The sequence below is a fragment of the Kitasatospora sp. NPDC056783 genome, assembly GCF_042789895.1.
In the GTDB taxonomy this organism is placed as follows: Bacteria; Actinomycetota; Actinomycetes; order Streptomycetales; family Streptomycetaceae; genus Kitasatospora.
This window is the reverse complement of record NZ_JBHUAF010000020.1, coordinates 1-45,767: the sequence shown is the minus strand read 5'-3', so window position 1 is coordinate 45,767 and position 45,767 is coordinate 1. Positions and strand designations below refer to the sequence as shown.

The 45,767-nt window shown below is 74.1% G+C and carries 41 protein-coding genes; 15 read left to right on the top strand and 26 right to left on the bottom strand.

Going from position 1 to position 45,767, the window contains the following annotated elements; all coding sequences use genetic code 11:
• Positions 1–18 precede the first annotated feature (18 nt).
• Positions 19–1,677, bottom strand: a complete 1,659-nt coding sequence (locus ACFRMQ_RS05660; protein ID WP_380727274.1) for an FAD-dependent oxidoreductase — start codon at positions 1,675–1,677, stop codon at positions 19–21.
• Positions 1,678–1,893: 216 nt separating this feature from the next.
• Here ACFRMQ_RS05660 and ACFRMQ_RS05655 point away from each other — a divergent pair, with 216 nt between their 5' ends.
• Positions 1,894–2,235: a hypothetical protein gene (locus ACFRMQ_RS05655; protein WP_380727272.1), complete on the top strand. Its 342-nt coding sequence runs from the start codon at positions 1,894–1,896 to the stop codon at positions 2,233–2,235.
• Between the two features lie 500 nt (positions 2,236–2,735).
• Here the strand turns inward: ACFRMQ_RS05655 and ACFRMQ_RS05650 are convergent, their stop codons facing one another.
• Positions 2,736–4,076, bottom strand: coding sequence for a GH1 family beta-glucosidase (locus ACFRMQ_RS05650; protein ID WP_380727270.1), 1,341 nt, complete (start codon positions 4,074–4,076; stop codon positions 2,736–2,738).
• Between the two features lie 161 nt (positions 4,077–4,237).
• Here ACFRMQ_RS05650 and ACFRMQ_RS05645 point away from each other — a divergent pair, with 161 nt between their 5' ends.
• Positions 4,238–5,680: an MFS transporter gene (locus ACFRMQ_RS05645; protein ID WP_380727268.1), complete on the top strand. Its 1,443-nt coding sequence runs from the start codon at positions 4,238–4,240 to the stop codon at positions 5,678–5,680.
• Between the two features lie 108 nt (positions 5,681–5,788).
• Positions 5,789–6,637, top strand: a complete 849-nt coding sequence (locus ACFRMQ_RS05640) for a helix-turn-helix domain-containing protein (protein WP_380727266.1) — start codon at positions 5,789–5,791, stop codon at positions 6,635–6,637.
• A 77-nt stretch (positions 6,638–6,714) separates the two neighbouring features.
• On the opposite strand, the gene ACFRMQ_RS05635 is transcribed toward ACFRMQ_RS05640, so the two are convergent.
• Positions 6,715–7,653, bottom strand: coding sequence for an NAD-dependent epimerase/dehydratase family protein (locus ACFRMQ_RS05635; RefSeq protein ID WP_380727264.1), 939 nt, complete (start codon positions 7,651–7,653; stop codon positions 6,715–6,717).
• The gene (locus tag ACFRMQ_RS05630) at positions 7,647–8,276 is read right to left on the bottom strand and encodes a ScbR family autoregulator-binding transcription factor (RefSeq protein WP_380727262.1); all 630 of its coding nucleotides are present in this window, start codon (positions 8,274–8,276) and stop codon (positions 7,647–7,649) included. The genes ACFRMQ_RS05635 and ACFRMQ_RS05630 overlap by 7 nt, the downstream gene beginning before the upstream one ends.
• Positions 8,277–8,406: 130 nt before the next feature.
• On the opposite strand from ACFRMQ_RS05630, the gene ACFRMQ_RS05625 reads away from it, so the two are divergent.
• The 3 genes from ACFRMQ_RS05625 to ACFRMQ_RS05615 all read left to right on the top strand — a co-directional run bounded on the left by ACFRMQ_RS05625 (position 8,407) and on the right by ACFRMQ_RS05615 (position 11,147).
• Complete coding sequence (locus ACFRMQ_RS05625) at positions 8,407–9,363, top strand: ScbA/BarX family gamma-butyrolactone biosynthesis protein (RefSeq protein ID WP_380727260.1); 957 nt, start codon at positions 8,407–8,409, stop codon at positions 9,361–9,363.
• A 238-nt stretch (positions 9,364–9,601) separates the two neighbouring features.
• Entirely contained in the window at positions 9,602–10,123 is a 522-nt protein-coding gene (locus tag ACFRMQ_RS05620) for a SigE family RNA polymerase sigma factor (protein ID WP_380727258.1), read from the top strand.
• Entirely contained in the window at positions 10,113–11,147 is a 1,035-nt protein-coding gene (locus tag ACFRMQ_RS05615; protein ID WP_380727256.1) for a hypothetical protein, read from the top strand. The genes ACFRMQ_RS05620 and ACFRMQ_RS05615 overlap by 11 nt, the downstream gene beginning before the upstream one ends.
• A gap of 84 nt (positions 11,148–11,231) precedes the next feature.
• Here the strand turns inward: ACFRMQ_RS05615 and ACFRMQ_RS05610 are convergent, their stop codons facing one another.
• On the bottom strand, positions 11,232–11,666 hold the full coding sequence (locus ACFRMQ_RS05610) for a glutaredoxin domain-containing protein (RefSeq protein ID WP_380727254.1): 435 nt from the start codon (positions 11,664–11,666) through the stop codon (positions 11,232–11,234).
• A gap of 128 nt (positions 11,667–11,794) precedes the next feature.
• Positions 11,795–13,057, bottom strand: a complete 1,263-nt coding sequence (locus ACFRMQ_RS05605; RefSeq protein WP_380727252.1) for an MFS transporter — start codon at positions 13,055–13,057, stop codon at positions 11,795–11,797.
• Between the two features lie 428 nt (positions 13,058–13,485).
• On the opposite strand from ACFRMQ_RS05605, the gene ACFRMQ_RS05600 reads away from it, so the two are divergent.
• Entirely contained in the window at positions 13,486–14,145 is a 660-nt protein-coding gene (locus ACFRMQ_RS05600; protein ID WP_380727250.1) for a hypothetical protein, read from the top strand.
• Positions 14,146–14,206: 61 nt separating this feature from the next.
• Here the strand turns inward: ACFRMQ_RS05600 and ACFRMQ_RS05595 are convergent, their stop codons facing one another.
• Entirely contained in the window at positions 14,207–15,091 is an 885-nt protein-coding gene (locus ACFRMQ_RS05595; RefSeq protein WP_380727248.1) for an NAD-dependent protein deacetylase, read from the bottom strand.
• Positions 15,092–15,101: 10 nt separating this feature from the next.
• Positions 15,102–15,800, bottom strand: coding sequence for an AAA family ATPase (locus tag ACFRMQ_RS05590; RefSeq protein ID WP_380727246.1), 699 nt, complete (start codon positions 15,798–15,800; stop codon positions 15,102–15,104).
• A gap of 537 nt (positions 15,801–16,337) precedes the next feature.
• Between ACFRMQ_RS05590 and ACFRMQ_RS05585 the strand changes: the two genes are divergently transcribed.
• The gene (locus ACFRMQ_RS05585) at positions 16,338–17,030 is read left to right on the top strand and encodes a Tat pathway signal sequence domain protein (protein ID WP_380727244.1); all 693 of its coding nucleotides are present in this window, start codon (positions 16,338–16,340) and stop codon (positions 17,028–17,030) included.
• A gap of 87 nt (positions 17,031–17,117) precedes the next feature.
• Here the strand turns inward: ACFRMQ_RS05585 and ACFRMQ_RS05580 are convergent, their stop codons facing one another.
• The 9 genes from ACFRMQ_RS05580 to ACFRMQ_RS05540 all read right to left on the bottom strand — a co-directional run bounded on the left by ACFRMQ_RS05580 (position 17,118) and on the right by ACFRMQ_RS05540 (position 28,520).
• Positions 17,118–18,371, bottom strand: coding sequence for a glycosyltransferase 87 family protein (locus ACFRMQ_RS05580; protein ID WP_380727242.1), 1,254 nt, complete (start codon positions 18,369–18,371; stop codon positions 17,118–17,120).
• Between the two features lie 161 nt (positions 18,372–18,532).
• Positions 18,533–19,315, bottom strand: a complete 783-nt coding sequence (locus tag ACFRMQ_RS05575) for a hypothetical protein (protein WP_380727239.1) — start codon at positions 19,313–19,315, stop codon at positions 18,533–18,535.
• A gap of 119 nt (positions 19,316–19,434) precedes the next feature.
• A complete protein-coding gene (locus tag ACFRMQ_RS05570) occupies positions 19,435–20,181 on the bottom strand; it encodes a methyltransferase domain-containing protein (RefSeq protein ID WP_380727237.1) in 747 nt (248 codons plus the stop codon).
• Between the two features lie 3 nt (positions 20,182–20,184).
• On the bottom strand, positions 20,185–20,970 hold the full coding sequence (locus ACFRMQ_RS05565; protein WP_380727235.1) for an SDR family oxidoreductase: 786 nt from the start codon (positions 20,968–20,970) through the stop codon (positions 20,185–20,187).
• Positions 20,967–21,830, bottom strand: coding sequence for a TauD/TfdA family dioxygenase (locus ACFRMQ_RS05560; protein WP_380727233.1), 864 nt, complete (start codon positions 21,828–21,830; stop codon positions 20,967–20,969). Before ACFRMQ_RS05560 ends, ACFRMQ_RS05565 begins: the two co-directional genes overlap by 4 nt.
• 12 nt (positions 21,831–21,842) lie before the next feature.
• Complete coding sequence (locus ACFRMQ_RS05555; RefSeq protein WP_380727280.1) at positions 21,843–23,099, bottom strand: aspartate aminotransferase family protein; 1,257 nt, start codon at positions 23,097–23,099, stop codon at positions 21,843–21,845.
• An 11-nt stretch (positions 23,100–23,110) separates the two neighbouring features.
• Positions 23,111–27,061, bottom strand: coding sequence for an amino acid adenylation domain-containing protein (locus tag ACFRMQ_RS05550; protein ID WP_380727231.1), 3,951 nt, complete (start codon positions 27,059–27,061; stop codon positions 23,111–23,113).
• Positions 27,058–27,627: a DUF6309 family protein gene (locus ACFRMQ_RS05545; protein WP_380727228.1), complete on the bottom strand. Its 570-nt coding sequence runs from the start codon at positions 27,625–27,627 to the stop codon at positions 27,058–27,060. Before ACFRMQ_RS05545 ends, ACFRMQ_RS05550 begins: the two co-directional genes overlap by 4 nt.
• Before the next feature lie 11 nt (positions 27,628–27,638).
• The gene (locus ACFRMQ_RS05540; protein WP_380727278.1) at positions 27,639–28,520 is read right to left on the bottom strand and encodes a phytanoyl-CoA dioxygenase family protein; all 882 of its coding nucleotides are present in this window, start codon (positions 28,518–28,520) and stop codon (positions 27,639–27,641) included.
• 472 nt (positions 28,521–28,992) lie between these two features.
• Here ACFRMQ_RS05540 and ACFRMQ_RS05535 point away from each other — a divergent pair, with 472 nt between their 5' ends.
• The 3 genes from ACFRMQ_RS05535 to ACFRMQ_RS05525 all read left to right on the top strand — a co-directional run bounded on the left by ACFRMQ_RS05535 (position 28,993) and on the right by ACFRMQ_RS05525 (position 30,707).
• On the top strand, positions 28,993–29,664 hold the full coding sequence (locus ACFRMQ_RS05535) for a TetR family transcriptional regulator (RefSeq protein WP_380727226.1): 672 nt from the start codon (positions 28,993–28,995) through the stop codon (positions 29,662–29,664).
• Between the two features lie 135 nt (positions 29,665–29,799).
• Entirely contained in the window at positions 29,800–29,994 is a 195-nt protein-coding gene (locus ACFRMQ_RS05530; RefSeq protein WP_380727224.1) for a DUF1918 domain-containing protein, read from the top strand.
• Between the two features lie 50 nt (positions 29,995–30,044).
• Entirely contained in the window at positions 30,045–30,707 is a 663-nt protein-coding gene (locus ACFRMQ_RS05525; protein ID WP_380727222.1) for a DedA family protein, read from the top strand.
• 70 nt (positions 30,708–30,777) lie between these two features.
• Here the strand turns inward: ACFRMQ_RS05525 and ACFRMQ_RS05520 are convergent, their stop codons facing one another.
• The 6 genes from ACFRMQ_RS05520 to ACFRMQ_RS05495 form a co-directional block, all read right to left on the bottom strand.
• The gene (locus tag ACFRMQ_RS05520) at positions 30,778–31,521 is read right to left on the bottom strand and encodes a PIG-L deacetylase family protein (protein WP_380727220.1); all 744 of its coding nucleotides are present in this window, start codon (positions 31,519–31,521) and stop codon (positions 30,778–30,780) included.
• A 242-nt stretch (positions 31,522–31,763) separates the two neighbouring features.
• Positions 31,764–32,984 carry an MFS transporter gene (locus tag ACFRMQ_RS05515; RefSeq protein WP_380727218.1) on the bottom strand — a complete coding sequence of 407 codons (1,221 nt, stop codon included), beginning with the start codon at positions 32,982–32,984 and terminating at the stop codon, positions 31,764–31,766.
• A gap of 5 nt (positions 32,985–32,989) precedes the next feature.
• Positions 32,990–33,607: a GNAT family N-acetyltransferase gene (locus ACFRMQ_RS05510; protein ID WP_380727216.1), complete on the bottom strand. Its 618-nt coding sequence runs from the start codon at positions 33,605–33,607 to the stop codon at positions 32,990–32,992.
• A complete protein-coding gene (locus tag ACFRMQ_RS05505) occupies positions 33,604–34,785 on the bottom strand; it encodes a type III PLP-dependent enzyme (RefSeq protein WP_380727276.1) in 1,182 nt (393 codons plus the stop codon). Before ACFRMQ_RS05505 ends, ACFRMQ_RS05510 begins: the two co-directional genes overlap by 4 nt.
• Positions 34,786–34,994: 209 nt before the next feature.
• Positions 34,995–36,329, bottom strand: coding sequence for a DUF6271 family protein (locus ACFRMQ_RS05500; protein WP_380727214.1), 1,335 nt, complete (start codon positions 36,327–36,329; stop codon positions 34,995–34,997).
• Positions 36,311–37,420, bottom strand: a complete 1,110-nt coding sequence (locus ACFRMQ_RS05495) for a phytanoyl-CoA dioxygenase family protein (RefSeq protein WP_380727212.1) — start codon at positions 37,418–37,420, stop codon at positions 36,311–36,313. Before ACFRMQ_RS05495 ends, ACFRMQ_RS05500 begins: the two co-directional genes overlap by 19 nt.
• A gap of 429 nt (positions 37,421–37,849) precedes the next feature.
• Here ACFRMQ_RS05495 and ACFRMQ_RS05490 point away from each other — a divergent pair, with 429 nt between their 5' ends.
• A complete protein-coding gene (locus ACFRMQ_RS05490; RefSeq protein WP_380727210.1) occupies positions 37,850–39,790 on the top strand; it encodes an FUSC family protein in 1,941 nt (646 codons plus the stop codon).
• A gap of 105 nt (positions 39,791–39,895) precedes the next feature.
• On the opposite strand, the gene ACFRMQ_RS05485 is transcribed toward ACFRMQ_RS05490, so the two are convergent.
• The gene (locus ACFRMQ_RS05485) at positions 39,896–41,299 is read right to left on the bottom strand and encodes an amidase (RefSeq protein WP_380727208.1); all 1,404 of its coding nucleotides are present in this window, start codon (positions 41,297–41,299) and stop codon (positions 39,896–39,898) included.
• 294 nt (positions 41,300–41,593) lie between these two features.
• Here ACFRMQ_RS05485 and ACFRMQ_RS05480 point away from each other — a divergent pair, with 294 nt between their 5' ends.
• Both ACFRMQ_RS05480 and ACFRMQ_RS05475 read left to right on the top strand, forming a co-directional pair.
• Positions 41,594–42,943 (top strand): cytochrome P450, encoded by a 1,350-nt coding sequence (locus ACFRMQ_RS05480; protein ID WP_380727206.1) that lies wholly within the window; start codon positions 41,594–41,596, stop codon positions 42,941–42,943.
• Positions 42,944–43,051: 108 nt separating this feature from the next.
• Positions 43,052–43,798 carry a rhomboid-like protein gene (locus ACFRMQ_RS05475; RefSeq protein WP_380727204.1) on the top strand — a complete coding sequence of 249 codons (747 nt, stop codon included), beginning with the start codon at positions 43,052–43,054 and terminating at the stop codon, positions 43,796–43,798.
• On the opposite strand, the gene ACFRMQ_RS05470 is transcribed toward ACFRMQ_RS05475, so the two are convergent.
• A complete protein-coding gene (locus ACFRMQ_RS05470; RefSeq protein ID WP_380727202.1) occupies positions 43,767–44,312 on the bottom strand; it encodes a DUF421 domain-containing protein in 546 nt (181 codons plus the stop codon). The genes ACFRMQ_RS05475 and ACFRMQ_RS05470 overlap by 32 nt on opposite strands.
• Positions 44,313–44,402: 90 nt before the next feature.
• Positions 44,403–45,209: a LysR family substrate-binding domain-containing protein gene (locus ACFRMQ_RS05465; protein WP_380727200.1), complete on the bottom strand. Its 807-nt coding sequence runs from the start codon at positions 45,207–45,209 to the stop codon at positions 44,403–44,405.
• Positions 45,210–45,267: 58 nt separating this feature from the next.
• Between ACFRMQ_RS05465 and ACFRMQ_RS05460 the strand changes: the two genes are divergently transcribed.
• A complete protein-coding gene (locus tag ACFRMQ_RS05460; RefSeq protein WP_380727198.1) occupies positions 45,268–45,696 on the top strand; it encodes a DUF5997 family protein in 429 nt (142 codons plus the stop codon).
• Positions 45,697–45,767 lie beyond the last annotated feature (71 nt).

Below are 45,767 nucleotides of genomic sequence, written 5' to 3'. Positions count from 1 at the left end.
CGCGGGCGGCGCGACCGGCTAGCTCGGGCGGACCGAGAGGCTGTGGTGGAAGATGTCGCGCGGGTCCCACGCGGCCTTGATCTGCTGCAGCTTGGTGTAGTTGTCCTTGTAGTAGATGGTCGACCAGGGAACCGTCGAGGTGTTCCAGAGCGGGTCCGCGAGGTCCGGGTCGGGCCAGTTGACGTAGTTCCCGTCGGTGACGGTGTTGGGCACCGGCACCCCGCCGGTGCCGGTGTAGACATCCCGGTACAGCTGGCGGAGCCACTGCAGTTGCTGGCCGTCCGCCGCGGGGTCGGACCAGTAGTTGGAGAAGGAGGCGAGCATCACCGAGTCCCGGTGCGCCACCGCGTTCGCCGTCGTGGAGAGGGCGTTGACCTGGCCGCCGAAGGAGAACAGACCCATCAGGCCGGCCGCGTAGGAGTAGGTCGAGTTGGTCATGTACTGGTAGACGGTGCCCAGTTGGGTCGGGGTGAAGCCCTTCTTGTGGTAGGCGCCCTTGGTCTTCGAGCGCAGCTGGAGGGTGGGGATGCCGAAGACGTCGGCCACCTCGGCGGCGCTGGTGGTCGTGGTGTAGAGCCACGGCAGGGTACCGGTCGTGGTGTTCGACGGGGCCGGGACGACGTTCTGGGTGATCGCGGCCGCGAAGGAGGTCAGCTGCTGCTGGGTGCCGCTGACCGTCGGGTCGACCTGGGAGCGGACGACCAGCCCGCCCTTGCCCTGGCGGACCGCGATGAGCGAGGCCCACAGCTGGTTGGCGGCGGCACCGGGGGCGCTGTTCTGCTCGTGCCAGGCACCGAAGTTGGAGACGATCGTGGTGAAGGCCGTCTGGTCGACCTGGGACCAGTCCCAGTACAGCGTGTTGATCATGATCCCGCCCGGGGTGGGCGGCAGCAGCGTGGTCGGGTCGGTGCCGGTGGCGCCGGGCGAGCGCAACCAGAACCGGGTGACGATGCCGAAGTTGCCGCCACCACCGCCGGCGTGCGCCCACCAGAGGTTCCGGTCGGGGTCGGAGGCCGAGTTGGTCGCGATCACCGCCTTCGCCGTACCGGTGGAGTCCACCACGACGACCTCGACCGCGACCAGGTTGTCGGCGACCAGGCCGTACTGGCGCGAGAGCACCCCGTAGCCGCCGCCGGTGATGTGGCCGCCGACGCCGACGGACGGGCAGGAGCCGCCGGGTATCGTCACGCCCCAGCCGAGGTCGAGGGTCCGGTAGACCTGCGAGAGGACCGCACCGCCCTGGACGCAGAAGGCGTTCCTGGCGGTGTCGAAGGTCACCGACCGCATCTCGGACAGGTCGATGACCACCTTGACGTCCGGGTCGTCGACGAAGTTCTCCAGACAGTGCCCGCCGCCGCGCACGGTGACGCGCTTGCCCGCGGCCACCGCCTCGTTGACGGCCTGCACCACCTGGGCCGTACAGCCGACCAGTCGCACGTAGTCGGGATTGCCGGTGAACCGGCGGTTGTAGCCGCGCACCAGCAGGTCCTGGTAGCGCCGGTCCGTGGGTGCCACGGTGACCGGCCCGAAGGCCGGCTGCGCCGTACCGGTAGTGGCGTCCGCCGTGGCCGCCCGGGCCGGCGTGCCCACACCACCCACGCCGCCGCCCACAACGACGCCGGTCGCGGCTGCACCGAGCCCGGCCAGAGTAAAGCGCCGACGAGTCAACTCGGCCATGAAATCCCCCTGTTCCACCAACATTGCGGACGACATCGGACGACAGGTGTTCGAATGTCGCCCCCGCGTGTGGCCAGAATGCTGCCGATGCCACACACCCCGTCAACCGGCCCCCTAAGAACCCCCTATTCCGCGGCTCGGCAGAGCGGATCCGGGGCTTTCTCTGTTTAGCTGCCGAAACGATGTCTCCGCACGTCACACGAGAGTTGGGTTGACATGTCCACCTACTTCATAACCGTGCTGGCCGATGTGCACGAAGGCCGCGAGAAGGATTTCCACGCCTGGTACGAGAACAAGCACATCCCGGAAATCCTCGAAGTCCCGGGAATCGTTTCCGTTCGACGCATGACCCTCAACGAGAACCAGATCGCCGCCGACGAAAGCCATTCCCAGGACCACTACGGCTTCCTCACCCTCATCGAGATCGAGACCGAGGACTTCGACACCACTCTCGACGGCATCAGCAAGCTGGACGGCAGCGAGGTCGCCGACTTCCTGATCCCGGGCCGGATACTCGCCTCCCTGTACCGCGACCCGAAGCTCTACACCCGGCACTGACCGCCCTCGCCACGCCCTGAAACGCGCCACCAACCCAAGTTCCCTGAAGGCGAGTTCGGCGGGCCGCGACTGCCACCGGCAGCCGCGGACCGCCGCATTCCGCGCCACCCTGGCACGCGCCCCGGGGCCGCACGGGTCCGGCCGCGCGGCCTCCCTCCCGGCCGAGGCCGGCACCCCCGTCCTGCTGCCCGGCCACCTGTCGGATGCCGCACGGCGCACCCACACCGGTTCGGCCTCGGCGGCGGGCCATTCGGCCAGCACCCAGCACTCGGCGAGTTCCACGCCCTCGGTGGCATCGCGGATCTCCGTCCGGCGGGAGATCCGCAGGGCCACGAAGCGCGAGTACATGCGCCTGTAGCCGGTGCGGCCCTTGCCCGGACGCGAGCCCTCACGCCACTGCACCGGACGTGCCGCCTTCCGGCCGGCCTCGATGACCAGGGTTTTCAACCGAGCGGGCCGGGTCGGAATACCAGGGCACCGGCGGCCGCCCGTTGTCTCAACTACCCGCCATGACAGAGTCGATGAGTGACAATCAGGTCGCGGTACCAGGCGTAGGACGCCCTCGCGGTGCGGCGCTGGGTGGTGAAGTCGACGTGGACCAGGCCGAAGCGCTGGTGGTAGCCCTCGGCCCATTCGAAGTTGTCGAGGAGGGACCAGGTGTAGTAGCCGCGGATGTCGATGCCTTCGGCGGTGGCGCGGGCGAGGGCGTCGAGGTGGGCGGCCATGAAGTCGATGCGGGGCTGGTCGGGGTCGGTCTCCTCGGTGACGGAGCAGCCGTTCTCGGTGATGGTGAGGGGCGGGAGGGTCTTGCCGTACGACTCGCGCAGGTTGAGGAGGAGTCGGGTGAGGGCCTCGGGGACGACGGGCCAGCCGAAGGCGGTGTGGGGGACGTCGGGGATGTCGACGAGGTCGAAGGGCAGGCCGGGCTGGGTGGGGGCGGCGACGCGGGTGGGGTTGTAGAAGTTGAGGCCGAGGCCGTCGAGGCCGGGGGTGTGGATGAGGTCGAGGTCGCCGTCGCGCACGGCGCCGAAGATGTCGTCGGGGACGCCGAGGGCGGAGAGGTCGGGGTAGCGGCCGAGGAGGACGGGGTCGGTGAACAGGCGGTTGTGGAGGGTGTCGTAGGCCGCGGCGGCGGCGAGGTCGGCGGGTGAGGGGGTGGCCGGTTCGACCGGGGTGAGGTTGTTGGAGAGCATCGCCGCCAGGCCGCGGTCGTGGAGCACCGAGGCGGCCAGGCCGTGGGCGAGGAGCTGGTGGTGGGCGGCCGGGAGGGCCTCGAACATCAGGGTGCGGCCGGGGGCGTGGGTGCCGAGGGCGTAGCCGAAGACGGTGTGGACGAAGGGCTCGTTGAGGGTGATCCAGGCGGGGACGCGGTCGCCGAGGCGGTCGGCCATGACGGTGGCGTAGTCGGCGAAGCGGTACGCGGTGTCGCGGTTCAGCCAGCCGCCGTGGTCTTCGAGGGCCTGCGGGAGGTCCCAGTGGAAGAGGGTGGGCAGCGGGGCGATGCCGGCCTCCAGCAGGGCGTCCACCAGGCGGTCGTAGAAGGCGAGGCCGGCGGGGTTGACGGCGCCGGAACCCGTGGGCAGGACGCGCGGCCAGGCGATGGAGAAGCGGTAGCCGTCGAGGCCGAGGCCCTTCATCAGGGCGATGTCCTCGGGGTACCGGTGGTAGTGGTCGCACGCGACCGCGCCGGTGTGCCCGTCGCGGACGGCGCCGGGCCGGGCGGTGAAGGTGTCCCAGACGGAGGGGCCGCGGCCGTCCTCGCCCACCGCTCCCTCGATCTGGTAGGCGGCGGTGGCGGCACCCCAGCGGAAGTCCGCCGGCAGGTCGAAGCGGTCCGGCATGACGGCCTCCTGACGAGAGACGTGAGGAGAACTCATGTTAGTGACCCGACGCCGAAACGCCAGAGCGGTGCGCCGAGCCTGTCACTGCCAGGGGTAGGCAGGCCGGGGGTAGGCACAGCCGGGTTCTGGCTGATCGACAACGGTCGTACCAGGCTCGGACCATGACAACCGATACGGCTGCCGCCCCGGCCCCGTCCGCCTCCGCCTCCGCCTCCGTCCGCATGACCGGCCGCCAGCTCACCGTCCTGGTGGTCCTGCTCGCCTCCCAGTTCATGATGGCGGCGGACTTCTCGATCCTGAACGTGACGCTGCCCCGGGTCGGTGTGGACCTCGGCTTCACGGCCGGCAACCTGCAGTGGATCACCACGATGTTCGCGCTCTGCGCGGCCGGCTGCACCCTGGTCCTCGGCCGGGTCGGCGACTACCTGGGCCGCCGGCGGATCTTCATCGCCGGCACGGTGCTGCTGACGGTCGCCTCGCTGATCGGCGGCATCGCCACCTCCCCGGCGCTGCTGCTGGCGGCCCGGGCCCTCCAGGGCCTGGCCACCGCGGCGATCACCCCGGCCGCGATGGCGCTGCTCACCACCGCCTTCACCGAGCCCGCGCTGCGCACCAAGGCGCTCGGGCTCAACGGCGTGATGATGAGCTCGGGCTTCACCGTCGGCTCGATCCTCGGCGGCGTCCTCACCGAACTGCTCTCCTGGCGCTGGGCGTTCTTCATCAACATCCCGGTCGCCGTGGCCGCCGTCGTCGTGGTGCCGATCGTGGTCCGGGAGAGCCGCGCCGAGAGCCGTGACCGGATCGACCTGCCGGGCGCCCTGCTGATCACCTCCGGTCTGTTCTCCGGCATCTACGGCATCACCCGGGCCGCCGAGGACGGCCCGGACGCCCTGGCCATCGCCACCCTGGTGGCCGGCGCCGTCCTGCTCGCCGTCTTCTGGGTCGTGGAGGGCCGCACCGAGGACGCCCTGGTGCCGGTGCGCGTCCTGCGCCTGCCGGACATCGCCCTGAGCAACCTCGGCGCGCTGTTCATCTTCGGCGGCGAGACCGCGATGATCTTCTTCACCGGCCTGTACGTCCAGAACGTGCTGGACCGCTCCTCACTGATCGCCGGCCTGGTCCTGCTCGGTGTCGGCGCCGGGCAGATCCTCGGCGGCACCATCGGCCCGAAGGTCGTCGCCAAGGTCTCCCCGCGCGTCCTGCTGGGCACCGCGCTCGCGGGCCAGGGCCTGTTCATGCTGCCCATGGCGTGGATGACGGACGACTCGGCCTGGCTGCTCCCCGTGGTCGTCGCGCAGTTCGCCAACGGCGTCTTCTCGATGCTGGCGATGCTCTCCTTCATGGTGATCGCCACCTCGGCCGTCGACTCCTCGATGCAGGGCATGGCCACCGGCATGGCCACCCAGGCGCAGCAGGTCGGCGTCGCGGTCGGCATCCCGCTGCTGAGCGCGGTGTTCGCCGCGAGCATCGGTGACGGGGGCGGCGCGGCCGACGAGCTGTCGGGCCTCCACCTCGCGCTGTCCGTCGACGCCGGGCTGCTCGTCGTGGCCGGTGTGCTGCTGTGCGCGGCACTGGGCCGTCGCTCCTCGTCGGCCGCGCTCTGATCCGGCCCGATGACCGACCGCTGCCGCCCGGTGGCCATCCTGTCCGGCCCGACGGCCGTCCGACCCCCCGTTCGGCCCCCGTGTGACACTAGGAGCGTGGAAAGACCGGTGAACACCGACCTGGGTAGCTACCTCAAGCGGATGCGTGAGCGGGTCCAGCCGGAGGAGGTCGGGCTCGCGGTGCGCGGTGCGCGCCGGGTGCCCGGCCTGCGGCGCGAGGAGGTGGCGGCGCTCGCCGGGGTGAGCCCCACGTACTACACGCGGCTGGAGCAGTCGCAGACGGCGCACGCCTCGCCCGCCGTCCTGGTCGCGATCGCGCGCGCCCTGGGCCTCGGCCCGGACGAGGAGGAGTACCTGCTGAAGGCGGGCACTCCGGTGACCGAGCGGGAGACGCCGGCCCGGCGGGTCGACCAGATCAGCCCGCACACCCGGATGCTGGTCGACTCCCTCGGGAACGTGGCGGTGGCGGTGCTCAACTACCGCTGCGACATCCTCGGTTGGAACTCGCTCTACCACCGGCTGTTCGCGCCGCACCTGGAGTACGACGCACCGCGGAACGCGGCGGTGCGGCCGAACGTCATCCGGCTGAACTTCCTGGACGACGACGTCCGCGGGCTGTACGTGGACTGGCCGTCGGAGGCCCGGTCGAACGTCTCGTACCTCCGGTTCATCGCCGGCAACCACCGGCACGATCCCCAGCTGGCCGAGCTGATCGGCGAACTGAGCATCGGCAGCGAGGAGTTCGCGAAGCTCTGGGTCAGCCACCGGGTGGCGAACTGCACGGTCGGGACGAAGACCTTCGACCACCCGGGCGTCGGGGAGATCGAGTTGATGTACCAGTCCGCCGACCTGGGCGACGGGAACATCCTGAAGTTCTACCACGCCGAGCCGGACAGCCCGCACGACGCCGCGCTGCGCCTGCTCGCGGTGGACCTCGACCCGGCCCACCGGTTCTGACGGGACACCAGGAAAACCGTCCCGGCGGCGGACGCCGTCCGGCTCGCGGAGCATCACCCGGGCCGCCTGGAGCGCGGTCACGAACAGGGTCGGCCCAACGCCTCCCGGTACCACGGGGCCGCCGCCACGATGCGCGCCAACGGACCGGGCCCCGCAGCGCAGTTGGCGATGCGCCAGATCTCCTCGCTGCGATACCAGTGGTCCCGGGCGACCAGAGCGAACTGACGCTCCGACATCCGGCCGGGGTTCGCCGCGAGCATCCGCAGGCACTGCGCCCACGGCACGTCCGGCCCCGGCGGCGCGGTCAGGACTCCGCACGCGTCCAGCGCGGCCAACAGGTCCCCGACGCGCACCGGTTCGGGATGGCTGGCGTGATGGACGCCGGACGGAACCGCGTGCTCCCCCGTCGCCAGGGCGCCGATCAGGCGGGCCAGGTCGTCACGGTCCACCATGGACAGCCGGGCCGACCCGCCGTCCCAGACCACCGGGACCCGGCGGACCAGTTCGTCCAGCGCGGGCACCACCCACCGGTCGCCCACCCCGGTCACCAGGCCGGGCCGCAGCACGACACCACCGGCGTCCAGCGCGAAGCGCTCGCCGAGGAGCCTGGTGCGGCTGGCCTCCGACACCGGCACGGCCGGCACCCCGGCCACCTCGATGCCCGCGTGCGGCCCCTCGCCGTACACGGCGGCGGTGGACAGGTGGACGATCCGGCCGACGCCGGCCCGCGCGGCCGCGGCCATCAGCGCCTCGGCCCCGCGGACGTTGACCGCCTCGCACTCCTCGGCGCCACCGCTCACCCGGGAGGCGAGGTGGACCAGCACCTCGGCGCCCTCGCACAGCCTGTCCAGCGCCGCACGGTCCGCGAGGCCGCCGGCCACCCAGTCCGCCCGGCCGTCGGCCTCGGGCATCCGGCGGGCCAGCGCGCGCACCCGCGCACCGCCGTCGGCGAGGGTTCGCAGCACGGCGGAGCCGATGAAGCCGGTCGCCCCGGTGAGCGCGACCCGGGTCAGCACGACCGCTCCCGGGACTGCTCGGCGTCCAGCACCAGCCCGTCGCGCACCTCCGGCGTCGCGATGCCGGGCAGCAGGCAGCGCCAGAGGTTGGCGATCCGCTCCGGCAGGTCCACCCGGCCGCTCGCGATCTGCGACATCACCTGCGAACCGGTGAAGCCGGCCACCAGCACCGCGGCGAAGACGCCCTCCTCCGCCTCGGGCAGCAGCTCGCCCGCCGCCCGGGCCGCGGCCAGCTCGACGCGGAAGCACTCGATCCATTCCTGGTAGATCGAATACTCGGACAACCCGGCCTCGCCCTGCTCGACCGCCAGCCGCACACCGGCCCGGAACACCACGTCCCGCTGGAGCTCCCGGGCGAGGTAGAAGGTGAGGTCGACCAACTGCTGGAGGCCCGCGGGCTTCTGCGGAATCCCCTTCAGATGCGCCGCCTGATACATGATCACCGCACGCGCCAGCCCCTCCTTGGACTTGAAGTGGAAGTAGATCGCGCCCTGAGTGGTCGCGGCGCGTTCCGTGATCCGCATGATCGAGCCACCGGCGAAGCCGGATTCGTCGAACACCTCCGCGGCCGCCTCCAGAATGAGCTCGCGAGTACGAACCGCACGCTGCTGCATACCTGCCATTGACGCCTCCCCAGCACCACTTCGAATACACACCCGACACCGGCCTCAACCTTCGTTCGCTATATTCGGCGCCGTCCGCCGTTACGGATGCGCGGCCGAAAGAGCACCAAACGAAGGAAATTGCACTACCATGTCCGATATTGAGACCCGCTCGGAACCGGCCCCCCACCACGCCGTCACCCGAAACCTCGTCCACAAGTCAGACGCGAGCGAGGTCCTCCTCACGACGTGGCGCCGGACCGGACCCGACGCGTTCTCGGTGACCGCACGCTGGCCTGCCGATCGGCCATTCTACCGATCGGCCGACGGCGGCTTCGAGCCCGTACTACTGACCGAGACGGTCCGTCAACTCTTTCCGCTGATCTGCCATGTGGGTTACGACACACCCTTCGACCACCATCTGGTCTGGGAACACTTCCGGTGCGACCCGGACCCTGCGGTGCTGCGCCCCGGTCCCGGACCGGTCACCGTGGAACTGCGCGTGACCTGCTCCGACCTTACCCGCAGGAGAACCGGCCTGGCCGGCATGACGATGGACGTGGACGTCCTACGCGACGGGATACCACTCGCCACGGCCCGTTCCCGGTTCACCGTCCAGTCACCCGCGGTCTACCTCCGGCTGCGCGGCCCGAATTCCGACCGGGCGGTCGCGATGGCGGCCGCACCGCCGGCTCCCGAGGGAATTCCCGCCGTCCGCACCGGCCGCCCGGCCCAGGCCGAAGTAGTGCTTTCCGAAACCCCGCCCGGGGATATCCCGGAACGAATAACGAGCGAAATGTCCGAATTTCCGGGAGAAGGCGCCGCCGGCTGGTGGCTGCGGGTGGACACCGCCCACCCGACGTTCTTCGACCACCCGGTCGACCACGTTCCGGGCATGCTGCTGCTGGAGGCCGCCCGGCAGGCCGCCCACGCGGTGCGGCATCCGCTGCCGGCCCCGGCGGCGACCGTGTCCGCGGTCTTCCACCGGTACGTGGACCTCGACGCCCCCTGCCGCATCACGGCCGGGGTCGAGTCGCCCGCGCTGGTCCGGGTCACCGCCGAGCAGCACGGCCGGACCTGCTTCACCGCGGACGTCGGCACGGCGTGAAGCGGTGCGCCGGCGGGCGGGTGTGCGGACGGGCGGGTGCACCGAGAGGCGGGCAGGCAGGGGGTGATCCGCCCTCGTTGACGGCCTGGCAGTCGACGACGCTCCGGCACCACGGTCCGGACCACCGCCCTCCCGGGATCCCGGTGAGCACGGCTCCCGCCCGGGCCGCCGCGAAACCCGTCCGCCGGATGCCGGCCCGCGGTCATCCGTTTCCGGTGGCCGGAGCGTCCTGGTGGGTATGAAGCGCGAATCGCTCCGCCCGGAGGGCTCCGGATCCGACCCGTTCGACGAGTTCGTCGCGGCCCGGTACCAGCCGCTGCTGCGCGGGGCGTACCTGATCACCGGCAACATCCACGACGCCCGGGACCTCTTGCACGACGCCTTGGCGCAGGTGTACCCGAGACGCTCGACGATCCGCGACACGGGTGCGACCGAGGGGTACGTCCGCCGGACGATGGTCCGCACCCACATATCGCGGTGGCGCCGGACCAGGCGCGAGGTGCTCACCTCCGCGCCGCCGGACGGACCGGCGGTCCAGGACACCGAACGGGACGACGAGTTGGCGACGGCGCTGGCCGGGCTGCCGCCGCGGCAGCGGGCGGCCGTGGTGCTGCGCTACTACCTGGACCTGCCGGTCGCGCAGGTGGCGGAGGAGCTGGGGTGCACGGTGCCCACGGCGAAGACCCACCTGGCGCGCGGGATCAAGGCGCTTCGACAGGAACTGGAACCGGTGAGGGAGTTGGTGGGCCGTGGACGCTGAGGACAGGTTCGAGGAGGAGCTGGTCACCCGACTCGAGAGGCGCGCGGCGAGGGTCACCGGCAGCCCGCCGCCGGCCGGGCTGCGCGAGGCGGGGCAGCGGCGGGCCCGCCGGCGGACCACCGTACGGGTGGTGACGGCGGCGGCCGTGGTCGCCCTCGGCGTGACGGCGCTGACGCGGCTCGCGGGCGGTCTCGGGCCCGGCCGGACCGGAGCCACCGGGCTGAGCGTGGCCGCGGCCAGCCCGAGCGCGGGTGCGACGGCCGGTGCGACGGCCACCCGGTACCTGGCCGTGATGCTGGACTGCGCGAACGGGCCCACGTCGATGCGGACACCGGGCTGGCACCAGCACCCGACCGGGCCGCCGTGGGTGCCTCCGACGCCGGGCCTCCCGTCCCCGGAGGCGCCCACCTCCGGGGCCACCTCGTCCATGGAACCGCCGTCGGGCTACCCGTCATCGGGCTACCCGTCGTCCGGCTACCCGTCGTCGAGCTACTCGTCGTCCGGCTACCCGTCGTCCGGGGGAACCTCACCCGGGGCCACCTCGTCGGCCGCCTCGCCGACCACCTGGTCCCCCCCCTCCGGCACGGCCGCCGAATCACCGTCGGCCTCGGGCGATCCGGTGGAGCTCCGTGCGGCGCGGGCGGGCCAGGCCATCGAGGAACTGGCGATGTCCGACTACGCCGACCGCTACTTCGGCACCTGCCGCGACCGGAACACCGACACGCTCTACGTGATGCGGGTCCCCGGCGGCGATCTGGACACCGCCGTGACCCGCATGGCGGCGGCCGACTGGCCCACGGTGAAGGTGGCGTTCGCCGACGCGGCGGGCTCCCGGAGCCAACTCATGGCCCTCGTGAAGCGGATCACCGCGGACACCGAGGAATGGCGGACCAAGGGCGTGGTGATCGAGGCTGCGACCCTCGCCATCGACGGCGCCGGCGTGGTGGTCGACACCCCGCAGTGGCAGTCCGCCGGGGCGGAGATCAAGGAGAGGTACGGCCCCCTGGTGGCCGAGGTGCGTTAGACCGTCCGGCCGATCCCGCCGGGCGGCGGCCGGGGAAGCCCGACCGCCCGACCGGTGGGTGTCGACGGGCCCGGGCACGGCCCGTCAGGCGGCGGGGAGTCGGGCACGCAGCCAGGCGGGGTCGGGGTTGGTGTACGGCCGGCCGTCGATGACGACGGTCGGGACCGTCTCGTCGCCGTCGTTGGCCGCGCGGACCACCGCCGCCGCCTCCGGGTCGCGCCAGATGTCCACCCAGTGCAGCTGACGGGCCGTCCGGCCCAGCCTCAGGCGCAGCCGCAGGCAGTACTTGCAGCCCGGGCGCCAGTAGACCACCGGCCGGCCGTCGGCCGCGCTGCGGCGCCGGGCCTCCGCCGCCCCGAGCGCCTTCGGGAAGAACAGGGGCGAGTTCATGCCCGCGAGGGCCGCGCACAGCAGCAGGTACAGCCCGGCCGCCACGGGACTCCCACCGAAGGCCAACCCGGCCGCGACGACCACACCGCAGAGGGCGAGCAGCAGCGGCAGCTTCCACACACGCGTCATGGCGGTCCAGGGTATCCGCCGACGCGGCACCGCGCAGCGGCATTCCGGCCACGACGGACGGGGACGCGGAGGACGGGCACGCGGACCGGAACGGGCACGCGGACCGGAACGGGGCGAGCCGCCGGCCCCTACTCCAGGTCCCGCACCCGGCGGATCGAACTGCTCGCCAGGATCGCCGGGCCGGCCAGGCTGCACACCGCCAGCAGGGCCAGCGCCGTCCGCGGCCCCCAGGCCGTGGAGGCGGCGCCCGCCAGCAGCGCGCCGACCGGGATCGCGCCCCAGGAGACGAACCGGACGGTGGCCATCACCCTGGGGAGCAGCTCGGGCGGGGTGTGGGTCTGCCGGTGGGTGCGGGTGACGATGGTGGTGACCACGACGCCCGCCGAGAAGCCCGCGTTGCCGACGGCGAAGACCACCACCCCCCAGCCGGAGCCCGCCAGTGGGAGCAGGAAGGTGAAGAGCGCGGCGACCAGCGCCGACCGGCGCAGGGCGCCGCCGCTGCCGATCCGGGAGGCCACCCGGGGTGTGAGGGCGGCGCCGATCAGGCTGCCCAGGCCGCCGGTGGCCATCAGGGCGCCGACGGCGGCGGGCGGCGCGTCGAGGGTGGTGATCAGGAACACCGGGGTGAGCGTCATCAGCCCGCCGGCGACGAAGTTGACCGCGGTGGCGTCGGCGACGCACGGCCCGATCACCGGGTGCCGGGTGACGAAGTGCCAGCCCTCGCGGATCTGCTCGCGCATGCCGGCTCCGGCCGGGCTCCCGGTCCGCCGTTCGGCGCGCGGCAGGCTGCGCAGCAGTGCGGCCGAGACCAGGTAGCTGACCGTGTCCAGCACCATCGCGGCGGCGCCGCCGACGAGTTGGACCAGCACCCCGCCGAGCGAGGGGCCGGCCAGCTCGGTCGCGGCGCTGCTGCCGGAGAGCAGGCTGTTGCGGGCGGTCAGTTCCTCCTTGGGCACGATCGAGGGCAGGAAGGTGGAGTTGCCGACGTCGAAGACGACGCTCGCCAGACCGACCAGCAGCGCGACCGCCACCAGCTGCGGCAGGCCGAGCACCCCCAGGGCGGCCGCCACCGGCACCGAGGCCACGGCCAGCGCGCGCACCAGGTCCGTCACCACCTGGGTGCCGCGCAGCGGGAGCCGGTGGACCAGGACGCCGGCCGGCAGTCCCACCAGCAGCCAGGCCAGGTAGCCGGCGCCGGTGATCAGGCCGACCTGCCAGGCCGTCGCGTGCAGGGTGACCACGGCGATCAGCGGCAGGGCGACGGTGGTCACCTGGTCGCCGAGGCGGCTGACCAGCGATCCGCTCCAGTAGCGCCAGAACACTCCTGTCCCACGCGCCGGTTCGCGCGCCGCCTCGCGGTCCACCGCGGCCGTCGCCGCTCGCGTCGTCACATCCACCCTCGGTCCCACCCCATCTGTCGCGACCCGCCCACCCGTCCGCGGCGCGCCGGCGGTGTTCTCCGAGCACGCCCGTATCCCCTTCGCGCCGCTCTCCGACGCCGGCCTCCGGCCGGCCGCGGCGCCGCGCCCGCCCGCCCGCCTTCAGGGCCTCGGGCGTCCACCGGCTCAAGCGCCTCACGCTCGCCTTGGACGCCACCCGCACCGTCCGGGGGTCCTCTACCCGGTGATCGACCCGGCAGGCTCGGTGGAGGACGCGATTGGCCTGATCGACCACCTTGCGCGCAGCTGACGACGGCCCCTTCCCTCGTCACCCCGGTGCACCCGGTCAGGATTGTGACGTGACCCTGTCTAGTTCGCTCTCGTCCCGGTGTGATGGGATGACCCTCCACGGGGTGACGTAACGCTGACGGGGGTGCGCGGTGGCACGGAGTGAGTGGCTGCGAGAGCTTGACGAGGACGCGGCAAGTCTGGCGGCGGTGGGGCTGGTGCGCCTGGGCGCGCAGGAGCGGCTCGGCGCCGAGTCCGGGGAACCGGCCTGGATGGGCGGCCTGCGGGCCGCCTCGCTGGCCGACGTCTGGCTGGCCTTCGGCGACGGACCGGCCTCCGGGCTGCGGGTGCCCGCTCCCGCGGTGCTGCGGGCCGTCGCGACCCTGGCCGCGGAGCTGGTCCTGCGCTCCTGCGGGGAGGACGGGCCGACGGCGCTGGGGTGGCTGGGGCAGCGGGCGGCGGAGGCCCGCGAACAGGCGCAGCGCGACGACACCCCGCACCCGGCCGAACCCTGCGCGCTGACCCTGGTGTGGCACGGGGTCCAGGCACTGGCCGCCGGGGACGGGGCGAGCCACGCCCGCCGCATCGACGAGCGCGGCGAGGCGTACGTGCGCGACCACCACCACCGCCAGGACACCCTGGCGCTGGTGCTGTGCTGCACCCGGATCGCCGCGACGGCGCTGGTGGAGCTGTGCGAGGGCGATCCGGAGCGGGTGGACGCCTGGCTGGAACAGGTCGCGGCGCGCTCCATGCCGCGCGACGGCCGGGTGCCGCTGTGGGTGCCCGGGCGGCCCTGGCAGCCGGCCGGCTGAGCGCCCTCGGGATCGGGCCGGGCCGGCTTCCCGGCGACCGGACGGCAGCCGGCCGGCCGGGTCAGGGCACGCCGAGCAGCCGGGCGACCTCCGCCATGGACGGCCCCAGCGGCAGGTCGAGCCGGAGCCCGGCGAGTTCGTCACCCCGGGTCGGCCCCTGGTTGACGATCGCCACCGGCAGCCGCGCCCGGGCGGCCCGGCGGACGAAGCGCAGCCCGGACAGCACGGTCAGCGAGGAGCCCAGGACCACCAACGAGCGCGCCCCGTCGACCAGTTCGTAGCAGCGTTCGACCCGGGGCACGGGAACGTTCTCGCCGAAGAAGACCACGTCGGGCTTGAGCACCCCGCCGCAGTCCGAGCAGGCGGCGACCCGGAAACCGTCCACCAGCCGCCCCGACAGCAGCGCGTCGCCGTCGGGCCGCAGCTCCGCCCCCGGCCGGCGGAAACCCCGGTTGAGCTCCTCCAGCCGCAGGTCGAGCTCGGCCCGGGAGCTCGTGCGGCGGCAGCCGAGACAGACCACCCGGCGCAGCCCGCCGTGCAGTTCGACGGCCTCCCGGGTGCCGGCCGCGTGGTGGAGGCCGTCCACGTTCTGGGTGATGACCGCCGTGACGTGCCCGGACCCGCGCAGCCGCTCCACCGCGTGGTGCCCGGTGTTGGGCCGGGCTCCGGCGATCGCGGGCCAGCCGGTGTGGCTGCGGGCCCAGTAGCGGCGCCGGGCCTCGGCGCTGCCGGTGAACTCCTGGTAGGTCATCGGGGTGCCGGTGCGGCTGCGGCCGGTGGCACCGCGGTAGTCGGGGATGCCCGATTCGGTGGACAGGCCGGCCCCGCTGAGCACCACCGCGCCGCGCCGGTCCAGCAGCCGGGCCAGGGCTTCCAGGGCTTCCGGCCCGGCTCCGCCGCCACGGGCCGGAACGTCCAGGCCGCCAGGGTGTTCGAACGCCTCCATACCGTCGAGGTTAGACCGGCGGCGGCCCGTGGTTCCCCTCCGGGCCGGGCGACCCGGCGTCGGCCCCGACTTCGGTTCGGGCTCCGACTTCGGTTCCGAATCCGGCTTCGGCTCCGACTCCGGCTTCGGCTCCACCGGCGGCGGCGAAGGCCGTGATCCGCTCCAGGGACGGACTCCAGCCCCGGGTGGTGTCCACGACCAGGCAGGGCGCGTCCAGCGCGATCGGCACCCAGCTCTCGATCGGCCGCTCGCCGCGCGCGATGCGGTGCAGCAGTTCGGCGTCCGCGTGGACGGCGCGCTCGGGCGCCTCTGCGGCCCGGCGGGCGATGCGCGCGCGGGCGACCTCGGGGTCGACGGTGCAGCGCACGACGCGCAGCTCGGCCAGGGCGGTGAGCGGTGTCAGGCCGGGGCGCCACAACCGGTCCTGGAAGGCCGACTCCGCCACCAGGTCGGTGCCCGCGCGCAGGTGCTCGCCGAGGGTGCGGAAGAACACCGCCAGCGTCCGGCGGTCCAGGTCGTCGCCGGGGGCCGGGCCGGGTCCGGCGGCGGCCATCCGCTCCTTGATCTCGTCCCGGCAGACCGCCGGACGGCCGAGCGCTTCGGCCAGGGCGTGCGCCAGGGTGGTCTTGCCCGCCCCGGGCGGGCCGCTCACCACGACGAGGCTCGGACGACGGCGCGGGGACGGGGACGGGGGGCGGAGTCCGGTCACGCCGGATGAGTCTGCCCCGGAAGACCGCCGCCCGCCACCTCCCCTGCGGATGGCGGACGGCGGACGGCGGACGGCGGACGGCGGCCAGGTGCCACCGGAATCCCGTTCCAGTGGACCCCCTGCCCGGTAAACCCATCCGAAGCGGAGATGAACACCACCGAACCGCCGCTACAGGAGCAGGTGTTGCCACACCGCCCGCCCGGGTCAGCCCCGGCCCGGGTCCGGCGGCAGCGGCCACCCGGGCGCCCGCCTCGGTCTGCCGGTTGTCCGGGAGGTAGCCGTGGTCATTGTCGTGCCCAGCCATGCGGGAGATTCTCCGCAGCCCCCGTTCCCGGAGCCGTGGCGACGCCCCCCTCGGCACCGTACCGCGCACGCTTGTTGACGGAAAGTCAGCAAGTTCCGTCCATCGCCTTGACGGCGCATGGTCAGGCCTGGAACCTATGGAACCCGGAAACGCCGCGCGCTCCCCGGTTTCCCCACCGCTCGGGAGCCGCCAGAGGTCGTCTTCTCGCCCCTCACCGAGAAAGAGGCTCTTCCATGCGCTTCAGCCGCCACCTCGCCGTCACCGCCGCCGCCGTCTGCGCCGTCACCGCGCTCACGGCGGCCACCGTCCCCGCCTCCGCCGCGCCGGAGCCCCTCGCCGCCGGGCCGGTGCTCACCACCGGAGGCGCGGGCGGCCCGGCCGTCGCGCCGGGCGACACGCTCGCCGCGCCGCTCGCCGCCGGAACCAAGGCCACCTTCTACTCGACCGCGACCAGCACCACCGGCGTCACCTGCGCCACCTCCCAGCTCACCGCCACCACGCTGGGCAACCCGGCCGCGCCGGGCAGCGCGACCGCGTCGCTGACCGGGCTGACCTTCGGCTCGTGCACCGCCAACATCACCGGCGTCACCTCGGTCCGCAGCCTGACGGTCGGCAACCTGCCGTACGGCGTCACCGTCTCCGACGCCCCCGGCCTGCCGGTCACCCTCAGCGGCGGATCCGCCGGGCCGATCCAGGCCACCGCCGTGCTGGACAGCTGGTTCGGCACCATCACCTGCTCCTTCCAGCTGAGCGGCGCCTTCACCGGCAGCGCCGACAACACCGCGCACAGCCTGGCCTTCCGCACCGAGCACTTCGCCAGGAGCGGCGGCTCGGCGCTCTGCCCGGCCGACGGCTACTTCTCGGCGACGTACGGCCCGGTCACCGACGCCAGTCGGACCGGCGGCCCGGCGGTCTACGTCAACTGACCGCCTCCTCCCCCGGGGCGGGCCCGGTGAGCACCGCCGCGTCCGCCCCGGCTCCCGGCCGCGCTCGCTCCCGCCCCGGGCGGCCGGTCACGCCCGGACCACGCCGAACTCCCGGGCGGTGGCCCGGAGTACGGCGATCAGCGCCAGCAGCATCAGCGCGCCGTGGGCCGGCATCGACAGGTACGGCGACACGCCGGGCGCGATGAATTTGAGGTAGCTGCCGAACGAGGAGAGCTGCACCAGCACCGGCAGGTACCAGAGCCGCCCCGGCTGGTGGAAGGCCACCAGCACGCTGAGGATGTCCGCGACGTAGAAGTAGCGTTCGTGCATGGACGGCAGCAGGAACGGCACCGCGATCGCGAAGACGGTGGCCAGCAGCAGCACCCGCTGCCCGGTGAGCCCCGCCGGGTCCTCGGTGCGCCGTACGGCCCGGACCGCCAGCCCGACCAGCGCCAGCACCAGCACACCGGCGACCAGCACGCCCGCCCGGCGCACCACGTCGCTCGCCTCGGACGGCACCGAGACAAACTGGTAGAGCGAGGGCGCGTTGAGCGTGAGGTCCCGGTAGGTCCCCGTCTGGCGGCCGTACACCGTCAGCAGTTGCCAGGGGTCGGCGCCGAGCAGCAGGGCGGGGACATCGAGCGCCAGGTAGGCGGCCGGGACGGCCAGCAGGCTCCGCCACGGCAGCCGCCGGCTCAGGACGACGACCAGCAGCAACGGGAACAGGAAGACCGCCTGGAGCTTGAAGGCCAGGGCGATCCCGAAGAACGCGCAGGCCCACCAGGGCCGTGCGCGTATGAGGTGGTGGACGCCGCCGACCAGGAAGGTGGTGAAGATCGCGTCGGCCTGGGCCCACCACCCGCTGTTGGTGACGACCGTGGGCAGGAACAGCACCGTCACCGCCGCCGCGAACGGCAGCCAGGGCCGGTGCGGCCAGCGCGGCGAGAGGATCCGGTGGGTGTAGTACGCCAGCGCCAGGTCGAAGAGGATCGACAGGCACTTGACACCGGTCATCGCCGGCACCGGCAGGTAGCTGATCCCGGCCATCAGGTACAGGTAGGGGACGTTGTAGTCCGAGAAGCCGCCGCCGCTGAGGGCGTGGAACCCGCCCTGCTCCGCGATGTACCGGGACCACGGGCCGAGGAAGTAGTACCAGTCCGACGACTCGTACTCCAGTAGCAGGGCCCGCACCAGGAGCGCGGACGCCACCGCCGTCACCGCCGCCAGGGCCAGGACCGTCGGGTCGGCCGGGTTCGCGGGTGGCGGCGTGCCGGGGCCCGGCGCGGGCTCCTGGCCGGAGTCTCTGGCATCGGTCTCGGGGCGGTCCGGGAAGCGGGTCATACTCCCGGGACGCCGCACCCGCCGAAGACGGATGACAACGGACCGCGACGATTTTCCGGCGGCCGGCCCCGTGGTGGTCTTCCGGGCGTCGGCGCCGCGCCCGCCGACGCCCCGGGCCGGCGGCGGCTGCCCGCCCGGCCGGGGCGTCGACCGGCGCGCGCTCAGTCGCCGGCGACGGCCGTGAACTCGGCGGTGTGCACCTGGTCGCCGTGCTTGAAGTCCAGGTACAGCCGGTACGGGCCGGCGGTCGGGGCGACGGCGTGGAAGGTGATGTCCGGGCCGGGCGCGGTGGCGCCGTCGCCGGGCTCGCCGTCGGGGTGGACGTGCAGGTAGGCGAGGTCCGCGGCGCGCAGCGCCACCAGGTGGCCGTAGGCGGCGAGATAGGGCTGGAGGTCGGCCACCGGGGCACCGTCACGGGTGACGGTGAAGGTGAGCGGCGCGCCCTCGCCCGCGACCAGCCCGCCGTCCAGGGTGACGGTGTAGCCGCCGGCCTCGGCGGTGGCGGCGGGCTCCGGCAGCGGCCGGGCGGCGCTCTCGCCGGGGAGGGTGAGGTCCACGCCGAGGGTGAGCGGGTCGGCGCCGACGGCCTTGAAGTCCGCGTACGCGTGGTAGACGGCGGGGCCGTCGAACGGGGTCGCCACCCGCCAGATACCGTCGGCGCCCAGCTCGGGGTGGACGTGGCGGTAGCCGGAGAGGTCGGCGCGCACCACGATCAGGTGCAGCAGCGCCTCGTGCTGCGGCTCGTACGCGGTCACGGCCTTGCCGTCGGCGTCGGTGATGCGGAAGGTGAACTCGCCCGCGAGGCCGACGGTCTCCGGCACCAGGGTGAAGCCCTGGGCGGAGGCCGTCAGCCCCTGGGGTGCGCCGTGGTGGCCGTGGTGGCCGTGATGCGCGTGATGCTCCTCGTGCCCGCTGTGCCCCTGGTCGTTCTGATGCGTCGTCATACCGACAACCATGGCCTGCCCGAAGCACGTTGTCCACGGAGAATACGCCCCGTTCACGATACCCCCCACGGGCATTCCGGGCAGGGCGGACCGGTCGGGACGATTCGAAGCGCGAAGGCTCAGGCGCCCGCCTCCCGGTGCCGCCACCGCACCGGGTCCACGGCCCCCGCCGGGCCCGGCGCGGTCCGGGCCGGGGCCCGGTGGCCCGCGGTCGAGAGCACCAGCATCTCGTTCTCCTCGGGCCGGAACTCGTAGGCCACCCGCTCCGTCCGGCTCGGGACCCCGAGGGCCGCCAGTTCCTCGCGCAGCCGGTCCAGCCCCGCGTACCGCTCGCCCGTGTCGTGCGCCACCAGCGGGAAGATCCGCACCTCCCGCCGCGCCACCCGGGCGAGCTCCGCCAGGGCCGCCCGGTGGAACTCCTCGCCGAGCCGGCCGCCGTAGGAGAACAACAGGTGCGAGCTGAGCACCAGGTCGAACGAGTCGTCCGCGAAGGGGAGTCCAGGCAGCGATCCGGCCACGTAGCGGTGCGGGCGGGCGGCGATGTCGGCCCGGAAGGCGCGGGCGTTGGCGGTCCACTGGCGGATCAGGTCGTCCACGTCCGCGTACCAGGACCAGACGTAGCCCTCGGTCTGCCGCACCAGCAGCTCGCGCTTGAAGGCCGTCTCCCGCTCGACCAGCAGGCCCAACTCCTCGCGGTTCTCGGCGTACTGGCGGTCGACGGCCACCGCGTCGATGCCTCGCCGCCCGGCCTCCGCCACGAAGCTCGCCGCGCCGCCCGGGCAGTCCAGGACGCGCTGCTCCAGGTCCCGGTCGTCCAGCGCGAACATCGCCCGGTACTCCGCGAAGGAACGTGCGCTGACCAGCACGGCTCACCCCCTCCCGACGAACGGCATGGTGGTCGGCAGTACCACCAGCGACTGGATGGTGGTGTCCGGCGGCTGCGAGGCCATCAGCACCAGGGCCTCGGTGAAGCGCTCCACCGGAATGGTCGCCTCGACGGCCATCGTCCGGTCCGCCTGCATCGCGGCCGGCTGCGGTCCGCCGTCCACCGGGGCGACGTTGCCGACGTCGATCTGTCCGCAGGAGATGCCGTACGGCCGGCCGTCCAGGGCCAGCACCTTGGTGAGGCCGAGGACGGCGTGCTTGGCCGCCGTGTACGCGATGGACTGCGGGCGCGGAACGTACGCCGAGGGGGCGCCGTTGTTGATGATCCGGCCGCCCGAAGGAGTCTGGGTGCTCATCACCCGGAAGGCCTCGCGGGCGCAGAGGAAGCCGCCGGTGACGATGGTGTCCAGCACCCGGTTCCAGTCCTCGAACGGGGTCTCGGTGATCGGCCGGCGCGGGGCGGCGGCGCCCGCGTTGTTGAACAGCAGGTCCAGCCGGCCGTACCGATCGAGGACGGTGTCGAAGAGCCGGGCGACCTCCTCCGGGCTGCGGATGTCGGTCGGCACCGGCAGCATCCGCGCGGCCCCGGGCCCGGCCAGGGCCACGGTCTCCTCCAACGCGTCCTTGCGGCGCCCGGCGACGACCACCGTCCAGCCGGCCGCCAGCAGCGCCAGTGCCGAGGCCCGGCCGAGGCCACTGCCCCCGCCGGTGACGATCGCCACCCGCCCGTGCGGCTCCACCGCTCCCCCGGGGCTTCCTCCAGCGGTCACAGTTCCCACTCCTCCCCCTCGTTCAGCCAGATCCTCAGCATCCGCCGGGAGTAGCGCCCGGGTTCGTCGACGAACGGGGAACGCCCGTGCAGCACCCGGCTGTTGCGGATGATCAGCAGGTCTCCGGGGCCCATCGGCAGCCCGAAGGCGATCTCCGGCCGGTAGAGCACCTCGTCCAGCACGCCCAGCGCCTCCCATTGACTGTCCGTCAGTTCCGGGCCGCCCCGGTCGGGGGACGACCGGACGGTGCGGGTCTGGTAGTAGCAGCCGATCGTCCCGTCCCTGCGTTCGTAGAGGATCGGGGTGACCACCACCTGCGGTCCGGCCCGTCCGGTCCGGTCGAAGGTCCAGTCCTCGCGGAGCGTGCTCAGCGCGTCCGGCCGCTCCCGCTCGATCAGGTCGTGCACGTGCCGGGCGCTCGCCAGCTTGGTCAATCCGCCACCGTCGAAGGCCGGCTGGAGACAGAGCAGGACCAGCAGGTCGCAGGTGTCGCAGTGGAAGCCGAGTTCGGTGTTGCCGTCGCCGTCCTGGTCCCGCAGCACCGAGGTGAGGTCGCCGCGCCCGTTCTGCGGGACGATCCGGCCGAAGTCCCGCAGCAGGAAGGAGAGCACCTCGGTGATCTCCTGCTCGGGGTGGGACGGGTCCACCAGACCGCTCACATGGGTGATGCCGACCGAGCCGGCGGCCTCCCGGACGAACTCCCGCAGCCGGGCCCGCACCCCCTCGGCCGCGCCCCACCGCCCGGCCCGCGCGTCGGCCCAGAGCAGCCGCCGCTCCCGCTCCGTCGGCCGGAACGACCACAGCTCCCGCCGGGCCTCCAACTCCAGGCTGCTCCAGCCGATTTCGGTCACCGCATTCATGTCGACTCCTCCCTACCGGCCGCCGGCCTCGACGGCCTTCGCCCACAACTCCAGTCCTTCGTCGATCTGTTCGGCCGTGACGACCAGCGCGGGAATCATCCGGACCACGTTGACGTGGATCCCGCACAGCAACAGCAGCAGCCCGTGCCCGGCCGCCGCCTGCTGGACCCGCCGGGCCGCCTCCGGGTCCGGGCTGCCGTCCGGGCGGCAGAACTCACTGGCGGCCATCAGCCCCAGCCCGCGGACGTCGGCGATCCCGGGCGCCCCGGCGGCGACCTCCCGGAGCCCGGCCAGCAGCCGGGTCCCCTGCTCGGCCGCGTTCTCGACCAGCCGCTCCTCGCGCAGCACCTCCAGGGTCGCCAGGGCGGCGGCGCAGGCCACCGGGTTGCCGCCGTAGGTGCCGCCCTGCGAGCCGGGCCAGGCGCGCGCCATCAGCTCGGCGGGCGCGGCGATCGCGGACAGCGGGAAGCCGCTGGCCAGGCCCTTGGCGGTGATCAGCACATCGGGCCGCACCCCCGCCTCGTACTGGTGGGCCCAGAACCGGCCGGTGCGGCCGAAGCCGCTCTGCACCTCGTCCACCACCAGCAGGATGCCGTGCCGGTCGGCGCGCTCGCGCAGCCCCGCCAGGAAGCCGGGCGGGGCCGGCACGTAGCCGCCCTCCCCGAGCACCGGCTCGACGAACAGGGCGGCCGTCTCGGCGGGCGCCGAGACGGTGGCGAGCACCTCGTCCAGTCCGCGCAGGGCGTGCGCCACCGCCTCCTCCTCGGACAGGCCGAGCCGGAAGGCCGCCGGGAACGGCGCCACCGCGACCCCGGGCATCATCGGGCCGACGCCCGCCCGGAACCGGGTGCCGGCCGTGGTGAGCGAGGCCGCGCCCATGGTGCGGCCGTGGAAGGAGCCCTCGAAGACGATCGCGTTCTGCCGTCCGGTCGCCTGCCGGACGAGCCGCAGCGCGGCCTCCACCGCCTCGGTGCCGGCGGTGGCGAAGAACAGCGAGTCCAGACCGGGCGGCAGCACCTCGCCCAGCCGCTCGGTGAGGGTGAGGAGCTGGTCGTGCAGCACGGTGGTGTACTGCCCGTGGATCAGCCGGCCGGCCTGTTCGCGCACGGCCTCGACCACCCTCGGGTGGCAGTGGCCGGTGCTGGTCACCCCCACGCCGGAGGTGAAGTCGAGGTGGCGCCGGCCGTCGGCGTCGTAGAGGTGGAGGCCTTCGCCGCGCACGGCGACGACCGGGGTGGCCTGCTTGAGCACCGGGGAGAGCTGGGACACGGGGCCTGCCTTCACGGGTTGGTCCTGCCTTCACGGATCGGTGGGTTCGGGCCGACGGGCGGCAGGTAGCCGGCCCCGGCGGCCCAGGTGAGCGCGGCCGACCACCAGCGCGGGGTCGGCGCGGTGAAGCGCACCCCCAGCCGGTCGAGCACCCCGGTGGTGTACGTGCTGTCCACCAGGACGCGCCGCTCCTCCTGCGCCGCCCAGGCGCCGGCCACCCGGGCGGCCGTCGGGTGGTGCCGCTCGGCCCGGGCTAGGGCGGCCGCGAAGCCCTCCTCGTCGGTGAGCCGCACGGGGTGGCCGTGTCCGGCCAGCCACCCCACCAGCTCGTCGTGCGGGACGGCGTGCGGCGACTCCACGTGGTACGCCCCGGGCGCGGCGTACGGGTCGAGGGCGATCGCGGCGATCCCGGCGGCCACCGTGTCCACGTGGGAGAACGCGAAGGCGGTGTCCGGCCGGCTCGGCGCGGCGCCCGCCAGCAGGTAGCCGCGGATCAGCTGGTAGATCCGGTTGTCGCCGCCGTTGGCCTGGAACGCGCCGGTCCGGCTGTGCGCCGCGATGTGGCCGCTGCGGTGCAGGTAGGCGGTGTGGCCGCGGGCGGCCCAGGCCCGGACGGCCTGCTCGGCCCGGTACTTGGTCCGCTCGTACGGGGTGCGGAAGTGCTGGCCGATCTCCAGGTCCGCCTCGCCGAAGCGGCGCGGCGGGCCGTCCACGCCGCCGGAGACGGCGAGCGTGGAGACGTGGTGGACCCGGGCGTCCGGGGTGTGTTCGCCGACCCAGTCGAGCAGCCGGCGCACCGCCGTGTGGTTGGTGCGCTCCAGTTCGTCGGGCGAGGCCACCAGCCGGACGTCCGCCGCGGCGTGCACCACCAGCCGGGCGCCCCGGGCGAGGTCCAGCCCGGCCGGGGAGAGGCCGAGGCCGTCCCGGTCGATGTCCCCGGCGAGCGCCCGGACGGGGCGGACCGCACCGGCCGGACCGCCGCCCAGCCGGCGCAGCGCCTCGGCGTCGTCGGTGGCCCGGACCAGGCAGGTGACCTCGGCGCCACGGAGCAGGAACGCCTCCAGCAGGTGCCGGCCGAGGTAGCCGGTGGCGCCGGTGAGCAGCACCCGGGCGGGTTCGCGCACCGTCGCCCGGACGGTCGGGGCCGTCGGGGCGACGCCGCTGTGCAGCAGTTGCCCCGAGGTGGACATCGGTGCCCGGACCGGCCGCCCGGCGTCCGCCGCCCCTGCCTCGGCCGCCACGGTCCGGGCGAACCGGCCGGTGATCCGCTCGGCGGCCGCGTCCGCCGGCCCCGGCCGGCCGTACACCAGGTCGGCCACCAGCCGCCGTTCCACCACCCTTGCGGTGAGCCGCAGTTCGTACAGCGGGTCGCCCCCGGCACAGCGGGCCGCCCCGGCCTGCTCGGCGGCGACGCTCCAGTCCAGCGCGGGCTCCTCGGGCAGCCGGAAGGTGCCGAGGAAGTTGAAGCCGACGGCGGGCCGCTGGCCCGGCACTTCCTCGATCTCCTCCTCCGGCGCGGCGGTTCCACCAGGCGGTGCCACCGCCGCCGCCCAGGCGTAGAAGTCCGCCGTCGGCGGCAGGTCGGCCGGCTTGCGGTCGAGCACCGCCCGGTAGGCGTGCGCCAGGTCGTCCAGAATGATCCGCCAGGACAGCCCGTCGACCACCAGGTGGTGCGCGATCAGCGCGAGCCGGTCATCGGTGCCGGGCGGGCCGGAGAAGAGGTGGACCCGGAGCAGCCGGGCGGCCGACGGGTCGAGGCTGCGGTGGAGTTCGGTGCAGACTCCGGCGACGGTGTCGGCGATCTCCCCGGCCGCGCGCGGGATCCGGGAGTGGGAGACCGGGTCGAGGGCGGCCACCGGACGGGGCTCGCCGCAGCCCTCCGGGGAGATCGGCCTGCGCAGCGCCGGATGCCGTTCCAGCACGGCAGCGACGGCCGCCGAGAGCACCTCCGGGTCGACGTCGGCGCCGCAGCGCAGCAGCACCGACTGGTTCCAGTGCCGCACCTCCCGGAGCGGCAGCTGACGGTACAACCACCGCTGCGCCGGGGCGAGTCGCCCGGTCCCGGAGCCGCCGCGCGGCGCCGGTGCGGAGGGCGCGGCGGGGACGGCGGCCGCCGCCAGGCCCTCCGCCGTCGGGTGCCGGTAGAAGTCCTCGTAGGCGACCCGCAGGCCCGAGCGCCGCAGGAGGGCGATGGTGCGCATGGCGAGGATGGAGTCCCCGCCGAGGCTCAGCACGTCGGTGCGCGGCCCGACCGCGGGCAGGCCGAGCGCGGCCGCCCAGAACCGGGCGATCTCCCCGGCCGGGCCGCTCCCGGCGGCACCGTCCGAGTCGGCCCGGGCCTCGACCAGTTCGGCCGCCAGCTCGGCCAGCCGCGTCCGGTCGAGCTTGCCGTTCGGCCCGACCGGGAACCGCGGCAGCACCAGGATCGGCCGCGGCACGGAGTAGCCGGGCAGCCGGTCCCGCAGGTACGCCGCGAGGTCCTCGACCCCGCCGGATCCGTCCACCAGCCGGACCACGCCGATCAGTTGGTTGCCGAGTCCGTCCGCCCGCAGCAGCGCCGCCGAGCGGGCCACACCCGGGTGGCCGTCCATCGCCCGTTCGACCTCGGCGAGGTCCACCCGGTAGCCGCGGACCTTCACCTGGCGGTCCACCCGGCCCAGGAAGACCAGGTTCCCGTCCGCCCGTCTGCGGCACAGGTCACCGGTGCGGTAGACCGGCCGGCCGTCATGGCGGACGAAACAGCGGGCGGTCTCGTCCGGCCGGCCGAAGTACCCGGGGGTCACGCCCCGGCCGCCGACGAGCAGTTCGCCGACCTCGCCGTCCGGCACCGCCCGGCCCTCGCCGTCCACCACCGTCAGCAGCACCTCGCCGATCCCGGTGCCGATCGGTACGGTCGCCTCCTCGGCGGGCAGTTGGCTCACGGAGGTGACCGGCAGGCAGGTGGCGCCGACAGTGGTCTCGGTCGGGCCGTAGTGGTTGACGAGCCGCTCGGTGGTGCCGCCGTCGAGCAGGGCGGCGGCGAGCGGGCGCGGCAGCGGCTCGCCGCCGAGCAGCACGGTGCGCAGTGGCGGAGAACCGGCCGGGCGGCCCTCCAGCAGGGCGGTCAGGTGCGAGGGGGTGGTCTTCAGCACGTCCACCCGGGCGCGGCGCAGCGAGGCCCAGAAGGCCTGCGGGTCGCGCACCTCGTGGTCCGGGACGAGGTGCACCGAGCCGCCGGTGGCCAGGGCGAGCAGCCAGGCGGTGTGGCCGAGGTCGGCGGCCAGGGTGGTGACGTGCGCGGCGCACGGCGCGTCGGCCTCGGTCAGGTCGAGCCGCCCGGCCAGCGCGCAGGCGTAGTGCACGGCGTTGGCGTGGGTGACGGCCACCGCCTTGGGTTCGCCGCTCGATCCGGAGGTGAAGGAGAGGTAGGCGAGGTCCTCGCCCCGCACCTCGCCCTCCACCGCCGGCAGGTCCGATGGCGCCGACGGCTCCGGCAGCACCGACGGGTCCGGCGGCGCGGCGAGGTCGACCGGCTCTCCGCCGAGGCCCTCCTCGGTGGCCAGCACCCGGGCCACCTCGACGGCGGCCAGCCGCCGGGCCAGGTCGGCCGCCGACCAGTCCGGATCGGCCAGCACGGCCGCGGCGCCCGAGCGCAGTACCCCGTACAGCAGCACCAGCATCCGGGCGTCCCGGGGGCCGACCAGGGCGACGCGGTCTCCCCGGCCGGTGCCGGCGGCGGCCAGCCGGGCGGCGATCCGGCCGGCCGCGGCATCGACCGCGCGGTAGTCGAAGGTGCGGACGCCGTCGCCCAGGGCGGGCCGGTCGGGGTGGGTCCGGGCGAGGTGCGCGAGCAGGTCGGGCAGCGAGCGGGCACCGCGAGCGAGGTCCACCGGGGAAGCGGGGGCGGCCTCGTGCGCGACGTCTGCCGAAGGAGCGGAGTCGGCGGACGGCGCGCACCGGAAGCGCCGGGTCGCGGAGGTCACGCCGACCCACCCCTCGTCCGGCCCGACCGGGCAGGCCCGGCGGCCACCAGGGGGTCGCCCGCCAGGTAGCCGTCCAGCCCGGCCCGCTCGGGCAGCCGTCCGCTCAACTCCCAGGCCAGCATGCGGTGCAGGCCGTCGACGTGGATCAGGCCCGAACGGACCTCCAGGCCCCCGTAATCGGAGTGGTCGATCGGGGCGGTGCTGAGGAAGACGGGCGTGAAGGGGGCCTCCCCCAGCAGCCGCAGCTTCGCCGCGCAGACCGGGTTGGCGACGGCCCAGGCGGCCCCGCCGGCGCGGATCCGCCCGGCCGCCTCGGCGACCGTCAGCCCGGAGCGCGGTACCAGTTCGAGTTTCCCGCCCTCGCTGAGGTGCCAGGGCAGCACGACGTCCAGGACGTCCGCGCGGGTGAGCCGGATCCGCCACCAGCCGCCGGGGATGCGGTCGGCGCGTTCGAGGCTCTCCTCGCCGTACATGTTGCTGTTCGCCTCGTGGTCCCGCTCCACCGGGTGGTCCCGCAGGTAGGCGTCGTGGACCTCGGGGTAGGCGACGGCGGTGACGATCTCCACGGCAGTGCTCCTCAGACGGTTCCGGTGTGCTCGGTGCCGGTACGCTCGGCGCCGACGTGCCCTGCCTCGGCGTACTCCGCGCCGGAGACAGCCGTGCCGGCGTACCCCGTGCCGGCGTACTCGGTGAAGTGCCGCTCCGCGAACAGCTCCGGCCACTGGCCGTCGGCCAGGTCCAGTTCGCGGGCCCGGGCGAGCATCTGCCGCCAGTACGGCTTCACCGGGCGCCAGCGCGCGCCCACCTGGCAGTACGAGGCGTCGACGAAGTACCGGGGCCGGCCCGGCCCGGCGGGCGCCGGTCTGCGGGTGTGGAACAGCGCCGAGTTGAGCAGCACCGTCGAGCCGGGCGGCAGCCGGTCGATGAGCACCTCGCCGGGCAGTTCCGCGGTGCCGTGGTGGGCGAAGGCGGTCTTGCCGGCGACGCGCAGGTGCGAGCCGGGCAGCACGGCCAGGCCGCCGACCTTCTCGTCCAGTCCGCCGAGGTAGTGCAGCGCGTGGACCATCAGCAGCGACGGGTCCGAGCGGTCGTTCGGCTCGCAGTCGTGGTGCCAGGGCTTGCCCGGGACCCCTGGGTCCTGGCGGTCGCTGTGCAGGTGGTGGAAGACGAAGTCCGGCCCGAGCAGACGGGTCAGGGCGCGCATCAGCGGCGGGTGGGTGAGGAGTTGGCCGTGGGCGGGCAGTTCCAGTTCCAGCAGCGGCGGCGGCCCGAGGCGCGCCGGTTCGGCGCACGCGGCGATCGACCGGGCGCGTAGGCCCTCGTCGACCCACCGGTCGACCTCGGGGGCGAGCCGTTCGCGCAGCGCCTCCGGCAGCAGGCCGGGCAGCACGAGGTAGCCGGACTCCAGGAACTGGCGGCGGTGCTCGGTGTCGAGGGCCTCACGCCCTCCGGGGAACATCGTCACCGACCCGACCCCCTCCTTCCGTTCGGCGGGGCACACGAGGGGACTCGGCGCGGCGGGTCCTGGTGCCGCGCGGTTCGGCACAGCGGGTCCCGACGCCGCGGGATTCGGCACTGCGGGTCCTGGCGCCGTGGGGGCTTGGCGCCACAGGAGGTGGCACGAGCAAGGAGGCACACGGGGGTCATCCAGACCTCGGGTGGCGGCGGAGCGTCCGTCACGGGCGCCGCGACCGCCACGGCTGAATCGCGATCACCACGAAGAGACATGCGTTGATCACGCAAGGTAGTCCGTCCCAGGAGTATGAACCTGCCCTCGCGCCCACGACAAGGCCATGCCAACTCGTGGACACCTTCCCGCCACCATGCGGTTCAGCTCCGGCCACCACTCGACTTCCGCCCCACCGGCACCGACGGGCCGCTCCCGCCCCGGTGATTCGCCGCAGGAACAGCGGATGCGGCACAGTGAGGTCATGAGTGCGGGAACCAGGAGCCACCGAACGGCCGGACCGGCCAGGCGCCGTCCGGTCCAGCAGCGCAGTCAGGAGCGGTACGGCCGCATCCTGGACGCCTGCGCCGGGCTGCTGGACGAGGTCGGGGCGACCGCGCTCACCACCAAGGAGGTCGCCCAGCGCGCCCAGGTGCCGATCGGCACCCTCTACCAGTTCTTCGCCGGCAAGGAGGACCTGCTGGCGGCACTCGCCACCCGCAACCTCGACCACTACCTCCAGCGACTGGACGCCCGGCTGGCCACCGCCGCACCGGTCGGCCCCGCCCTGTTCACCGACCTCGCGGTGGAGGAGTTCGTGGCGATGAAGCGCTCGGTGCCGGGCTTCGGCCGGCTGGACTTCGGCCTGGCAGGCGGCCCGGTCGTCCCGCGCGGCGTCCGGGACGAACGGCACCTGCTGGACGCGGGCGTGGACAACAACACGGCCGTCGCCCTGCGGCTCCAGGCGCTCGGCGGCGAGCTGTTCCGCTCCGGCGATCCGGCGGCCACCACGCTGACCCTGCGGGTGGCCCTGGAGGCGGCCGACGCGGTGCTCAAACTGGCCTTCCGGGAGGCCCCGGACGGCGATCCGGCGCTGATCGCCGAGTGCAAGCGGTTGGTGCGCGGCTACCTCGCGCAACAACCCTCCGCCCGCTGACGCCCGGCCCCGCGGCCCTGCCCGGCCCGCCCGCCCCGCCCGCCCGAGGCGTTGCGAGCCCGGCGCGCCCGCAGCACAGTGGATAGCGGGAACGGCCGTGGAGGCGGCCGGCACGCACGACCGGAGGAGCAGACCATGCACGCAGCGGTAGGCGACCAGCTCCACATCCACAGCAGGTCGGTGGGCATGGTGGACCAGAAGGGCGAGATCGTCGAGGTGCGCGGCGCCGACGGCGGGCCGCCGTACGTGGTCCGCTTCGAGGACGGCCACGAAGGTCTGATCTACCCCGGCCCCGACTGCAACGTCGAACAGCGCCAGGCGGAACGCTGACGGACACCCCCGCCGCCCCGCGTCGCGGGCACGCGCGGCGGTGAGGAGCGGTGTCCGCCCCCACCACCCCGCTGCCCGGGGCGCTCGCCGGGCTCGCGCCACTGCTGGACCACTACGGGTACCTGGCGGTGGCGCTGCTCGTGCTGCTCGACAACTGCGGCATCCCGGTGCCCGGGCAGACCGTCCTGGTGCTGGCTTCCGTCTACGCGGGCACCGGACACCTGGACTTCGCCGCCGTGCTGCTGATCGCGGCTGGCACCGCCGCCCTGGGCAACACCCTCGGCTACCTGATCGGCCGCACCGGCGGGCGCGCCTTCGTCCACCGCTGGGGCCGCTACGTGCTGCTCACCCCGGCCCGGATGGAGCGCGCGGACGGCTTCTTCGCCCGGCACGGCGGCAAGGTGGTCACGGTCGCCCGCTTCGTGGACGGGCTGCGCCAGTACAACGGGATCATCGCCGGGACCACGGAGATGCCCTGGCGCCGGTTCCTGCCGTACAACCTGCTCGGCGCGGTGCTGTGGACGGCGGTCTGGGGCACCTTCGGCTACGTCGCCGGGGCCAACATCGGCACGGTGTACCACACCGCGCTGCGCTACCAGGTCTGGTTCGCGATCGGGCTGGGGGCGCTGGTCGCGGCCTTCCTGCTCCGCCAGGTGCTGCGCTACCGGCGCCGGCGCCCCACGGACGCCGACGCCTCCGGGGAGCCCGACTAGGCCGTGTCCCATGATTCGCGTCGGATCAGCGCGCGGCGTCGCGCGCCCGGCGGGAATCATGAGACACGGCCTAGCGCAGCGGGAACACCTCGAACGGCACCGCGAAGCGCGTCCCCAGCCGGCTGCCCGCGCTCCGGCCGAAGCCCTCCAGGAACTCCCGCGGCTGCGCCATCGCCCCGCCGAGCCCGGCCAGGTACGCCTTGTGCTCCGCCAGCGAGGCGACGCCCCGGTCGAAGTGCCCGGTGGTGTCCACCGCGTGCCCGGCATCCGGCGAGGCCACCGCCCAGATCTGCCGCACGCCGTTCCACGGCTCGTGGCCCTCGGCGAGCAGTTCGCGGAACACCCAGCGGTTCCCGGCGTCCCGGACGCCGTCCAGGGTGGCCCGGCCGACCGCGATGTGGTCGGCCTGGTTGAGCAGCACCCCGCCGTAGGTGTCCCGGAAGTTGCTGGTGATCACGATGTCCGGCCGGTGTCCGCGCACCGCCCGGGCGATGTCCCGGCGCAGCGGCAGCCCGTACTCCAGCACGCCGTCCGGGTGGCCGAGGAACTCGACGGTGTCCACGCCGACCACCCGCGCGGAGGCGATCTGCTCGGCCTCGCGCAGCGGGCCGCACTCCTCGGGGGCCAGCGCGTCGATGCCCGCCTCGCCGCTGGTGGCCATCACGTAGACGACCTTCTTGCCCTGGGAGGTCCAGCGGGCGACGGCCGCGGCCCCGCCGTACTCCATGTCGTCGGGGTGGGCGACGACCACCAGCGCGCTCTGCCAGTCCTCGTCCACGGGCTCGAAGGGCGCGGGGGCCTGCTCGGTGGTCATGACGCTCGTTCCTCTCGGTGCGGCTCACGGACGTACGGACGTGCCCGGCCACCGGACCGGGATCCGGCCGCCGACCAGGAACCTACCCCGCGTCGGACGGCGTCCAGGGGTCACGACCCGCGACCGGCCCGCCCGCCATCTGGACGGGCGGCGCGAAGGTCCCGACGGGAGGCTGACGAGGAAACCCGCCCGGTACCTCGCGACGGGGGTGCGCGAGGTACCGGGCGGGCGGAACGGAGGTGTCAGACCGCGTCGGCGGCGAGGCCGGGTTCCGCCGGGGCGGCGCCGGGCTCCTGGCGGGGCCAGCTGATCCGGGTGGCGCACAGGGAGACGACGGCCGCCGAGGCGGCGACGGCGGCCATGCCCCAGAGCAGGCTGGTGGCGCCGGCGATGAAGCCGATCACGGCGGGGCCGGCCAGCAGGCCGGTGGTGCCCATGGCCGCGACCAGGGAGAGCGCGTCGGCGCCCTGCCGGGCGGCGGCGACGTAGACGCACGGGGTCACCGCCGCCACGCCGAGACCGACGCAGGCGAAGCCGAGCAGGGTCGGGACGACGCCGCCGACCGCCAGGGCGAGGGCGAGTCCGAGGCCGGCCAGCAGGCTGCCGGTGCGCACGATCCGCCCGTCGCCGAAGCGGGTGCGCCAGCCGTCCGCGAAGATCCGGGCGCAGACCATCATCACCGAGACCACCGCGATGCCCATCGGGGCCAGCCCGGCGCCCGCGTGCACGTAGTCCTTGAGGTAGAGCGCCGACCAGTCGTTCATGGCGCCCTCGGTGACGGTGCCGAAGACCATCGCCAGGCCCATCCAGAGGGTCGCGACGGTCGGCAGCACGAAGCCCCGGCTCCGCTTCTTCTCCTCCGGTGCGGCGGCCTCCGGTGCGGCGGCCTCGGCCGGGTCGTCCGCCAGCAGCGCCGGCCGGGCGGCCAGGACCAGCACCGCGAGCAGCGCGGCGGCCAGCCCGAAGTGCACCGCCAGGGTGCCGGTGAGGGAGGTGACGCCCGAGGCCAGCAGCGCGGCGAGCAGCGAGCCGGCGCTGAAGGTGGCGTGCAGCCGGGACATCGTGGTCCGCTCGAAGCGGGCCTCCAGCGCCGCGCCCTGGGCGTTCATCGCGACGTTCAGGGCGCCGACCGCGGCGCCGTCGAGGAACAGCACCAGCAGCGTCGACGGGTAGTTCGGCACCACCGACAGCGCGAGCAGGATCACGCCGAGGACGAGCGCGGAGAGCACCGAGAGCAGGCGGGAGCCGAGCCGCCGCATCAGCACCGCGACCAGGGGGAAGGACACCGCCGCGCCGATTCCGCAGGTCATCAGCAGCAGCCCGATCTGGGCCTCGCCCAGGTCGAGCCGCGCCTTGAGCGCGGGCACCCGGGACACCCAGGTCGCGTACTGGAATCCGAGGACGAAGAACAGGGCGCCGATGGCCACTTGGGACCGGCGGAAGTCGTCGCGAACGGGGGACATCGGTATCAGCCCACTTCGGCTCTGGGGTGCGGCCCGGTGACCGGGCCGGTGGAGTGCGGCAGCGGCCGGACCGGGACGGGGTCCAGCGGCATCGCCATGTAGACCGCCCGGGTGCCGTAGCTCTCGGGCAGGTCGATCTCGGGCCGGGCCCGGTAGCCCAGCGCGGTCCACAGCACGTGCGAACCGCGGACGGCGACCAGCGAGGCGGTCCGGTAGCCGGCCGTGCGGGCGGTCTCCTCCAGGTGCCGCAGCAGCCGATGGGACAGTCCCCGGCCGCGCAGCTCCTCGGCGATCACGACGTCGTGCGCGTGCATGTTGGTGGGTCGTTCCCCGGTGCCGTCGCGGTCCTCGCCGCGGCTGAGGTCCGGGCAGGCGAACAGCGGGTACGGCAGGGCGAGCAGGTAGCCGCCGACGCCGCCCTCGTGCTCCAGGACGAAGCAGGTGTCCGGCGAGGCCGCGTGCCGGGAGCGGAGCGCCTCGCGGCCCTCGGACAGGCCACTGGCGGCGTAGGCGCGCTCCTCCAGCGCGACCACGCCGTCCCAGTCCTCCTCCCGGAGCAGCCGGATGCGCGGGCCGGCCGGGGCCTCGGCGTCGAGGCCGGTCCGGGTGCCGATGGCGGTCATTCGGTGCCTCCGTGCCGGGCCGAGCCGCCGCCGCCACCGATGCAGGTGTACGGCAGCGGCTCGAAGCCGTTGAACCCGCGGGTGGCGTAGGCCGTGGCGTACGCGCCGCAGGAGTGGATCCAGACCGGGTCGCCGGAGCCGACCGCGCGCGGGACGCGCACCAGGCCGTCCTCCTGGGCGTACGCGTCGTCGCTGTCGCAGGTCGGGCCGGCCACCACGGCGTTGACGAACTGGCCGCCGGGGTGGGTGGGGAACTCCAGCCGGTACTGCAACTGGTCCATCTCGTACAGGCCGTTGAACTTGCCGCAGCTGAGGTAGAGCCAGCTCTCCCGGGTGCCGTCGAGGCGGCCGCGGGAGGTGAGCCGGGAGACCTGCGCGCGGATCGCGCCGTGGTCGGCGACCAGGTGGCGGCCGGGCTCCAGCAGGAACTCCAGCGGCCCGGCGTTGACGGCGCGCAGCCGCTCCATGCCCTCGCGGATCACCGTGAACATCTTGTCCAGCGGCGGGTCGAGCGGGCGCCCGTGCCGGTCGAGGACGCCGAGGGCGGGCAGGCCGCCGCCGAGGTTGATCCGGGTCGGCGTGATGCCGCGCCAGTTGAGCGCCTCCAGCACGGCGGCCAGCGACTCCACCGCGCCGCCCCAGGCCTCGGCGGTCATCTGCTGGGAGCCGACGTGCACCGAGAGGCCGGACGGGACGAGCCCTGCGGTACGGGCTTCGTCGAGCACCCGCAGCGCGTCCTCGGGCGAGCAGCCGAACTTGTGGCTCAGGCCCCACAGCGCGCCCTCGCCGGTGGTCGCGACCCGGCAGAACACCCGGGCGCCGGGGGCGTGTTCGGCGATCGCCGCGACGTCCTCCACGCTGTCGGTGGCGAAGTCCCGCACGCCCAGCCGGTAGGCCTCGGCGATGTTGCGGTCGGACTTGATGGTGTTGCCGTAGTGGATCAGCTCGGGGGCGACGCCGGTGCGCAGCGCCTGGGCGATCTCCTGGGGGCTGGCCGCGTCGAAGCCGGAGCCGAGTGCGGCGAGGTGGTCCATCACCTCGTCCACCGGGCAGGCCTTCATCGCGAACCGGACGGCCACGCCGGGAAGTTCGGCGCACAGGGCGGCGTACTGGCGGCCGATGCCGTCGAGGTCGTAGATGATCCGGTCGTCGGTGGCGGCGGCGAGGGCGGCGCGCAGCGCGGCGCGGTCGCGCTCGTCGGGGCGGAAGGTCCCGGACGGGGGCGGCGCGTCGGTGTGTACCGCGGAGACGGCCGGGATGCGGTGTGCGGTCCGGGAGGCGGTCCGGTCGGCAGCCTTGGCGGTGGCCTGCTTGGCGGCCTGCGTGGCGACCCGTACGGCGCTCTGGCCGGTCTGGCTGGTCTGGCTGGTCTGGCTGGTCTGGCGTATCACGTGGATCTCCCCGTCCGGCTGGCGTGGCGGCCGGAGACCGCGGTGGCCTTGCTCGCCCGCACCAGCGGGCCCCACGCGTCGATCAGCGCCGCGAAGTCCTCGATGTCCGCCTGCGCCTCGTCGAGCAGGCGCGCCCGCAAGGGCGCCAAGTGGTCGGCGAACTCGGCGTACTTCCCGCCGAGCTTCCGGTAGCAGCGGTCGAGTTCGGCGAGCCTGCGGTGGTTCTCCGCACGGTCCGTCGCGGCGCTGCGACGGGCGGAGTCGGCGATCGCCTCGGGGCGGACGTGGTGGAACTCGTCCAGCAGGGCGCCGCCGGCGGCCTCCATCTCGGAGTAGACCGGGTAGAGGTAGAGCATGGAGAGCAGGAACTTGGCGTAGCGCAGCTGGTACGCGGTGAAGCCGGCCTCGGTGCGCCGGTCCGGAGTGTGGTAGTTGACGATGTGGCGGTTGTGGGTGACGCCCGGCAGGGTCGCGTCGCGCACCAGGTGGTGCAGGAAGTAGTCGCTGCCGATGGTGTCGGTGGCGGGCGGCAGCGGCACCCGTTCGTACACCTCGTGGTCGAGGCCGATGTTGCACATGTCGATGCGCCAGATGTCGGGCAGGTCGAGCACGGCGCGGTCGGTGGTGAACGGTTCGGTGCCGCCGCCGGTGAAGGAGTCGGCGACCAGTTCGCGCTTCTCCTGCTCGCTCGCGCCGGTGTCCGCCCAGAGCGCGACCACGTCGTGGTAGACCTCGGGGTCGAGGTCGCGGATCCCGCCGAGGTCGACGGAGAGTTCGCCGACGAAGGAGGCGCCGACCAGGGCGACGGTCTTGTCCGCGTGCTCCGGGTCCAGGCTGTTCTCGGTGACGGCGGCGGCCGCCTCGGCGGCCTTCAGGCCGAGCGTGGCGAGCTCGTGCTCGATCGGGAACACCGGCTCCCCGTCGAGCAGTTGGTAGCGGCTGTCGGAGTCGCGGCGGTGCACCGAGTCGCAGCCGAGCGCGGCGGCCAGCAGGAACGCCCGGTTGGTGCAGGCGCCGTAGGAGACGGCGTCGGGCAGCATCAGGTCCATGAGGCGGTCCGGGCCGGCCGCGCCGGAGCGCTCGATCGCCTCACGCAGGAAGGCCCGTTGGGCGTCCTCGTCCAGGTGGTGGACGATCACGCCCTCGACGGCCGGCAGGGCGGCGAGGGTCTCGGCGTGCCGGGCGCGGGTCGCGCGGTCGGCGGAGTCCAGCACCAGCAGGTGCACCCGGACGCCGAACCGTCGTGCGGCGTAAGCGGCTTCGGCGCCGATCGCGGTGAGGGTGTCCGCGCACTCGCGGTTGGTGGGCAGGGTCAGGCAGACGTCACGCATTCCCGCTCCCCCGTGGTGTCCCGGCCGTCCGTCTCCGGCTCCTCGTACGGCTTGCCGGTCCAGGACCGCAGGCCGAGCAGCTTCTCCCCCAGCTCGGTGAGTTCGGCGGTGCCGTAGCGCAGCGCCTCGGGCCGGTCGGCGTCGCCGACCAGGGTGCGGTTCCAGTCCGGGGTGCCGAGTGTGCGCCAGGACTCCACCCGGGAGCGGCGCAGCTTCTCGGACTCCTCCAGCGCGGGCATCATCGACAGGTACTGCACCGCGCGCACCCCGTTCTCGGAGGTGTTGCGCTCCACGCCGTGGGCGAGCAGGCCGTTCCAGATCAGCAGGTCGCCGGCCTTCAGCTCGGGCCGCACGACGGGGAACTCCTCGCGGTCGACGTCGGGGCGGATCGGGTCGCGGTCGGCCGGCTGGGCGGCCTGCCAGGTGTTGAAGCGGCGGAACAGCTCCGGGTCACACTGGAAGCCGCCGTGGTCGTCGGCGGTGTCGTTGAGCGCGATGATGCCCTGGACGCGCTGCGGCAGCATGCCCTGGGTGGTGTCGACGTCCCAGTGCAGTTCGATGTCGAAGCCGCGGTCGGTGGACTCGATCAGCGCGCGGTCGCGGTTGCGGACGTTCGGCGGGTTGAGGTTGAGCCGGTCGAGGGTGACCCAGAGTTCCTCGCAGTCCCACACGTCCACGAAGGCGTCGTAGACGCGCTGTGACTGGCGGCTGTCCCAGAGGAGCTGGTGGTGGTAGGCCTCGACGAAGCCGTAGATGTGCAGGTGCCGGTCGAGTTCGTCGCGGTACTCGCGCTCCTGGTACCAGTCCTCGGGGCGGTCCGGCGACAGGCCCTGGAACTCCCAGGCGAAGTCGAGCAGTCGGCGCGCGGCCTCGGCCGGGATCGCCTGCTTCACGACCACGTAGCCGTAGGTCTGCCAGAACGCGTAGTCCTCCTCGGAGAGGACGCGCAGCGGGTGCTTCTTGCGGATTTCGCGCAGCGCGGTCCGGGCGAGGTAGCTCTCGGTGTCCGCGCTGAAGTAGGGGCGTTCCGACGCGGCCCGGTACAGGTACTCCCCGGCGGGCGCGTCGGGGTGTTCGGCAGGGCTCGACATGGGCAGTCACTCCGTGGTTCGTGGTCGACGCGGTGGTTCGTCACGCGCTCGTGCGGGCACGGCGAGTCGACGGCCGGTCACCGGCCGCAACAGGGATTCGAGCGCGGACCGAAGGTCCGTCCGCATACGCTCCTTCTCGCTCCGGCCGGCGGGCGCGGAACAGCGCACGTCAGGGGGCCAACTCGCCCGCCCGACAAGGGCCCTCACCCCGCATCAGCCTTTGCCGAACCGCGCTCCCCATACGTTGGACTAGACCAACTAATGGTGTCAACCCTTTCCGACGGGTTGCCGATTGGGAAATCAGCGCAGCTCACAACGCCAATCGACGTTCGCTTTATGTTTCGGAGACTGACATAAGCGGGGGTATGTTTCCGGAATTGACATAATCCCGGAACGGTGAACCGCCCCCGCCCGCCGTACGTTGGGCCTATGGCACGTGAGTCGACGGCTCCTCCCTGGCTGACCGAGGGCCTGCGGCCCCGGGCCGCACCGATCCCCTGGGCCGCGGTCGTCCGCGCCTCCGTGGCGCTCGCGGCCCCGCTCGCGGTGGGCACCGCCACCGGCCGGCCCGGCTACGGCGCGCTGGTGTCGATGGGCGCGCTGTCCGGAGTCATCGGGGACACCGCCGACGCGTACCGGATGCGGGTGTTCACCATCGCCGTCCCCCAACTGTTCGGCGCCCTCGGGATGCTGTGCGGCACCCTGGTCTTCGGCACCGGCTGGACGGCGGTGGCGACGGTCACCGCCGTCGCGCTGGTCTCCGGCATGATCTCCTCGATCGGCGCGGTCGCCTCCGTCTCCGGGCTGCTCCTGCTGCTCAACGCGGTGGTCGGGGCCGGTCTGCCGCTGCCCTCCCCCTGGTGGCTGCCGCCCGCCCTGCTGCTGCTCGGCGGACTGGTGGTCCTCGCCCTGACCCTGCTCGCCTGGCCACTGAGGGTGGGCGTCCCCGAACGGGCCGTGGTCGCCGGCACCTACCGGTCGGTCGCGGGACTGCTGGAGGCCGCCGGCGCCGCCGAGTACGACGCCCGCCGCCGCGAGCTCACCCAGTCGCTCAACCAGTCCTACGACCTGCTGCTCGCCCGCCGGGCCCGCCGGCACGGCCGCTCGCCCACCCTGGCGCGGCTGCTCGCCCAGCTCAACGCGGCGGTCCCGGTGGTCGAGGCGACCGCGGCGGCCCACCTGCGCCCGCCCGAGTACGGGCCGCTGCCCGCCGAGTACCCGGCCGCCGTCCACGCGCTCGCCGACGCCGTCGAACGGGGCCGCACCGGCGCGCCCCCACCACTCGACCTGCCGGTCCCCGCCGGCCCGTCCACCCGCGCGCTGGTCCAGGCGATCGAGCACGCCGCCACCGTCGCGTACGAGGCCGAGCCCGACCCGTACGCCACCGCCGACCGGCTCGGCCGCCCCGCCGGGATCGAGGTCCGGGCCCGGAGGGCGGCCCGGGCACTGCTGCTGTCCGGGACGTCCTGGCGGTACGGGCTGCGGCTGGCCCTGTGCATCGGCCTGGCGCAGGTGCTGGTCTCGGTGATCGCGGTGCCCCGCTCGTACTGGGTGGCGCTGACCGTGACCTTCGTGATGAAGCCCGACTTCGGCTCGGTGTTCTCCCGCGCGGTGCTGCGCGCGCTCGGCACCGCCGCCGGGCTGCTGATCGCCATGCCGGTGCTGGCCGAGGTGCCGCACGGCTGGTGGGACGTCCCGGTGATGGCGGCGCTGGCCACCCTGATCCCCGCGCTGTCCGCCAAGGGGTACGCCTTCCAGACCGCGGCCATCACCCCGGTGATCCTGCTGCTCTCCGACCTGCTCAACCACCAGGGCTTCCACCTGGTGCTGCCCCGGCTCTACGACTCGCTGATCGGCTGCGGCATCTCGCTGCTGGCCGGGTACCTGCTGTGGCCGGAGTCCTGGCGCACCCGGGTCCTGGACCGCCTCGCCGACGCCGTCCAGGACACCGCCTCGTACGTGTCGCTGGCCTTCACCACCGCGCCCGGACGGGACGAACCGGCCCGCGCCCGGTACCGCCGGCGGCTCTACCGGGACCTGTCCGCCGTGCGCAGCGAGTTCCAGCGGGCGCTCACCGAGCCGCCGCCGGTCGGCGCCCGGGCCCAGGCCTGGTGGCCGGTGGTGATCGCGGTCGAGCGGATCGTGGACGCCACCACCGCCACCCGGGTCCGGATCGAGCACGGCGCGCCGGTGCCGGCCCCCGCCGAGGTCGCCGTCGTCACCCGGGAGCTCGCCGATCTGGCCGAGGCGCTGCGCACCGGTGAGCCGCTGCCGCAGGCGGCGCCGGACATCCTGGCGCCGCACTGCGCGCTGGCCCGGCTGCACCACGAGGTGCACGCGGCCCGGGCGGTGGTGGCCCCGGCGCCCTGAGCCCCCTCACCACGGCCCCGGTTCGGCCGGCCCCGGTTCGGCTCACCACGGCCCCGGCTCCGGCTCTCGACGGCACCCTCGGCGCCGACGCCGACCGCCGGCCCCTCAGTCCTGGATCCGCCGCCAGGGCCGCTCGGCCTCCAGCGCGAAGGCCAGCTCCAGCAGCAGCCGCTCCTGCCCGTGCGCGGCCGACAGGTGCACCCCCACCGGAAGTCCGCCGGACGCCGAGCCCGCCGGCAGCGCGATGCCCGGGCCGCCGGTCACGTTGTTGACCGGGGTGAACGCGACGTAGCGGGTCAGCCGGTCCAGCAGCTCGTCGAAGTCCACGTTCGGGCTCAGGTGCCCGATCGGCGGGGTGGTGTGGGCGAGCACCGGGGAGAGGATCACGTCGTGGCGGTGGAAGATCCGCGCGTACACGCCCTCGGCCCGGCGCAGCCGCCGCAGCACAGCGGGCGTCCGCGCGAACTCGGCCCGGAAGCGGTGGCGCAGCCCGGTGGTCAGGCCGTCCAGCTTCCCGGCCCGGAAGCCCGGGTCGAGCAGCAGCCGTCCGGTGGCCGCGATGGCCCAGGCGATGTACCCCCAGTAGGCGAGGAAGTCCCGGGAGAACTCCTCGCCGAACGGCAGCGTGGTGGGCTCGACCCGGTGGCCCATCGCCTCCAGCCGGGCGGCGGTCTCCTCGACCACCCGCCGGGTCGGCCCGTCGGTCTCGGCGACCGGCGAGTCCACCACCAGGCCGATCCGCAGCCGCCGGCTCCCCGGCCCCTCGACCAGGCCGAGCGGCGGCAGCGCGGGATTGGCGCGGTGCCGCTCGGCGGCGGCGAAGAAGGCGGCGGTGTCGCGCACCGAACGGGTCAGCACGCCGTCGGTGACCAGGTCGATCGGCAGTTTGCCGCCCTGCGCGTTGCCCACCAGCCGGCCCCGGGTGGGCTTGAGTCCGACCAGGCCGCAGCAGGCCGCCGGGATGCGGATCGAGCCGCCGCCGTCGTTGGCGTGGGCGATCGGCACCACCCCGGAGGCCACCAGGGCCGCCGCGCCGCCCGAGGAGGCGCCGGCCGAGTGCGAGGGCCGCCACGGGTTGCGCACCGGCCGGGCGGTGGCGAACTCGGTGGAGGCGTTGAGCCCGAACTCGGGCAGTCGGGTCTTGCCGAGCACCGCCAGGCCGGTGGCGAGGAACTGGTCGGCGAAGGGCGCGGTGCGCCGGGCGGGGCGGGCGCGGTAGGACTCGCTGCCCATGGCGGTCGGCAGGCCGCGCAGGTCCACGTTGTCCTTGAGGTAGCTCGGCACGCCCCAGAGCGGTCCGCCGATGCCCTCCCGGCTGATCCGCGGCCTGTCGTACGAGGCGTGGGCGACGGGCAGCAGGGTGCCGTCCACCCGCGCGGCCCGGTCGACGGCCGCGGCGACCAGCTCCCGGGGGTTGACCTCACCGGCCCGGACGAGCGCGGCCAGCGCCACCGCGTCGTGAGTGCCCAGCGCGTCGTCGGCGAAGGCGTGGACCCGCTCGTCGGTCATCCGAATCCCCCATTCCCTGCCGGGCGTTCCAACGCCCGGCGATCGCACCGGCCGGTCGTACCTGCCCACTTCTACCGACCGGTAATCTCACCCGGCCCCGCGTGCGGGACCCGCCCCGGGGCCGTGGCGACGCCGGCGGCTCCCTCACCCCGCCCGGGCGCGCGGCCAGTGGTCCCGCGCCCCCGCGTTCACACCGTCCGCCGGTCCGCGGTCGTTTCGCCGTACGCGGCCGGGAAAGATCACGTCTCGTTCGCGGACCGCCCAGGTCCTCCCACCCGAACCAAGGTGACGCCCGTGCCCGCCCCCTTCTCCCCGATCACCCGGTTCACCGCGGCCACCGCCCCCGGCGCCCTCCCCCTGCTCGGCCACGCCGCCGCGCTGCTGCACCACCCGCACGCCTTCGTCGCCGGCCTGCCCGCCCACGGCGACCTCGTCCGGCTGCGGCTCGGCCCGCTGCGCGCGTACGTGGTCTGCCACCCCGAGCTGGTCCGCCGGCTGCTCTCCGACGACCGCGCCTTCGACAAGGGCGGGCCCCTGCTCGACAAGGCCCGCGAGGTCTTCGGCAACGGCCTCGCCACCTGCCCGGCCGCCGACCACCGGCGCCAGCGCCGCATGCTGCAACCCGCCTTCCACCGCGACCGGCTGCCCGGCTACGCCGCGCTGATGGCCGAGGAGATCGCCGCCGCCACCGCGCCCTGGCACGACGGCGACGTGATCGACGTCCCCGCCGCGATGTACCGCCTGACCACCGCCGTCACCGCCCGCTGCCTGTTCGCCGCGCACGAGCGGGCCGACTCGCCGCCGGTGCACGAGAGCATGGACGTCGTCACCCGCGGCGTCGGCCGGCGCCTGCTGCTGCCGCTGCCCGGCGCCGACCGCCTCCCCACCCCCGGCAACCTCCGCTTCCGGCGCGCCCGGCGGGACCTGCGGGAGATCACCGGACGGCTGATCGCCGACTACCGGGCCGCCGGCACCGACCACCGGGACCTGCTCTCCACCCTGCTGGAGGCGCGCGACGAGAACGGGCGCGGCCTGTCCGACGCCGAGGTCCACGAACAGGTGGTCACCTTCCTGCTGGCCGGCATGGAGACCACCGCGGCCACCCTCTCCTGGGCCTGGACGCTGCTCGCCGCCAACCCGGCCGTCCGCGAGCGGCTGCACGCCGAACTCGACACCGTGCTGGACGGCCGCCCCGCCCGCCACGAGGACCTGCCCGCCCTGCCGCTCACCGCCCGGATCGTCAGCGAGACCCTGCGGCTCTACCCGCCGCCGTGGATCCTCGGCCGCACCGCCACCGCCGACACCGAACTCGGCGGCCACCGCGTCCCGGCCGGCACCACCCTGCTGTACAGCCCGTACCTGCTGCACCGCCGGGCCGACCTGTTCCCCCGCCCCCACCGCTTCGACCCCGACCGCTGGCTCACCACCGCCCGCCCGTCCCCCGGCACCTACGCGCCCTTCGGCCTCGGTGCCCGCCGCTGCATCGGCGACGCCTTCGGCACCACCGAGGCCGTCCTCGCCGTCGCCACCATCGCCGCCCGCTGGACCATCGCCCCCACCCCCGGCCGGCCGGTCCGCCCCACCCGCAGCTCCTCGCTGTCCCCCCGGCCCTTCAGCGCGACCCTGGCCCGCCGGGTCCGCTGACCGGGCTCCGGCCGGTCCCGGGCGACCGGGCTTCGGTACTGTCCCCGCGTGGCCGGCCGTACGGGCGCCGGCCGGACCCACGCCTCTCGACCGGGACGTCACCAGACCATGAACGCTCGAACCCCCGCGGGGCTCCTGACCGGGCCGCTCCGCGCCGTCCGGACGTATCCGCGCCGCTCACCGCTGACCTTCGGCTACGTCGTCCTGCTCCTGATCGGGCACGTCTGGGTGGAGAACCTGCTCACCGCCGACCGGGCGGACGCCCTCCGCGACCACATCAGCACCAACCTCGACAACCTGCACGACCACCCGGTCACCGCCCTGTTCGGCAGCGCGCTGCTCTTCGACGGCACCCTCACGGAGATCCTCACCACCGGCTTCGGCGGCACCCTGATCACCCTGGGCCTCGGTGTCTGCTGCTGCCTCGCCTGGACGGAACGCCGCTTCGGCAGCCTGCGCGCCGCCGCCGTCTTCCTCGGCGGGCACGTCCTCGCCACCCTGCTCACCGCCGTGGTCATCCTGCTCGCCCTGCGCCAGGGCTGGTACCCGCAGAGCGTGCGCCAGGCCTCGGACTACGGCATCAGCTACGGCGCCCAGACCGTGCTCGCCCTCGCCACCCTCGCCCTGCCCCGCTGGGCCCGGCTGCCCTGGGCCGCCTTCGTGGTCGGCTGGCCGCTCTCCGGCGGCGGCGAACGGCCCGGCCCGCTCCCGGACTTCACCACGGTCGGCCACCTCCTCGCCGCCGCCCTCGGCTTCGCCCTGGCCGCCGCCGTGGCCGTCACCGCCTCGCGCCGCCGACGGGCCGGCGCCCGGGCCGAACGCGTCAGCGAGGCGGTCGCCGGTCGTCGGCGATGACGGTGAGCAGCCGCTCGATGTTCTCCAGCCGGCGCCGCAGGTCCTCGACGTCGCGGCGGGAGGCGTTCTGCTCGCCCTCCTTGAGCTCGACCAGCAGCTGTCCGTCCGGCTCCAGCCGGGCCCGGGCCACCTCGTCGAGGCCGTCGCCGCTCTGCATCCGGATGGCGTGCTCCAGCTCGGACGGCCGCAGCGCCAGCTCGTGCAGCGCGCCGGGCACCAGCGCGCCGTCCTTCACCACGGTGGTGGCGCCGCCCTCCAGGATCCGGGCGGCCCTCGGGTCCCGCGCCAGCAGACGGGTGATGCCGGCGTTCACCGCGACCAGGGTGGCCGCCCCGATCGCGCCGCCGAGCAGGCTGTTGTCATTGCCGATGATCGCGTTCTGCACCACGTTCGACAGGAGGAAGATCACCACCATGTCGAAGGTGTTCAGCCCGGCCAGCCCGCGCTTCCCGGCGAGCCGGAAGAGGACCAGGATCAGGACGTAGACGGCGACCGTGCGGAGGATCTTCTCCACGATCGGAATCTGAACGGCCATCAGGTCGTGCCACACTGCCCCGCTCCTCCCGTCCGGACTGCAAGGAACGGGGCAGACGCTACGCCAGGGTCACCGCTTCGGCCTGCCGCGCCGGGCCGCCGGCTTCGGCTTCTGCCCGCCGGCCTTCGCGCCCCCGGTCCTGGCGCCCTTCGCCCCTCCGCCCTTCGCCCCGCCCGGCTTCTGCCCGCCGCCGCGCTGCTGCGCCTTGCGCGGGGCCTCCCCCTTCTTCGGCTGCGCCTCGGGCGCCGCCTGCCCGGCCCCGCGCCCGCGCGAGCTGTTGACCGTACGGCCGCGGACGATCCCGATGAACTCCTCCACCAGGTCCGTGGTCCGCTCCTGCGGCCAGGACAGCGCCACCTGGGACTGCGGCGCCCGCGCCACCGGCCGGTAGGTGAGGTCCCGGCGGTGGTGCAGCCGGGCCAGCGACTGCGGCACCAGGAGCACGCCGACGTTCGCCGCCACCAGCTCGATCGCGTCCGCCGTGCTGTCCGGGCGCGCGACGGCCGGGCGCCCGGGCAGGGTGTCGGCGGTGAAGCCGAGGGTGTCGTCGAGCGGGTGGAAGACCACCTCATCGGCGAGGTCCTCCAGCGTGGCCTCCTCGGCGGCGGCCAGCCAGTGGTCCTTGGGGAAGACCACCACGGTCGTCTCGGCGTAGAGCGGGATCGCGCTCAGCACGTCCTTGTCGACGGGCAGCCGGACCAGCCCGGCGTCCGCGCCGCCCTCGCGCAGCGTGCGCTCGCCGTCGCCGACCGGCACCGCGAGGAGCTCCAGCGGCACGTCGGGGAGCCGCTCGCTCCAGACCCGGACCCATTTGCCGGGGGTCACGCCCGGGACGTACACGAGCCGGAAGGACGGGTTCACCTGCATGTCTGTCACAGGGCAAGGCTACCGACCGTGACCGGAAGCGCCCGCGCACTCCCTTACCCTTGTCACCATGACATCGCTCAAGCAGAAGACCAGCCAGACCATGAAGCCGGCCACGGCGGCCAAGAAGCTGGGGATCTACCTCGACGCCGCGCCGACCGACTTCCAGGAGGGCGTGGTCTCCCGCGAGGAGCTCAGCGCACTTCAGGCCGAGCCGCCGCAGTGGCTCCAGGACCTGCGGAAGGACGGCCCGCACCCGCGCCCGGTCGTCGCCGCGAAGCTCGGCATCTCGATCTCCGGCCTGGCCCGCGGCGGCGTGACCGAGGCGCTCACCAGCGAGCAGATCGAGGCGATCAAGGCCGAGAACCCGCTCTGGCTCCAGCACGAGCGCGCCAACCAGGTGGACGTGCGCAAGGAGACCGTCCGGATCAAGGAGAAGCACGAGCGGGAGGCCGCCGAGAAGGCCGCCAAGGAGGCGAAGGCCGCCCAGGCCCGCTGACCCGCCCCCACACCGTCCGGCACCCCGGCGCTCCCCCCGCGCCGTCCGCCGGACCCCGCGCGACGACGGTG

Excerpts from the sequence above, each read along its gene's own strand:
- ACFRMQ_RS05485 (WP_380727208.1), bottom strand. The coding sequence starts at position 41,299 with ATGACCGACGAGCGGGTCCACGCCTTCGCCGACGACGCGCTGGGCACT.
- ACFRMQ_RS05510 (WP_380727216.1), bottom strand. The coding sequence starts at position 33,607 with ATGACCGCCATCGGCACCCGGACCGGCCTCGACGCCGAGGCCCCGGCC.
- ACFRMQ_RS05515 (WP_380727218.1), bottom strand. The coding sequence starts at position 32,984 with ATGTCCCCCGTTCGCGACGACTTCCGCCGGTCCCAAGTGGCCATCGGC.
- ACFRMQ_RS05500 (WP_380727214.1), bottom strand. The coding sequence starts at position 36,329 with ATGCGTGACGTCTGCCTGACCCTGCCCACCAACCGCGAGTGCGCGGAC.
- ACFRMQ_RS05595 (WP_380727248.1), bottom strand. The coding sequence starts at position 15,091 with ATGGAGGCGTTCGAACACCCTGGCGGCCTGGACGTTCCGGCCCGTGGC.
- ACFRMQ_RS05650 (WP_380727270.1), bottom strand. The coding sequence starts at position 4,076 with ATGCCGGACCGCTTCGACCTGCCGGCGGACTTCCGCTGGGGTGCCGCC.
- ACFRMQ_RS05540 (WP_380727278.1), bottom strand. The coding sequence starts at position 28,520 with ATGTTCCCCGGAGGGCGTGAGGCCCTCGACACCGAGCACCGCCGCCAG.
- ACFRMQ_RS05630 (WP_380727262.1), bottom strand. The coding sequence starts at position 8,276 with ATGGCAGGTATGCAGCAGCGTGCGGTTCGTACTCGCGAGCTCATTCTG.
- ACFRMQ_RS05660 (WP_380727274.1), bottom strand. The coding sequence starts at position 1,677 with ATGGCCGAGTTGACTCGTCGGCGCTTTACTCTGGCCGGGCTCGGTGCA.
- ACFRMQ_RS05560 (WP_380727233.1), bottom strand. The coding sequence starts at position 21,830 with ATGAATGCGGTGACCGAAATCGGCTGGAGCAGCCTGGAGTTGGAGGCC.
- ACFRMQ_RS05655 (WP_380727272.1), top strand. The coding sequence starts at position 1,894 with ATGTCCACCTACTTCATAACCGTGCTGGCCGATGTGCACGAAGGCCGC.
- ACFRMQ_RS05460 (WP_380727198.1), top strand. The coding sequence starts at position 45,268 with ATGACATCGCTCAAGCAGAAGACCAGCCAGACCATGAAGCCGGCCACG.
- ACFRMQ_RS05530 (WP_380727224.1), top strand. The coding sequence starts at position 29,800 with ATGCACGCAGCGGTAGGCGACCAGCTCCACATCCACAGCAGGTCGGTG.
- ACFRMQ_RS05580 (WP_380727242.1), bottom strand. The coding sequence starts at position 18,371 with ATGACCCGCTTCCCGGACCGCCCCGAGACCGATGCCAGAGACTCCGGC.
- ACFRMQ_RS05475 (WP_380727204.1), top strand. The coding sequence starts at position 43,052 with ATGAACGCTCGAACCCCCGCGGGGCTCCTGACCGGGCCGCTCCGCGCC.
- ACFRMQ_RS05585 (WP_380727244.1), top strand. The coding sequence starts at position 16,338 with ATGCGCTTCAGCCGCCACCTCGCCGTCACCGCCGCCGCCGTCTGCGCC.
- ACFRMQ_RS05490 (WP_380727210.1), top strand. The coding sequence starts at position 37,850 with ATGGCACGTGAGTCGACGGCTCCTCCCTGGCTGACCGAGGGCCTGCGG.
- ACFRMQ_RS05645 (WP_380727268.1), top strand. The coding sequence starts at position 4,238 with ATGACAACCGATACGGCTGCCGCCCCGGCCCCGTCCGCCTCCGCCTCC.
- ACFRMQ_RS05535 (WP_380727226.1), top strand. The coding sequence starts at position 28,993 with ATGAGTGCGGGAACCAGGAGCCACCGAACGGCCGGACCGGCCAGGCGC.
- ACFRMQ_RS05520 (WP_380727220.1), bottom strand. The coding sequence starts at position 31,521 with ATGACCACCGAGCAGGCCCCCGCGCCCTTCGAGCCCGTGGACGAGGAC.
- ACFRMQ_RS05495 (WP_380727212.1), bottom strand. The coding sequence starts at position 37,420 with ATGTCGAGCCCTGCCGAACACCCCGACGCGCCCGCCGGGGAGTACCTG.
- ACFRMQ_RS05625 (WP_380727260.1), top strand. The coding sequence starts at position 8,407 with ATGTCCGATATTGAGACCCGCTCGGAACCGGCCCCCCACCACGCCGTC.
- ACFRMQ_RS05575 (WP_380727239.1), bottom strand. The coding sequence starts at position 19,315 with ATGACGACGCATCAGAACGACCAGGGGCACAGCGGGCACGAGGAGCAT.
- ACFRMQ_RS05610 (WP_380727254.1), bottom strand. The coding sequence starts at position 11,666 with ATGACGCGTGTGTGGAAGCTGCCGCTGCTGCTCGCCCTCTGCGGTGTG.
- ACFRMQ_RS05620 (WP_380727258.1), top strand. The coding sequence starts at position 9,602 with ATGAAGCGCGAATCGCTCCGCCCGGAGGGCTCCGGATCCGACCCGTTC.